Source organism: Streptomyces sp. NPDC059917 (assembly GCF_042730635.1).
Classification (GTDB): Bacteria; Actinomycetota; Actinomycetes; order Streptomycetales; family Streptomycetaceae; genus Streptomyces.
In genome coordinates, this window is the sequence record NZ_JBHWLC010000005.1 from 146885 (window position 1) to 200632 (window position 53748).

The following is a 53748-nucleotide window of genomic DNA, read 5'->3' on the forward strand; positions in this document are numbered from 1 at the left end:
GGCGAAGTTCGCCTGCTGTCCCTCGGTGTCCGGGATGACGAGGTTGTAGCCCTGCAGCAGCAGCGGCGCCAGGAAGAGGGCCTCCGCGTTGGGGATGGCACCGCCCAGGGTGACACCGCCGGCGATCGCGCGGGAGGGGCTGTCCTGCGGGTTCAGCGAGTCGTAGAACGACTGGTAGGAGACCGCCTTGCTGCGGTCGCCCGTCAGGCTGCGCACCACCGTGGTCACGTTGGCGGCCGGGCGGCCCTGGGCGTCGGTGGTGCGGTAGAGCAGCTGGATCGCCGTGAGCGGTGTGGGGATGCCAAGGACGTGGTAGGGCAGGGTCCGTGTCCGCAGCACGGTGCCCGGCGCGAACGTCGACAGCGGCTCGCTCCCGGCGTAGCTGTAGAACGGGTCGCCCGCCGAGGCCGCCGCGGCGGCCGGCGCGACGGCCGACGGCGTGGCGGCGACGGCGGTGGCGGCGGGCGCGGTGGCCATGGCTGCGGCGGCTGCGACAGCGACGGATATCAGGCGAACGGCCGTCTTGGACATGCGTTCCTCGAATCCTGGGTGGGGGGTCCGACGCAGCCGCACGGGGTCCGGTGCGCGCCACGTCGGGCCGGGGCGGGCGGTCCCCGGCAAGGAGATGCGGTGAACGATGCGGCCGAGGTCCTGCCACATCTGGCCATGCACCGACCAGTCGTGTTACCAACCAGTAAGTGATGTCCCGGAAACATCATGGGGCCGGTACGCGGCCGGGTCTCCGGGGTGGGGAACAAAGATGTGCGAGGTGGATTGTGACCGGATCCAACGCGGGGGAACGGGACCGGGTGCCGCGGTTCGGCGGTGTGCCGGTCCACAAACGGCTCCAGGACGCGGCCGGTGCACTCGAACGCGCCGTGATGGTCAGGCTGGTCGAGCGGCTCCCCGTATACGGGACGCTACCGGCGGAGCAGCTCGGCGGCGACATCGCCAAGCAAGTGACGCACGGGATACGGGGGTTCGCGACGGTCCTGCGCACCGGGGAGATGCTCGGGCAGGCCGAGGCGTCGGTCATCCGCGAGTCGTCGGCCCGGCGCGCCGACGAGGGAGTGCCGCTGGAGGCCGTGGTCGGTGCCTACCACCTCGGTGCGGAGGAGTGCGCCGCCCGGGTCTTCCCGGCGGCCGAGCCGGGCGACTTGGCCGACGTACTGCTGGTGCAGCGCCAGATGCTCGCGTACTTGCGGTTGGTGAGCTGTGAAGTGGCCGCGGGGTACGTGCAGGAGCGGCAGACGGCCCTCAGCGACGAGCAGGTCGCGCTGCAGTCGCTGCTGTCCCGTCTGCTGGAGGGCGGCAGTCCCCAGGGGGCGGCGGACCGGGCCGGAATCCGGCTACCGGCCTGCTACCTGGTGCTCAGCATCGCGGTGGGGCCGCACCCCGACGAACTGGTGCCCGGTGTGAACCACTCGGTCGCCGCCCGCCGCAAGCTCCGGCGGCTGCGCAACGAGATCCAGCGCCAGACGACGGGCGTTCCGCTCTCGGTGCTGTCCGGCGGCGGTGGGACGGTGCTCATCCCCTACGAGGCCCCGTCGGCCGAATCCGGCCACGTGGACCGGGCATGGCTGTCCCGGCTGGTCGAGCAGCTCGGCCGGATGTGCGGCGCCGAGCTGCTGGCGGCGGCGACCGCCGCCGCGCCGGAAGGGGTCGCGGAGGCCGCCCGACTGGCCGCGGAGGTGCGGGCGGTGGCGGAGGCGTCCGGCCGGGGGCCCGGCGTGTACCTGCTCGACGACGTGCTGCTGGAATACCAGTTGAGCCGCCCGAGCCCGGCCAGGGCGGGGCTGGCCGCACTGCTCGACCCGCTGGACGCCCGCCCGGAGCTGCTCGACACGCTGCGCGTCTTCCTGGCGCGGGGGCTCGATCGGCGCCGGGCCGCCGCCCGGCTCCAGGTCCACCCGAACACGGTCGACTACCGGCTGCGCAAGGCCACGGAGCTCACCGGGCTGGACGCCTCCCGGGGCGCGGACATCCTGACCCTGCGCGCCTCCCTGGCCGCCCACGACGCCGTACACCAGGCCGAGCTGGACGCGGGTCGGCCCGGGACGCCACGGGCGCCGAGCTGGTGGTCGGCCCGGACGTAGACCTCGTACGGCATCGCGCCGGGTCGTACGCACCCGCGCGCCGGGTGGAAATGAATCGCTCGGGGCGGCTGTTGGTGACGATCATGTCTGATGATCTTGCGTGGCCCGGTCGGGTCCACCCGCTGCTGGCCGATCGGTTCAGCCCGTACGCCTTCGATCCGGACGGAGTCGTGGGGGACGAGGCCTTGGAACTGCTTCTGGAAGCGGCCAGGTGGTCCCCTTCCGCGGGCAACTCCCAACCCTGGGGATTCCTCATGGCCAGGCCCGGGGAGCCGGATCACAAGCGGGTGGTGCCCCACCTGGCGCCCAGCTCCGCGCGGTGGGCCCTGGACGCGGGGCTGCTGGTGGTGGCGCTGGCGCGCCGCCATGTCGACGGGGCGGGCCTGGTCTACTCCGAGTTCGCCGACTACGACCTCGGGCAGGCGGTGGCCCACTTGAGCCTCCAGGCCCAGGCCATGGGCCTGGCCGCCCACCAGTTCCGCGCCTTCGACCTCGAAGCGCTCACCGAGGAGCTCCGGCCGAACCCCGGATGGGAGATCGTCGCCATGGTCGCGATAGGGAAGGCCGCCGACGCGCCCGCGAGCACGCGGGCACGGCGCAGTACGGACGATCTGCGTTCCGCCCCGTGGGCCGTGACCCCGCACTGACGGACGGGTCGGCCCGGAGCGTCGGATCGCCGGAGCGCGGGCGAAGCCCTCGCCACCCCGCTCGCGCGGCTACTGGCTCGGCGCACCGCCGATCAGGTAGTCCACCCGGCGCCTCAGACCGCTCCAGCGCCGGTCGTGGTGGTAGGCCCGCTTGATGGCCCTGGCCCGGACCTTGTGCCGGCCGCCGTAGAAGCGCCGGGCCCACGGTGACACGGGCCGGGCCAGCCTGACGGCCCCGACCAGGGCGATCACCGGGACCACCACCCCGAGTACGGCCATCCGTGGCTTCCCCTTGTACATGGCGACGATCGACAGCAGCAGGTTGCCCACCACCGTGGTCATCACCGTCAGCCGGCTGCGCTCCTCGTCGGGCGAGAGCCCGTCCACGCCCAGCGGCAGGAACCCGCAGAGCAGCAGCGCCGCCAGCGCCGAGGTCATGATCACCACCTCGATGCTGATCGTGCCCTGTTTGGTCCAGTAGACGTCGCTCAGGTGCAGGATCAGTGCGAACTCGTCCAGGACGAGACCGGTTCCCATGCCGAACACCACCGCTGCCAGCCAAGCCCCCCATCCCGTCCGGCCCGCCGCGCTGCCGGTGAAGCCGCCCACCGTCATCAGGATCACCCCCGGGACGGCGTGGTGGACGTGCAGGCCGCCGGGAGTGACGTTCCGGAACGGCCCCTTGCCCGCCCTGATCATTCGGGTGATGACGCGGGTGATGGCGAAGGTCAGCACGAACGCCGACAGGGCCAGGAACAGCGGCAGCTTCCCCGGCTCGACGATGTTGCGGTACCACCAGTCACCCATGTCGTCGCCCTCCCGGGCCCGGCCCCGATCCGGGCGACCACGGCGCGCCCGCGCGGCCGACCGCTACTTGCCGCGGCGCCCGAGCAGCCATGCCGTCGCGGCTCCCGCCAGGAAGGTGACGGCCAGCACGAACCACATCGGTGCGTCGACCCACGGGATCCAGAAGTGGATCCGTGCCGTGCGCGTGTTGATCAGCACGAACCACACGGCCAGCCCCGCGAGCACCAGGCCCGCCACCAGCCGTGGGGACGGGGCCCGCCGCGATCCGGAACCATCGGCGCGCCGGGTCGATTTCGTCTGGGCCATCGAACACTCCGTCCTCCGGGAAACACTGACCGGCACGAACAGCACGAACAGCACGAACCATCACCCGACACCACCTCACAGCACGCGCCGGCTCCCACCACTCTCACCCGCACGGGCCGCCACCGCACGTCCATCTCCGCCCGGTCAGATCCGCGGCCGGGGCCGCGGCCGTGGGTAGGGTGCGGGCATGGACATCTCCGGGCGGCCGGACACCGGCGACAGAGCGGGGCGGGGCTCCGCATCGGCACGGGCGGGCGGGGCGGGCGATCGTCTGCTGCGGCTCGGCCGTCTGCCGGTGGCCGTCATGGTCCTGACGGGTCTCCTCGCCGCCTACATGGCCCTCGTGGCCTTCGGCAACATCACCGACTTCGACTCCAACCGTGCGTTCGTCCAGCACGTGCTCGCCATGGACACGACGTTCCGGGACCCGGACCTGATGTGGCGGGCCGTCGGTTCACCGACGCTGGTGTACCTCGCCTACGTCGGGATCATCGTCTGGGAGGTCCTCACCGCCGCGGTGCTCGCCACCGCGACGGTGCTGCACGGCCGGGGTCTGCGTTCGGGGCGCCATGAACGCGCCCGGCGGGCGACGACGCTCGGGCTGCTCATGCTGATGCTGCTGTTCGGCCTCGGCTTCCTCGTCATCGGCGGCGAGTGGTTCGCGATGTGGCAGTCCGCCAAGTGGAACGGGCTGGAGCCCGCCGGGCGGAACTTCACCCTGGCGGGGATCGTCCTCCTGCTGGTCCACCTGCCGTCGCGGCAGTGGGGACCGGCGGAGTGCTCCGAGGCGTAGCCCGTCGTCCTCCCGCCCCGGGACCGGTCACCGCGGGGCCCGGGCACGAGGTGGCCGTCAGGACCGGCCCAGCCGACGTGCTTCCGACTCCGTCACCGGCTCCCCGGACCGCACTCCGTGCAGGACATGGGCGAGCACCTCGGCCCCTCGGACCACGCGGGGGCCCGGCCGGTTGAAGTACGCGGGCCCGTCCAGGACCCATACGGCGGCGGCCCGGACGGCGGGCAACTCGCCCCAGCCGGGCAGCGAGGTGAGCAGATCGATCTCCGCCAGGGTCCGTTCGGGCGGGAACCCGCAGGGCAGTACGAGCAGCACGTCCGGGCGCGCCGCGCGCACCGCCTCCCAGGTCATCGGCCCGGTGTGCTCACCGGGCGCGGCCAGCAACGGATCCCCGCCCGCCGTGGTGATCTGCTCGGGCACCCAATGGCCGGCGGGCCAGAGCGGATCGAGCCACTCGACGGCGACGACCCGGGGCCGGGGCCGGCCCCGCGTGCGACGTCGGACCTCGGCGAGTCGACCGCGCAGCTCCGTGCGCCGCCGAACGGCCGTTTCGCGCACGCCCAGCAGGTCGCCGACGGTGACCAGGCAGTCGAGTACGTCGTCCAGGGTGCGGGGCTCCAGACTCAGCACGCGGGGCCCCGCGACCATGAGGCGCACCGCCCGGGAGACGTTCTCGTAGGACACCGCGCACACCTCGCAGAGGTCCTGGGTGAGCAGGACGTCGGGTGCGAGCGCGGCGAGCGCCCGGGTGTCGAGGGTGTAGAGGGAGGATCCGCTGTGCGCCGCGCCACCGACCGCGTCGGAGATCTCGCGGCTGGTCAGTCGGTCGGCGTCGAACTCCGCTCGGGTGACCACGGGAACGGAGGCGAGCGCGGCCGGCGGCCAGTCGCATTCGTGGGTGCGTCCGACCAGGTCGTGGAGGAGCCCGAGGTCGGCCACGATGTCCGTGGCCGCGGGGAGCAGGGAGACGATGCGCATGCTCCGAACTCTAGGCAGGAACCGGGTCGTAGGGAGCTGCCGCCCGAACGACCGTGGCCCGTCCCGCACTCCGTCCGCCCGTGGTCCCGCACGGGGCGCCGGAAGGGGAACGACGTAGGGAACATCGGTGGTCGCTCTCGGGACCTTCGGCCTCCTTTGCCTTCCCTTGACCTGGTCAAGACTGAGGGGACTCGGACCGAAGACGTTCCGAGTCCGGTACGACGCGATGCAGGGAGAACCCATCGTGGATTACGGAAAGACGGCCCCGGCCGTCCTCGAAGGTGTCGGCGGAGAAGGCAATGTGGAGTCCCTGGCGCACTGCGCCACACGGCTCCGCTTCGTCCTGCGGGACCCCGCCAAGGTGGACAGAGCAGCCGTGGAATCGGCTCCCGGTGTCCTCACGGTCGTCGAGAGCGGCGGCCAGTTCCAGGTGGTCATCGGCAACGACGTGGCGCGGGCACATGCCGCGATCACCGGGATCTCCCGGCTCGGCGGGGACGCGCCCCGCGCGAGCGGCCCCGACCCCGCGGCTCCACGTTCCCGGGGCAATCCACTGACCCGGCTCGTCGACGTCATCTCCAGCATCTTCACGCCGTTCCTGTGGACGCTGGCCGGTGCGGGCCTGCTCAAGGCCACGATCGTGCTGGTCACCAAGCTCGGCCTGGTCGCCGAGTCCTCACAGGAGTTCACCGTCCTGAACGCCGCCGGCGACGGGGTCTTCTACTTCCTGCCCGTCCTGCTGGCGGTGACGGCCGCGAAGCGCTTCGGCGCCAACCAGTGGACCGCCATGGCCGTCGCGGGATCGCTGGTCTATCCGTCGATCGCCGCCCTGAACGAGGCGGGTGACCCCGTCTCCTTCTTCGGCGTCCCGATGGTGATGGTCGCGTACGCCTCCTCGGTCATCCCGGTGATCCTCGCGGTGTACGTGCAGGGCTTCGTGGAGCGCGGCCTCGACAAGGCGCTGCCCTCCAGCATCCGCAACTTCATCACCCCGATGCTGACGATCGCCGTGATGGTCCCGCTGACCCTGCTCACCATCGGCCCCGCCTCGGACTGGGCCGGTCAGGGAGCCTCGGGCATCATCGGCTGGCTCTTCGGCCTCAGCCCGGCCATCGCCGGAGCCGTCCTGGGCGGCACCTGGCAGATCATGGTCGTCTTCGGCATCCACTGGGGCCTGGTCCCGATGATGGCCAACGACCTGGCGGTACAGGGTCATTCGCTGCTCTACGGTCCGCTGATCGCCGCATCGGCGGCGCAGGGGGCCGCGGTGCTCGCCGTAATGCTGCGCACCCGCGACAAGGGCCTCAAGAAGCTCGCCGGTCCGGCGGCGGTCAGCAGCTTCCTCGCCGGCATCACGGAACCGGCCGTCTACGGCGTCAACCTGCGCCTGAAGAAGCCCTTCGTCTACGCCTGCGTCGCGGGCGCGGTCGGCGGCGGCATCGCCTCGGCGGGCGGCTCGGCCTCGACGGCGTACATCATGCCGGGCCTGCTCTCGCTCTCCGCCTATCTCGAAGTCGGCAGCTTCACCCTCCAGTTGATCGGCATCGGCGGGGCCATCGCCCTCTCCTTCGGCCTCACCATGGCGCTGGGCTTCAAGGACGTCTGCGACGAGGCGCAGGACGTGCCCGACGAACCGCAGGACGCCTCCGCCGTCGGGCCCGCGGGCGCCGACGACGACGCCGGGCGACCCTCGGGCGCGGCCTTCGAGGTCGCCGCCCCGGTGCGGGGCAGGGTCGTCCCGCTGGCCGACGTGGCGGACCCGGCCTTCGCCGCCGGCGCACTCGGCGACGGCGCGGCCGTCGTCCCCAGCTCCGGCACGGTCCACTGCCCGATCGACGGCACCGTCCTGAGCGTCCTGCCCCACGCCTACGGGATCCGCTCCCCCGAGGGGGTCGAAGTCCTCGTCCACATCGGCATCGACACGGTCCGCCTGGACGGCCGGCACTTCACCACCACGGTCCGGCGGGGCGACCGCGTGCGGCTCGGCGACCCCCTCTGCGAGGTCGACCTGGCCGCGGTGGAAGCGGCCGGCTACGACACCACCACGATGGTGATCGTCCTCGACCCGGCCGCCGCCGGCGCCGTCCGCACCACCGAGGAGCGCGAGGTCGCGCTCGACGCGACGCTGCTGTCCCTGATCCCGGAACGCGCGCTCACCACGACCGGCTGAGCCCGCAACGCGCACCCGATCCACCCTCCCCTCCCCTCCCCTCCCCTCCCCTCCCCAAGGAGACCCACCCATGGAGCACACGACACCCGCCGCCTTCCGTCCCGACTTCCTCTGGGGCGCCGCGACCTCCGCCTACCAGGTCGAGGGCGCTTGGGACACGGACGGCAAGGGCCCCTCCGTACAGGACGCCCGCGGCAACTACCCCGAAGGAACGACCGACTTCAAGGTCGCCTCCGACCACTACCACCGCTTCGAGGAGGACGTGCGGCTCTTCGCCGAGCTGGGCCTGAAGGCCTACCGGCTCTCCATCGCCTGGACCCGGATCGTCCCGGACGGCGACGGCCAGGTGAACACGGAGGGCATCGCCTTCTACCACCGCCTCTTCGACGCCCTCCTCGCGCACGGCATCGAGCCGGTCGTCACCGTGTACCACTTCGACCTGCCGCAGGCCCTGCAGGACAAGGGGGGTTGGACCTCCCGCTCGACCATCGACGCCTTCGGGCGCTACTGCGAGGTCCTCTTCACGGAGTACGGCAGCAAGGTCAAGCACTGGCTGACCATCAACGAGCAGAACATGATGATCCTGCACGGCGCCGCGATCGGCACCAGCGCGACGACCTCGGACGACCCCCAGCGCGAGCTGTACCAGCAGAACCACCACATGATGGTGGCGCAGGCGCGCGTCACGAAGCTGTGCCACGACATGCTGCCGTCCGCGAAGATCGGCCCCGCGCCCAACATCTCCGTCGTCTACCCGGCCAGCAGCAGGCCCGAGGACGTCCTGGCCGCCTCCGACTACAACGCCATCCGCAACTGGCTCTACCTCGACATGGCGGCGCACGGCACCTACAACCCCACCGCCTGGGCCTGGATGACCGAGCGCGGCATCGCACCGGAATTCGCGGACGGGGACGCGCAGACCCTCGCGGCCGGGCGCGCGGACTACCTGGCGCTGAACTACTACACGAGCGCCACCGTCGCCGCGCCCCTCGACGACGGTACGGTCGCCTTCGAGGGCGGCGACCAGCAGCTCGCGGTCGGCGAGGCCGGCGTCTTCCGCGCCGTGAGCAACCCGCACCTGCCCCGGACCGAGTTCGGCTGGGAGATCGACCCGGTCGGCTTCCGTACGACGCTGCGCGACGTCCACGACCGCTACCGCCTGCCGATCATGGTCACGGAGAACGGGCTGGGCGGCTACGACACGATCGAGGAGGGCCGGGTCCACGACGACTACCGGATCGCCTACCTCTCCGAACACGTCGAGCAGATGCGCCTGGCCGTCGCGGACGGCGTGGACGTCATCGGCTACCACCCCTGGTCGGCCATGGACCTCGTCTCCACCCACCAGGGCGTGCGCAAGCGCTACGGGTTCGTCCACGTCGACCGGGACGAGTTCGACCTCAAGGAGCTCCGCCGCATCCGCAAGGACAGCTTCTTCTGGTACCAGCGGCTCATCAAGGACAACGGCGCCCTCTGAACCCCGCCCGTTCGACCCGCCCGTCCGCCACCGCCCTCCCCCGCCCCACCCAGGAGATCCGATCCATGGCCCCCTTCCCGTACGAACTGATCGCCACCGACCTCGACGGCACCCTCGTGCGCAGCGACCACACCGTCTCCGCGCGCACCACGGACGCCCTCGCCGCAGCCGTCGCCGCGGGTGCCCGGCACGTCGTGGTGACCGGGCGGGTCGCCCAGTGGACCAGGCCCACGCTGGCCGCGATCGGCTACCGGGGCCTCGCCGTCTGCGGCCAGGGCGGGCAGCTCTACGACGCCGGACGCGACACCCTCGTATCGTCGATACCGCTCGATCGCGCGCTCGCGGCGCACGTGCTGGCCCGGATCGAAGCCCACACCGGTCCGCTGTCGGTGGCGGTGATGCCCCTGGAGCTCGCCGACCCCATCCTCGTGAGCCCCGGGTTCCCGCTCCCGCCGATGGGCGGCGCCGGGATCGAGCGGGTCCGCGACGCGGCCCGGTTGTGGGACCGGCCGATCGGGAAGGTCCAGATCCAGCACCCGCACCTGACGGACGACGAGCTCACCGAAGCCGCCCACGAGGCGGTCGGCGAGCTCGTCACCGTGGTCATGGCGGGCCCGACCTGCGTCGAGTTGCTCCCCCTCGGCCTGTCGAAGGCGAGCGGGCTGGCGCTGGCCGCGGAGGCGCTGGGCGCCACGGCGCAGGGCACCATCGCCTTCGGCGACATGCCCAACGACCTCCCGATGTTCGCCTGGGCGGGGCGCTCGGTCGCCATGGCCAACGCCCACGCCAGCCTCAAGGCGGTCGCCGACGAGATCACCGCCGGCAACGACGAGGACGGCGTGGCCGTCACCCTGGAGCGACACCTCGCGCACATGACCCGCACCGCCGCCTGAGACCGTCTGGGACGCGTGGGACGCGACGGAGGAGGCCCGCCGGTCCGTTCACGACGGCGCCGCGGCGAACGCCGCCGCGCGTCCCGGGCGTTTCCCCCGTACGGAGGGGGTGCTGGCCCCACCATCGGCCGGCCCGCTGCCCCGATGGTCCGGCGGACGAGGAGAAACGAGGCTGAACGCGTACAGATCGACCGAGCGAAACAAGGGAAGCCTCTGTGTTCAGCTTCAAGCCGCCGCGCCGCCGCCGCAGCGCCCGTACCGCCACCGCTCGCGCCGTCGTGGTCGGTGGTCTCGCCGCCGTGGCCTGCGCCACCGTCACGGCCGGCAGCGCCGGTGCCATCGTCAACGGGTCGCGATCCAGCGAGAGCTATCCCTTCATGGCGAGCGTGCCGATGTCGGCCCCGAAGCACGGACTGCTCGACGGGAACTGCGGGGCGTCTTTGATCGACGAGCAGTGGGTCCTGACCGCGGCCCACTGCGTACAGGGCGACGGCCTCGAACTGGAGGGCATCGTGCGCCTCGGCAGCGACCACCGCACATCCGGCGGCACCGTCCGCAAGATCGACCGGACCTTCGTCCACCCCGGCTATCTGAACGGCGACAACAAGGCCGCCAACAAGGACGACGTGGCGCTCATCCGCCTGGACCGACCGGTCTCCGCGAAGCCGATCAAGATAGCCGAACGGCCGGGGAAGCCGGGCACGCCGACCCGGATCCTGGGCTTCGGCACCACGTCCGACACCGAGTTCCTGTTCCCGGATCGGCTGCGGGAGCTGAACACCCGCAGGGGCGCCGAGTCCGCATGCGCGCCCGGGTACGCGGACCGGACCCGGCTGTGCACGATCACCACCGTGCCGCATGCCATGGCGTGCTTCGGGGACTCCGGAGGACCGCAGGTCCAGCGGGGGCGCGGCGGCCGCTGGGAGCTGATCGGCGTCACCTCGGGACCCGGCGCCCCGAACGTCGCGTGCTCGCAGGGCCCCGGCCTCTACTCCAGCGCGCCCGCCTACGCCCGTTGGATCGAACGGACCATCGGGGCCCACCGCACGGAAGGGTAGCGGGACGCGGCCGCGGCGCCCTGACGGCGGGCGCCGCGGCGCATCGTGCGCACTCCGCTCAGACGGTCCCGCCCTTCGCCGGGCGTTCCTTCTCGGCGTTGACGACGGCCCGCTCCAGGACGGCGGTGCGTTCGACGACCGTGCCGGGCTTGATGCCGCCGAACTCCTTGACCTGGACGCCGCGGCTGCCCAGGTAGGCGAAGGTCGTGCGGTCGAAGACCAACTCGGTGCGCTCTCCGGTCTTCTCGTCCAGGCGGGCCAGGGCGAGCCCGCCGCGGCCGACGGCGTCCTGGGAGTTCTGGACCAGGACCACGCCCGGGACCTGTGCGGCGGCGCGGTAGAGGGCGGCGGCCGTCGGCGCCGGGACGAGCTGCTCGTTGATGATCTCCTGGATCTCCTCGAACGCCTGCTGGTCCCGGTCGCGCGGGCCGCTGAGCTTCGCGTAGATCGTCTTCAGCAGGGCCTGCGGGTCGGCCGGTTGGGCCTTGAGCCAGTCGTACGACAGGCGGGGTTCGTCGCCCGGGATGTCCTTGCCGTTCTTGGGCTTGGAGTGGGGGTTGTTCGCCCCGAGGCCGATGCCGCCCTTGGCCTGGTAGCCGGGCTCGTCGAGCCAGCCCCTGCTCGCGTCCGGGGTGTGCCAGACCTCGCGCTGGTGCAGCGGCTGGACCCACGTCTTGGACTCGTTGGTGGCGCCGTTGAGCGAGGTGGACAGCCAGGAGACCGTGCTCTTGATGTAGATGAACTGGCCGGGCCCCGGCTCCGGGGTCCGCTGCGCGGTGGCGGCAGCGGCGATCTGCTGTGCGGTCGAGACGAGTTGGACCGTGCTGCCGGCCTCGATCGCCACGACGGGCGCCTCGACGGCGGCCGGTTCGGTGGTGCCGCCGCTGGTCAGCGCGCTCACGGTGAAGACGGTGCCGAGCGCGACGGCGGTGACCGGAACGCCGATGAACAGGGCGCGCCGGACCGGCCGCCTCGTCGTCGTGGGCAGGGGCGCGGACATGTGGATCTCGTTCAACAGGTGCTCCTCGAACAGCAGCCGGCGGTCGGGCGTCATCTCGGGGGCCGACGGGGCCGGCAACAGCCGGGCGAGCTCCGCGCGGTCCGGCCCCGAGCGGTCCGACCCGGTGGGGGCCATGGGCTCGGTCCGCTTCCAGAACTTGCGGGTCATCCGTACGTCTCCTCGTGCGACTCGTACGACCGGGCCGCGGCAGTGCGGCCACCCCGTACTTGTCCGGGGCGCGGAAGCGGTTCCCGGTTCTCCGTCAGTTCCTGTCCGGCGAGTTTGCGCAGCCGCGCACGGGCACGCGAGAGGCGTGAGCGTACGGTGCCGACGGGGACGCCCAGGGCGGCGGCGGCCTCGGCGTAGCCCAGGCCGGACCAGACGCACAGGGTGAACACCTCGCGCTCGGTGCGCCGCAGCCTCTTCAGCGCCCGCTTCGCCGCGGCGAGTTGGTCGGCGTCGGCCATGCGTCCGACGAGTTCGTCGGCGAAGTCCGGGACGGTGTCGCGGACCGGCAGGCGACCGAGGGCGGCCTGGTGGCGGCGCGCGGCGCGTCCGGTGTTGCGCAGCACGTTGACCGCGATGCCCATCAACCACGGGCGCGGGCCGGCCTCGTGGTCGAGGAGCCGCTCGCGCAGCCGCCAGGCCTCCAGGAAGGTCAGCGAGACGACGTCCTCGGCGAGGGCCCGATCGCCCGTCACGCGGACGGCGTGCCGGTGCACCAGGGGGGCGTGGTCGCGGAAGAGTTCCCTGAACGCCTCGGGGTCCCCGGCGCGTATCCGGTCGTGCGATGAGTAGTTCACGAACTGCCTTGTCCGCCGGGGGCTCCCGGTTCCGGTGACCTGCCTCACAGAACGTCGGCCGTGGGGCTGCCCGCCCAGGGCCCTTCGGGCCCCTCGGCGAGCCTCAGCCGCGCAGGTCGAGCACCATCACCTCGCGGGGGTTCCCGCCGACCTCCGTCGGTGCGGCCTCGCCGATCGTGCGGTACCCCCAGGCCCGGTACGCGGCCACCGCGGCGGTGCTGCCCGGCTGCACGTTCAGCAACACGCGCTCGGCCGCGTTGCCTTCGAGCAGCGCCTCGTGGAGGCGGCGCGCGACGCCCCTCCCCCGCCACGGTGCGCGTACGGCGAGTTCCATCAGCCCGAAGGTCCGGTGCCCGTCCTCGCGTCGCGTCTCGGCGGACACCGGCACGATCAGTTCGTCCCACCACCCCGTGTCCGGGGGGACCGACCAGCCGTAGGCCATGCCGACCGGGTCCCCGTCCCGCGTGCGCGCCAAGGCGGCGCGGAAGGTCGCCCGGTGCAGCTGCGCGGAGAGCCGCCGCACGGCCGCTACGGCGTCGTCCGCGCTCTCGTTGTACGGCGGTTCCGCGAACACCTCGGCGTAGATCAGCCCCAGGGCCCCCGCGGCCTTCGCCGCGGCTGCTCCGTCCATGCGCTCTATCGCAACCGTCGCCTGCTCCGTCATCCCTTGCCCCCGGCCGGTTTCGCGGATGCCTGATCCGCTCCTGAAGAAGATCGAACAGGCAATAGGATCGCCCACCGCCCGGGCCGAGGGGGCCGGGGGGCCTGGGGGCGCGCCCGGGGGCCGCCAGTTCGGTCAGCCGGTCAGCCGGTCAGCGGAAAGAGCATGCAGCTGCTGGTGGCGTGGGCGAGCAGGCGGTCGTTCGCGTCGAACAGCTGGGCCTGGGCGAGGGCGGTGCGGCGCCCGGCGCTGATCACCGTGCCGACGGCGCGCACCCGGCCCGTCTCCACCGTGACCGGACGCAGGAACTTCACCGTCAGGTCGAGCGAGGTGTAGGCCATCCCGAGGGGCAGGGTGGACTGGACGGCGCAGCCCGCCGCCGAGTCGAGCAGCGTGGCGAAGACTCCCCCGTGCATGCTCCCGATCGGGTTGTAGTGCTCCTCCCCCGGCAGCAGGGAGAAGACCGCCCGGCCGTGTTCCACCTCGTCCAGGGCGAAGTCGAGGGTCTGGCCGAGGGGCGCCCCGGGCAGTCGCCCCGCCTGCACCTCGCGCAGGAATTCCAGTCCGGCCATGGCTCCCGCGGCCCGCGCCGGGACCTCCGGATCCTCCCAGCCGTACGTACGTGTCCGCCCCACGGCGCAGCGCCTTCCCTCGTATCTGACTTTTGTGGATGAAGCTAGACCCGACGCCACCTGACTGTCAATGACGCAGCCAGGCGCCTACGATGGCGGGATGGAGTGGCTTGAGGCGAGCACGGAGAACTGTCCCGTCCAGCGGGCGCTCGACGTGGTCGGGGAGAAGTGGACGCTGCTGATCCTGCGCGACGCCGTGGGCGGCGTCCGCCGCTTCGACGACTTCCACCGCCACATCGGCCTGTCGGAGGCCGTCCTCAGCGACCGCCTGCGCAAGCTGACTTCCGCGGGCGTCCTGAAGACCAGCCCCTACCAGGAGCCGGGCAGCCGCTCCCGCAACGAGTACCGCCTGACCCGCAAGGGCTGGGACCTGTGGCCCGTCCTGGTGGCGCTGAGCCAGTGGGGCGAAGCGCACGCGCTCGGCCCCGAAGGTCCCGTCATGGAGGTGCGGCACACCGACTGCGGCTCCCCGGTGCGGGTCGCCGTCCAGTGCTCCGCGGAGCACACCGCCCTCTCCCCCGGGGACGTCACCGCCACGCTCGGCCCGGGGGCCCGCCCCCGCCCGTGAGGGGTGCCGATCCGGCGCCGGCCCGCCCGCCGGGCATCGCCACCACTGACCGGGGTGGCACTTACCCGCCACGTTCACCCCGCGCCCCGCGGCAGGACACACCGCGGTAACGCACCCGTAACCGTGCCCGGTTTGTCAGAGGTGCCGCCCATCCACCGAATCGCACCCCGAAATACTTGCAGTAACCACGCTCCTGAGGTCCCGTTCGGTCGAAATGCGCATCTCGACTGACGGGGCCTCAGTTATTGACGGAGCGTCAATTCTGGCGGGCGTACGCCAATTCCCTTGGCGCTCTGTGCATTCGACCACGTCGATTGTCATGCTTCCGACAGCTTCGTACGGCGCGCCCAGTCGATCCCCACCCCGACGGGCACGGCTGTCCGTGCGGAGCCGCAGCACCCGTTCCGCCCCCTGCGAGCACTCACCCAAGTGCCCCGGAACGAGGTGCGACCGCGCACACGCGGTTGGATCGGAAGGAACATCACGTGAAGCGAAAGCTCACTGTCGGAGCCGTACTCTCCGCCTCGGCCCTGCTCGCCGGTGCCATCCAGGTCAGCTCCGGTGCGGCACAGGCCGCTCCCACCCCCGCTCCCGCCTCCGGCCCCGCACAGCAGCGCGCCGCCGATCTCGCCCGCGCCACGGCCGACGCGCCCGCCGCGGCCCGCACGCTGGGCCTCGGCAGCACGGAGAAGCTCGTCGCCAAGGACGTCGTCACCGACGCGGACGGCAGCCGCCACGTCCGCTACGAGCGCACCTACAACGGGATGCCCGTCCTCGGCGGCGACCTCGTGGTCCACCAGGACGCCAAGGGGGCCGTGAAGTCGGCCGACAAGGCGGTGCAGGCTCCGATCGCCCCCGCTTCCCTCTCGCCGAAGCTCTCCGCGGACCAGGCCGCCACGAAGGCCTCCGGAGCCGTGCAGGCCACCGTCGGCATCGCCAAGGACGCCGACGAGCCCGCCCTCTCCTCGGTCGGTCGGGCCGGCACCCCGCGCCTCGTGGTCTGGGCCGCCAGCGGCACCCCGCGCCTGGCGTACGAGACCGTCGTCGAGGGCGTGCGCGCCGACGGCACCCCCAGCCGCCAGCGCGTCGTCACCGACGGGGAGAGCGGCGCGGTGCTCTCCACCCACGAGAGCATCCAGACGGCCAACGCCACCGGCAGCGGTAAGGGCGTCTTCGTCGGATCGGTGCCGCTCACCACCAACAAGAGCGGTTCCACCTACCAGTTGAAGGACGCCACGCGCGGCGGCCAGTACACCACCAACCTCGCCAACAAGACCTCGGGCAACGGCACCCTGTACACCGACGCCGACAACGCCTGGGGCACCGGGACCGTGTCCAACGGCCAGTCCGCGGCGGTCGACGCCCAGTACGGCGCCGCGGTCACCTGGGACTTCTACAAGAACACCTTCGGCCGCAGCGGCATACGCAACGACGGCGTCGGCGCCTTCAGCCGGGTCCACTACGGCCGCAACTACGTCAACGCCTTCTGGGACGACGACTGCTTCTGCATGACCTACGGCGACGGTGCGAGCAACACCCACCCGCTCACCGAACTGGACGTCTCCGGCCATGAGATGAGCCACGGCGTCACCTCCAACACCGCCGGTCTGAACTACTCCGGCGAGTCGGGCGGCCTGAACGAGGCCACCTCCGACATCTTCGGCACCGGCGTGGAGTTCTACGCCAACCTCGCCTCCGACAAGGGCGACTACCTCATCGGCGAACTGATCGACCTCAACGGCAACGGGACGCCGCTGCGCTACATGGACAAGCCCTCCAAGGACGGCGGCTCCGCCGACTCCTGGTCCTCCGGTGTCGGCAACCTCGACGTCCACTACTCCTCGGGCGTCGCCAACCACTTCTTCTACCTGCTCGCCGAGGGCAGCGGCGCCAAGACCATCAACGGCGTCTCCTACAACAGCCCCACGTCCAACGGCGTCGCGCTCACCGGCATCGGCCGGGACAAGGCCCTCAAGATCTGGTACCGCGCGCTCACCGTGCACATGACGTCCACCACCAACTACAAGGGCGCCCGCACCGCCACGCTCAGCGCCGCGGGAGACCTGTACGGCACGACCTCCGCCGAGTACAAGGCCGTCGCCGCCGCCTGGTCCGGAGTCAACGTCAACTGACCCGTACCCCGACGATGACGGGCGCCCCCTCCGTGGCACGGAGGGGGCGCCCCCGCGTCAGCCGCGCACGTGCAGCCCGAAGCCCGTACGGCCGGTGGGCTCCAGCCCCTCCTTCAGGTGCAGCGAGGGGATCTCGTAGTCACCGAAGTTCTGCCGCCGGAAGGCGATCGGCTCGGTCGACTCCAGGGTGAGCAGGCGCTCCTCCCAGGCCTTGGCCACGTCCGGGTACTCCTCGGCGGTCATCCGGTCGGTGCCGTACAGCACGAACGGCGGCAGCACCTCGATGCCCGGGTAGTAGAGGATGCCGTGCTGGATCGGGAACAGCAGGTCGTCGATGGGGCCGTTGATCCCGCGGGGCCCGTAGTGCGACTGCGGCCCGCCCGTGGTCACGGACAGCAGGGCCCGCTTGCCGGCGAGGGTGCCCTCGCCGAAGCGCTCGCCGTACCGGGTGGCGCTGTGCTCCCCCACCCCGTAGGCGAAGCGGTAGGTGAACACCCGGTCCACCCACCCCTTGAGGATCGCGGGCATCGAGTACCACCACAGCGGGAACTGGAAGACGATCGTGTCCGCCCACAGCAGCTTCTCCTGCTCGGCCAGGACGTCCGGGGTGAGCGTCCCGGCCTCGAACGCCCGGCCCGAGTCCAGGGCGACCTTCAAGGGATCCGAGGCGTGGGGGCCGTAGTCCTCGGCGTCCACGACCGCCTTCCAGTTCATCGCGTACAGGTCGCTCACCCGCACCTCGTGCCCCGCTGCCTCCAGCGTGGACACCGCCAGGTCCTTCAGCGAGCTGTTGAGCGACTGGCGCTCGGGGTGGGCGTGGACGATCAGGGTCTTCACGAAAGGCTCCTCGGGAAGGGTTCGGATGCCCTCGATCCTGGCCGCCGCGGCGCCCGGCGTTCAGGGGCGCGCCTTCCGTCGGACCGGACTTCCTGGTATTGGCAGGGCCACCTTCACCCGCTGGGGCGGAGCCATACTGGGGGCATGGACGATCTTGCAGGTTTCCTGCGCACGCGGCGCTCCCGAGTCGCCCCGGCCGCCGTCGGCATCCCCGTCGACAATCGGCGCCGGGTCGCCGGGCTGCGCCGCGAAGAGGTCGCGCACCTGTCCGGGGTGAGCGTCGACTACTACGTGCGCCTGGAGCAGGGTCGCGCGACGCAGCCTTCGGATCAGGTCCTCGACGCGCTCGCCCGGGTCCTCGGTCTGGACGAGACCGAACGCGGACACCTCGACCGGCTCGCCCGGCAGCCCCGCCGGCGACCCAAGACGCCGAGCGGCCGGCTGCGGCCGGAGCTGCTGCGCGTCCTGGACCTGGTCTCCGACGCACCCGCGCTGATCATGAACCACCGGCTGGACGCGCTCGCCGGGAACCGGCTCGCCCGGCTCCTGTTCGGCCGACCGATGCCCGGCCTGAACATCGCCCGGCACGTGTTCCTGGAGGAGGCCGAGCGCGGCCTCTACGCGGAGTGGGACCACTGCACGCTCGACGTGGTCGGGCACCTGCGCCTGGCGGCCGGGACCTACCCCGAGGACCCCCGCCTGGCCTCGCTCATCGGCGAGCTGGCGATGGGCAGCGAGCGCTTCCGCCACCTCTGGGCCCGCGCGGACGTGCGCGCCCGCACGCACGGGCGCAAGGCGTACCGGCACCCGCTGGTCGGACTGCTGGAACTGCACCAGGAGAACTTCGCGCTGCCGGACGCGACGGGCACGGAACTGCTGGTGATGTCCGCGGCCCCCGGCACCCCGACCGCGGACGGGCTGCGCCTGCTCGCGAGCCTGTGCGGGGACGCCGACCCCGCGCCGGAGCCGGAAGCGGCCCGGGCCGCCGTCCCCGGGCGGGGAGCGTCCTAGAGCGTCTGCCGGTAGTCGGCCCAGGCCCGGGCGGCGGCCACCGCACGTTCCAGGCCGGTCGTTGCGTAGTCCCGCCAGGCCTCCCAGGACCGGGCGTCCGCCTCGGCCAGGACCACGACGGCCTCGCGGGGTGCCCGGGCGAAGGCGGGGACGCGCGCGCACCAGGTCGCGGCCTGCTCGGGAGTCTGCCGGCCGTCCAGGACCAGGCGTTGACCCCACAGGACCGCCCCACGGGACGAGCCCGAACCCGCGAACTCCGGCTCGGCGCCCGGCCCGGTCCCCCGCTCACCGACCGGTCGGCGGGGCCGCTCCGGTCGGGCGGGCGGAGCGGGCGTACTCGGTGGGAGTCTGTCCGTAGTGCTTCTTGAAGGCCCGGGTGAAGTGGCTGCCGTCCGCGAACTGCCAGTGTGCGGCCAGCTCGGAGACGCTCAGCCGCCCCGACGGCGATACGAGGGTGAGCCGGGCCTCGTGCAGTCGCCGGTGGCGGATGTAGGTGCTCACCTGCTCGCCCACCGCGGCGAACGCCCGGTGCAACGTACGTACGGAGACGTTGAGTTCACGCGCGAGGAGGGCCGGAGAGAGTTCGGGATCGGCGAGCCGACGGTCCGCGAGGTCCTTGGCCGCCCGGGTGAGCGCGGGAGCCAACCGGGGTTCCACGTCGTCGAATTGGCCCTTCGCCACCGCCTTGGTCAGCTCGACCAGGGTGTTTTGGGCGGCTACCACACCGGCCGGGCCGAGCCCGGCCACGGTGGCGTGGATCATGTCCGTGAGAGCACTCAGCAGGCGCATCTCGGCCGAGTCCGCCGGTCCGGTGACGGCCCGGTTCCCGAGCAGGGGTTTGAGCTCGCTGGAGGGCAGGACGAGGAACTTCGCCGTGAGGTGGGCCGAGGTCTCGAAGGCGGTCAGGCTCCCGAGGTGCCGCAGGAGGAACTGCCCGGCCGACACGGTCCGATCGCCGTGACCGGGCGGTCCGCCCAGGGTCCACGAGCCGCTCCGCACGACGTACATGGCCATCAGGTCCTGATCGCCGCCCGGGACCTCCGCGGTCCGGGTCGCCGACGCGGCGTGCAGATCGGCGATCGCCGCGCCGTGCACCTTGGCCACGTTGCCCTTGACCCGGAAGTCACCGACCGTGTCCGGGCTGAAGGCCGGCAGTTGGAAGACGTCGTCGCCGACCTGCGTCTCCCACCCGCGCCGGAAGGCGTCGAGCCCCCGCGGTGCGGAGCCCGGGGCGGTCGAGTCCACCGCGAACAGCCCGCGCGCGCCGCCGACCTCCGCTCCACTGCCGTGCATCCCGGTCCGATCCCCTCGTCGTTCAATGGTTCGGCGCCGTCCCGCGGAGAGCGTGCTCCGCGGGACGGCGCCGTGACCCGTGTGGGTACCGCACCAATCTTCCTATAGACGGCTCGCGTTGCGGCGAGGTGGGCCGTTGTGACAGCTACGGGGTCGGACCGGGGCCGCCGCGCGGCCACGGAGGCCGCCCGCCGGTCAGCGGGCGATCGAGACCGCGAAGGGGGTGAATCCGGTGGCCCGGATCACGTGGGGCACGAAGAGGATGGCGGCCTCCGTGGCGCGGGCGGTCCGGATCCCGCCGAGGTCGGTGATCCACTCCTTGCGCCAACCCAGGTCGACGAGCAGCTCTCGCACGGTCCGCTTCGCCTCCGCGTCCTCGCCGGAGAGGAAGGCGGTCGGCGACTCGGTGAGCGTGGCCGGGGCGGTCATCACCGGGAAGAGCATGGTGTTGAGCGTCTTGACGACGTGCGTCGCGGGGAGCGCTTCCTGGAGCTGCTCGGCGAGGCTGGAGCCGGGGTAGACGAGGTCGGCGGGCAGCCCGTCCGGTCCGTCGGTGGTGGCGTTGGAGACGTCGATGAGGATCTTGCCGCGCAGTTCTTCGCGCAGGGCGGCGAGACGTTCCAGGGAGCCGGCGCCCGGGGTGGCGTTGATGACGATCCGGGCCGTCCGGGCAGCCTCGGCGGCGGCCCCCGGCGCGCGGTCCGCGACGGTCACTTCGTGCCCGGCCCGGGTGAGGGCCGCGGCCAGGTTGCCGCCGACGCGGCCGTTTCCGAGAACTGCGATCGTGGTCGTGTTCGTGCTCATGGTGATGTGGTCCTTGCGTGGGTGCGGGTCATGCGGGTCGTGGTGTGCGGGGTCAGCGGGAGAGCGTGGCGACGGCTGCGGCGTGGACGCCGGGCGCGGCCGCCAGGAAGCTCTCGCTCCGCGGGGTCCAGGGGCGGCCCGCGGCGTCGGAGATCCGTCCGCCGGCCTCGGTGACGAGCAGCGCTCCGGGCAGCAGGTCCGCCCGTGCGCCCGCGAACTGCCAGAAGGCGTCGATCCGGCCGGCGGCCACGTTCGCGAGGTGCAGGGTCGCGGGCACGGAGGTGCGGACCACGAGCGCGTCGAAGAGCATCGCGGTGATCGAGGAGCCGACGCGCCGGACGACCTCCTCGTCCTCGTCCGGCCGGGCCTGACTGGTGGCCACGATGCCCAGGGCGAGGTCCTCGGTCCCGGAGACGCGCAGCGGTCGGCCGTCGAGGTGGGCGCCCGCGCCGGTGCGGGCGGTGTAGGTCTCGCCGGTCAACGGCAGGTGGACCACCGTGAGCACCGGCTGGTTCTCCCGTACGAGGGTGGCGGTCACCGCCCACTCCGGCAGCGCGTGCAGGTGGTTGACGTTGCCTTCGGCGGGGTCGACGACCCACCACTCGCCGGGCGGCAGCGCCCCGCCGTCCAGCTCGTCCTCCACCCAACCGGCCTGCGGGCGCAGGCTCGTGAGGCGGGGGCGCAGGATGTCGAGGGCCGTGGTGTCGTTGACGGCGAGCGCACGCATCAGCTCCTCGCGGGTCCCGTAGCGGACCACGGCGCCGAAGCGCTCGCGCAGCGCCAGGCCGGCGGTGCGCACGGCGGTCGCGGTGTGGTCGAGCAGGTCGGCGTCGCAGGTCACGGCCGCGGTGGCGTGAAGCGTTCCGGGCATGGTGGTGCTCCTGTCTGGGGAGGGGTGATGAGGGTGCGGGCCGGGCGGCCGCGGCAGAGCGTCCCCGTCCGGGAGCGGCCCGGGTTTCCCTTCTGCCGTCGAATCCTAAAAAGCCCGGGACGGCGGGTACTTGAACCTCCGCGACGTCCCTTCGGAACCTGCGTGCCATACGGGCGGCGCGGCGATCGGCGTCGTCTCGCGGCGGCGCTGCCGGCTGCTGCGCGCGGTGCGTCATCCACCTAGGACCTTGACGGCCTCCCCCACCCGTCAAGATGTCGTCGCCACGGCGTCAACGGTCCGTCAGGGGTCGCTGCCGACGGCCCCGCCCGCCGTAGCGTCAGCCGCATGGAACGACGTACCACCCGGCCCGCGAGCGGCGCACGGGCCGGACACGCGGGGTCTCCCGGGCCGCTGTCACGGGACATCCACTGGGCCGGGGAGAGGCGCTCGGCGATCGGCGCCGCCCTGCTGTTCGGCACCGCCCTGTTCGCGCTGGACGCGGGCTTCGGTCGGCTCGACGTGATCCGCGGCGTTGTCTGGACCGGCCTGGCCGTGCTCCTCTTCGTGATCCTGCTGCCGCCGCGCGTCTCCACGCGACCCGGTCTGCTGACCGCCCGCGGGCTGCTGCTGGAGCGGAGCGTCCGTACCGACTCCCTCGTCGCGGTCCGGTGGTCCGACGGGGTGTCCCAGCGGATGGTCCTGCGGGACACGGAAGGAAGCCGGGTCGAGATCGACCCGACCGTCCTCGTCCGCAATCCGGCGCTGTGGCGCCGTCTGGACGCGGACACCCGCGCCTCCCTCTCGCGCGGCACGCTGCTGTGCGGCGCGACCGCCCTGCACGAGTTGGCCGAGCGCATCGACCGCGAGACGGCCCAGCGGGTCTTCCAGGTCTCCGGCCTGCGGTGACGGGCCCCGGCGCCGGTGTCCCTCCCCCGTCTGGGGTTCCCTAGCCGAGGCCGTCCGGCGTCTCGTCGCCGGAGGTCCACCAGACGCCGAGCCGCTGGCGGACCAGGAGCCAGTCGCCCTCGGGCCCCCGACGGAAGTCCCAGTCGTACGGGCCGCCCATCGAGTAGGGCGAGGAGCCGGGGCCGCTCCCCGTGACGGCGACGAACCACATGTACCCGATGCCCGTCGCCCCGTCCCCCTCCACTTGGAAGTCCATGTTCAGGATGTGGTGCTGCATGCTCGGGAAGTGGGCCTCCGCCTCCGCCACCTTCGCCCGGACCGCCTCCCTCCCGTGGATCTCTCCCCACGGCCCGAACTCCAGCACCGCGTCCTCGGCCCAGCACTCGCTCCAGGTCCGCCAGTCCTTGCGGTCCAGTGCCCGCCAACCGCGGATCATGAGCCGCCGCAGCGCCTCCTTGTCCTCCAGGACCCGCAGTCGTCCGAGCAGGTCCGCGTCCTTCGCCGCGCTCACCGGGCGCTCGCGGCCGGACGTACGACGATCTCGTTGAGGTCGACCCCGGCCGGTTGGGCGACGGCGTGGGCGATGGCATCGGCGACGGCGGAGGCGGGCAGCGCCACGGCGCGATAGGCCTTCATGACCTCCCTCGCGGCAGGATCGGAGATCCCGTCGGCCAGCTCGGACTCGGTCACGCCCGGAGAGACCAGGGTGACCCGGACGGAGCCGTCCGACTCCTGGCGCAGCCCTTCGGATATGGCTCGGACGGCGAACTTGGTGGCGCAGTAGACGGCGGCGGTGGGTGACACCTCGTAGGCGCCGACGGAAGCGACGTTCACGAAGTGCCCGCCGCCCCGGGCGCGCATCACCGGGAGGGCGGCGGCGATCCCGTGCAGCACACCCCGCACGTTCACGTCGATCATCCGGTCCCACTCGTCGACCCTCAGCGCCTCCAACGGCGAGAGCGGCATCACCCCGGCGTTGTTGACCATCACGTCCACCCGGCCGTAACGCTCTTCGGCCGCGGCCACGAAGGCCCGTACGTCGGCGGCGTCGGTGACGTCCAGCCGCTGGAAGTGCGCGGTGCCGCCCGCCGCGCGGATCTCCCGGCCCAGTGCTTCGAGCCGATCGGTGCGCCGGGCGCCCAGGAACAGCCGGTGCCCGTCGGCGGCGAGCCGCCGGGCCGTCGCCTCCCCGATCCCGCTGCTGGCGCCGGTGACGGCCACGACCTTGGCTTCGGTGCTCATGCCTGTCCCACTCCTCGTTCCTCGCTGCTCGTTCGCGGCGGATGGCTCCGCCCGACCGATCCTGTGCGAGCGGGAGCCGGCCAACCAGGACGCACCACACCCAGGCAGCGTGCCTCCCCCACCCCTTAGCCTGTGGCCATGACGGTGACCGGCAATCTCCTCGGCGAGTTCCTCCGCGCGCGCCGGGCGGCCCTGGGGCCGCAGGACGTCGGCGTGGCGAGCCACGGCACGCGCAGGGTCGCCGGGCTGCGCCGCGAAGAGGTCGCCGACCTGGCCGGGATGAACGCGGACTACTACGCCCGGCTGGAGCAGGGACGCGAGCGAAATCCCTCGCCCCAAGTCCTCGACGCCCTCGGGCGGGCCCTGCACCTGGCTCCCGACACCCGCGCCCACCTGTACCGGCTGGCCGGTGCGCCCCCGGTCGGCCGGTCGGCCACCGACCGGATCGGCCCGGCCCTGCGCCGACTCCTGGACGGCTTCTCGGACGCTCCGGCGTTCGTCATCAACCCCGCCCTGGACGTCCTGGCGGCCAACCACCGCGCCGAGGAGCTGCATTCACCGTTCGCTCCGGCGGACAACCTGGCGCGCATGGTCTTCCTCGACCCGGCGGGTCGGCGGTTCTACACCGACTGGCACGCCACGGCCCGGTCCACCGCGGCCCACCTCCGGCAGACCTGCGGCATCACACCGGACGATCCGCGCCTGCGGTCCCTCATCCGCACCCTGACCGCCCACAGCCCGGACTTCGCCCGCCTGTGGACCACCCATGACGTCCTGACCAAGACCCAGGACACCAAGCACCTGAACCATCCGACGCTCGGCCCCCTGACCGTGACCTACCAGTCCTTCGACGTCCGCGCCGCCCCGGGCCAGCAACTCATCGTCTACGACACCGCGCCCGGCACCCCCACGGCCGACACCGCGTGACGGCCCCGCTCGGGCGACCGTAGGCGCTCAGGGGCGGGCGACGACCACCACCTGCGTGCCCCGCTCCCTGATGGCGCGGATCTCCTTCGCGCCGAGTCCGTCGTCCACCACCAGGAAGTCGAAGTCCGTGAGCGGGGCGAGCGCGTACAGGCCCTCCTGGTGGAACTTCGTGTGGTCGGCGACCAGCACCCGGCACTTCGCCGCCGCCAGCATCGCCCGCTTGACGTGGACCGTCTCGGGCGAGGTGTTGTAGAGGCGCCCCTTGGTGATGGCGGTGGCCGACATGAAGACGATGCCCGCGCTGTACTCGCGGACGCTGTCGGCGGTGTGCGGTCCCATGTGCGCCTCGTACGCCGGGAAGTAGGTGCCGCCCAGTGAGATCAGCTGGACTCCGGGCTGCCTGGCCAGGCGCGTCATCGCCGGGAGCGAGTTCGTGATCACCGTGAGGGGCGCCGACTCCACGAGGTACCGGGTGATCCGCGCGCACGTCGTGCTGTCGTCGAGCATCACCGTCTGACCGGGCGTGAGCAGTTGGGCGGCCGCTCTCGCGAGGCGCCGCTTGGTCGACGCCATGGCCTGCGAACGGTCGGCGACGCTGCCGTGGAAGCGGGGTGACGACTCGCTGGTCGCCCCGCCGCGCACCTTGCGCAGCCAGCCCTGGGCCTGCAAGTGGTCCAGATCGCGGTGGACGGTCATCAAGGAGACGTCGTGCTCGGCCGCGAGATCGGCGGAGCGGACGAACCCCTGCGCGAGGACGCCCTCCCGGATGAGCCGGCGCCGCGCCTCGCGGACCTCGCACCGGTCCGGTGCGAGGTCCGCTCCGACGGGACCACCGGGGGCGTCCTCGGCTGGAGCTGCGGTCGGTGCCATCCACACCCTCCCTGAGTGATGTTCTCTGCTTCTTCACTCGATTCTCTGGTATCCGCGCAGGTCAGACGGCAGGCCTTAAGTCCTTCTCACACGGGAGACGGCCCCCTTCGAGGGAGATGTCCACAGGAAGTTGACGTTGGTTTCGCCGGAATTGTTAGCTCGGTTCTGCCCGGGTCACCACGCACCGCACTCGCAGCGCACTCGCCCCGGACACCCACCGCGCTCGCACCGGACCGCCATCGCCGTCGGTCCGCAGGGCCACGTCCACGGCCTCGCCGCCCTCCACTTCATCGCATCGACTCCATCGACGCCGATCGGGGACATCAATGACGAAGACCCCCCAGCCCGCCCCGCACCTCGGAGCGGGCCCGCCCACCTCGCGCCTGGACCGCCTGGGCATCCCGCGGTCCATATCCTCCGGCTACCTCGGCCTCGTCGTCTTCATGACGGGCGTCGGCATCGAGGCCGGATACCTCTCGCCCTACCTGGAGGGCCTCGGCATCGCCGCCTCCGACGTGGCGATGATCTTCACCGTGTACGGGCTCACCGGCGCCGTCGCAGCCTGGCTCTCCGGAGCCCTGTCCGACCTGTGGGGCCCCCGCAAGGTCATGTGGTGCGGCCTGATCACCTTCGCCGTCACGCACGTCTTCTTCCTCACGGTCGCGATCCCCTCCAAGGAGTACGGTCTCCTCCTCCTCGGGTACGCCCTGCGCGGCCTCGCCTTCCCCCTCTTCGCCTACGCCTTCCTCGTCTGGATCGCCGCGGTCGCCCCGCCCCGCCAGATGGGCAGCGCCATGGGCTGGTTCTGGTCGGCCTTCTCGGCCGGCCTGCCGACCCTGGGCTCCCTCTCCGCGAGCCTCCTCATCCCGGCCGTCGGCGAGTACGCCACCTTGTGGATCGCACTCGGCGTCGTCGCGGTCGGCGGTCTGCTGCCGCTGCTGCTCATCAAGGAGAAGACCGGCTCCGCCCGCCTCGCCCCGGCCGACGAAAGCCCGATGGCGGGCCTGGTCGGCTCCCTGACGATCCTCTACCGCAACCCGCGCGTCGGGGCGGGCGCCGTCGTGCGCATGTTCAACACCGCTTCGCAGTTCGGCTTCATGGTCATGCTGCCGGTCTGGTTCGTGAACACGGTCGGACTGAGCAACGAGCAGTGGCTGCGCCTGGTGGCCGTCATGTTCGGCACCAACATCGTCACCAACCTGGCCTTCGGCGTCATCGGCGACCGCATCGGCTGGCGCACCACCGTCGCCTGGTGCGGCGGCGTCGGCTGCACCATCTCGGCGCTCGTCCTCTTCCACGTGCCCGACGCCGTCGGCGCCGTCTACCCGGTGTGCCTGCTGGTCGCCGTCTTCTACGGGGCCACGCTCTCCGGCTACGTACCCCTGTCCGCGCTGATGACGTCGATCGCCCCGCGCCACAAGGGCCAGGCCATGGCCGCGCTGAACCTCGGCGCCGGCGCCTCCGCCTTCCTCGGCCCGCTCACCGTCAGTCTCTTCCTCGGGCCGCTCGGCGTCGTCGGCGTCACCTGGATCTTCGCCGGTTACCACGCCGTCAGCGCCCTGCTGATGCTGGTGATCAAGACGACCGGCGGCAACGCGGCACCCGCCGCGCCCACCGCACCGCGCACCGCGGACGCGAGCCCGCCCCACCCGGCCTCCGGATCGACCGGAACGCCGCTGACTCCTACCGCGAAGGGACGGTGACCCCCGATGTCCGTACTCGCCATCGACGTCGGCACCACCATGATCAAGTCGGTCGTCTTCGACGACCAGGGAAACGAGCTGGCCGTCTCCCGGCTCGGCACCGAGGTCCTGCGCCGACATCCCGGCTGGGCCGAGCAGGACATGGACACCGTGTGGAACACCGTCGTCTACACCGTCCGCAACGCCCTCTCCGACATCGACGACCCCATCTGGCTCGTCACCTTCACCGCGCAGGGCGACGGCGCCTGGCTCGTCGACCACCAGGGACGCCCCACCGGCCCCGCCATCCTGTGGTCCGACGGCCGCGCCGGGAGCGTCCTCACCGCCTGGGAGAGCGAAGGGCTCCTCGAAGAGGCCTTCCGTCGCAACGGCTCGCTGACCTGCAGCGGCATGCCGAACGCCATCTTCAGCTGGCTCGGTTCCCACGACCCCCAGCGGCTGGCCCGTTCGACGGCCTCCCTCACCGCCGCCGGCTGGCTCTTCCTCAACCTCACCGGCACCGTCGCGATGGACGAGTCGGACGCCTCCGCGCCCTTCCTCGACCACGCCACCGGGGACTACGACGACACGATCGTGGAGCTCTTCGGCCTCTCCTCGCACCGCCGGCTGCTGCCGCGCGTCCTCGGCGAGGAGGAGCGGATCGCCGAGATCACGCCGCGCGCCGCCGGTCAGCTCGGCCTGCCGGCCGGACTGCCCGTGGTCATGGCCCCGTACGACATCGCGGCCACCGCCCGCGGCGTCGGCGTGGTCAACCCGGGGCAGGCGTGCACCATCCTCGGCACCACCCTCTGCACGGAGATCGTCCGCAAGGAGATCGACACCAGCGGCGAGCCCTCCGGGATCAACATCGCCTACCGGGGCCGTGAACGCGTACTGCGCGCCTTCCCCACCTTCAACGGCGCCGAGGTCCTCGTCTGGGCGTCGAAGCTGCTCGGGCTCGACGGCCCGCCCGACCTCACCCGGCTCGCCTTCGAGTCCGTCCCCGGTGCCCACGGACTCAGCTTCCTGCCCTACCTCTCGCCCGCCGGCGAGCGGGCGCCCTTCCTCGATCCGGGCGCGCGCGGCGCGTTCTGGGGGCTGTCCCTGGAGCACTCGAACGCCGACGTGGCCCGCGCCGTCCTCGACGGACTCTCCCTGGTCCTGCGCGACTCCCTGGTGGCCTCCCGTACGAACGTCACGGAGCTGAGGTTGTGCGGCGGCGGCGCCAACAGCGACGACTGGTGCCAGCTGATCGCCGACGTCACGGGCGTGCCCACGGCCCGCTCGGTCGACACCGAACTCGGCGCCAAGGGCGCCTTCCTGACCGGTCTCGTGCTCTCCGGAGCCGAATCCTCCATGCACAGCGCCGCTTCCGGCTACGTCCGGATGACGTCCAGCTGGGAACCGGACGCCGAGCGCGCCGCCTTCTACGCCGCCCGGTCCGAGGAGTTCCTCTCCTGGCGCTCCCTCGTCCGCGAGGCCGGCTGGACCTGCGCCACCGGCCCCCTCGCCCCCACCCGCCCGACCCGCACCGAGACACTCCGAGGAGCCGTACGTGCCTGACCGCGCCCCCGCCCCAGCCCTCCTGCCGCAGGACGCGGTCTGGCTCGGCCTCGACCTCGGCACCCAGTCCGCGCGCTGCCTCGCCGTGGACTCCGCCGGACACGTCCTGGCCGCCGCGTCCCGCCCGCTGACCAGTCGGCGCGAGGGCGACCGGCACGAGCAGGACCCCGAGCAGTGGTGGAGCGCCCTCGCGGGGGCCTGCCGCGAGGCGCTCGCCGACATCGACCCCCGCCGCGTCCGCGGCCTCGCCATCGACGGCACCTCCGGCACCATCCTCCTCACCGGCCCCGACGGCACCCCGCTCACCACCGGCCTGATGTACGACGACGGGCGCGCCGGTGCGCAGGCCGTACGGGCCAACGGGGTCGGGGAGGAGGTCTGGAAGGAGCTCGGCTACCGCTCCATGCAGCCCTCCTGGGCCCTGCCCAAACTCCTGTGGCTGCTGGAACACGACCCGGCCGCGCTCGCTCCCGGCACCCGGCTGCTCCACCAGGTCGACCTCGTCACCTGGCGCCTGGCCGGACGGCAGACGGCCAGTGACGCCAGCCACGCCCTGAAGACCGGCTACCACCTCGTGGAGGACCGCTGGCCGGAGGCGGAGTTCGCCGCACTCGGCGTCCCGGCCTCCCTGCTGCCCGAGGTCGTCCGCCCCGGCACGGTCATCGCGTCCGTGTGCGCCGAGGCCGCCGAGGTGACCGGCATCCCCGAGGGGACCCCGATCGTCGCCGGGATGACCGACGGCTGCGCGGCGCAGATCGGCGCGGGAGCCCTCGCACCCGGCGCATGGAACTCCGTCCTCGGCACCACCCTGGTCTTCAAGGGGGCCAGCCCGCACCTGGTCCGCGACCCGCAGGGCGTCGTCTACTGCCACCGGGGTCCGGACGACACCTGGCTGCCCGGCGGCGCCTCCGGCAGCGGAGCCGGGGTCCTGTCGCGCGAGTTCCCGGGCGCCGACCTCGACCGGCTGACCGTGGAGGGCTCGGAGCTCGACCGCGACACCGTCGCCTACCCCCTCGTCTCCAGCGGCGGCGAACGCTTCCCCTTCCGGGCACCGGACGCGCGCGGCTTCCTCCTCACCGGGGACCGTACGGCGGCCCCCTCGGAAGAACCGGGCGAGGCCGAGCGCTTCCACGCCCAGCTCCTCGGCGTCGCCTGCCTCGAACGCCTCTGCTTCGACTACCTCGACCTCCTCGGCGCCCCGGTCGACGGCCCCCTCACCCTCACCGGCGGCGGCGCGCGCAACGCGTACTGGAGCAGGCTCCGGGCCGACGTCCTGGGCCGACCCGTGCGCCTGCCCGAACACGCCGAGGGAGCGCTCGGCATGGCGGTGCTCGCCGCCACGTCCTCGGGGGTCCGCCTCCAGGACGCGGCGGCCGCCATGGTCCGCATCGAGCGGGAGATCGAGCCCGACCCCGCCCGCACCGCCCGCTGGCTCCCCGTCTACGTCTCCTTCGTCGAGGAGCTCGTCCGGCGCGGCTGGCTCGACCGGACCGTGGCCGACCACGCGAAGCAGAGGACCGCCCGATGACCGATTTCGTGCTCGTACGCCACGGGGAGACCGTGTGGCACGCGGGAAACCGCTACGCGGGGCGCGCCGACGTCGCGCTCACCGAGCGCGGGGCCCGCCAGGCCGATGCCCTCGCCGACTGGGTCCGGGGGCAGCGCTTCGACGCGGTACTGCACTCGCCACTGTCCCGGGCCCGCCTGACCGCCGCGCCCGCCGCCCGCGTCCTGGGCATCGAACCCCGTGAGGACGCGCGCCTCTACGAGATCGACTTCGGCCGGGGCGAGGGCCTGAGCCTGGACGAGATGCGCGACCGGTTCCCCCGGGAACACGCCGCCTTCCTCCGCGATCCCGTCGCCCACCACCTGCCCGGAGGCGAGGACCCGCGCGCAGCGGCGGCCCGGGCCAGGTCCTGCCTGGAGGAGACGGCACGCGAACTCCCCGCCGGCAGGGTGCTCGTGGTCGGGCACAACGCCCTCTTCCGGGTCCTGCTGTGCGACCTGCTCGGCATCGAACTGGGCGCGTACCGGCAGGTGTTCCCCGTCCTCGACAACGCCACCGCCACCGAGGTCCGCCTCTGCGGGGACCCCGGGGGCGCCCGGCCGGCCCTGCTGCGCTTCAACGCCCCGACGCGGACCGGGGCACCCGAGCCCGCATGACCCCCAGCCCGCCCACCACTGCCCGTGCCCTTCCCGAAAGGACCCACCGATGAACACCAAGGTTCTCGCCGCAGGCGACCACTTCGTCCTCCCCGCCCTCCTGACCGAGGAAGTGGTCCGGGCCGCCGCCCCCGCCGCCGTCGAGGTGTCCGAGATCCAACTGCCGTGGCCGCACACTCCCTTCGGCCCGGTCGCCGAGGCCATCGAGGCCTCCGGCACGGAGGAGGAGATGATCGAGGCCCTGCGCGGCGTCGAGGTCTGCGTCACCCAGCTCGCGCCGCTGACCGAGCGCATCCTCGCGGCCAGCCCCGACCTCAAGCTGATGTGCGTCAGCCGGGGCGGACCCGTCAACGCCGACCTCGAAGCCGCCACCCGGCACGGCGTCGCCGTCTGCTACGCACCCGGCCGCAATGCCGTAGCGACCGCCGAGCACACCCTCACCCTGCTGCTCGCCGCCGCCCGGGGCGTGGGCGACACCCACGCCGACATGCGGGCCGGGGTGTGGCGCGGCGACTACTACGACTACGACAACTGCGGGATCGAGATCGAGGGGTGCACGATCGGCCTCATCGGCTACGGCGCCATCGGATCGCGCGTCGCCAAGGTGCTGCGGGCCATGGGCGCCGAGGTCCTCGTGCACGACCCGTACGTGAAGCCCGAGTCGGTGGCCGGTGTCGCGGAACTGGTCACGCTGGACGCGCTGTTGACCCGCTCGAAGATCGTCTCCCTGCACGCCCGCGTCACCGCGGAGACCACCGGCATGATCGGCGCCGCCCAGATCGCGAAGCTGCCGCGCGGCGCCGTCCTCGTGAACTGCGCCCGCGGCGCCCTGCTCGACTACGAGGCCGTGTGCGACGCCCTCGAATCCGGGCAGCTCTCCGGCGCCGGCTTCGACGTCTTCCCCGTCGAACCCGTCCCGGCCGGCTCCCGACTGCTGACCACCCCCGGCATCGTCATGACCCCGCACATCGCGGGCGGCAGCCGGCAGGTCGCGCACAAGGCGGCCCGCATCGTGGCCGGCGAGGTCGGCCGGTACCTCCGGGGCGAGGCCCTCGCCCACTGCGCGAACCCCGAAGTCTTCGCGACCGCCGCGCCCTGACCCGGCCGCCGACCACTCCCCCCACGCACCCAGGAGAACGAACCATGGACCAGTCGAACCGCTACGCGAACCTCGCCCTCCGGGAGGAGGCCCTCGTCGAAGGCGGCCGCCACGTGCTGTGCGCCTACACGATGAAGCCCAAGGCGGGCCACGGCGACTACCTCTCCACCGCCGCGCACTTCGCCGCCGAGTCCTCGACCGGCACCAACGTCGAGGTGTGCACCACCGACGAGTTCACCAAGGGCGTCGACGCCCTCGTCTACGAGATCGACGAGTCCCGGGAACTCATGAAGATCGCGTACCCGGTGGAGCTCTTCGACCGCAACATCATCGACGGCCGCGCGATGATCGCTTCCTTCCTCACCCTCACCATCGGCAACAACCAGGGCATGGGCGACGTCGAGTACGCGAAGATGCTCGACTTCTACGTGCCGCCGGCCTACCTGCGGCTGTTCGACGGCCCGGCGATGAACATCCAGGACATGTGGCGGGTCCTCGACCGGCCGGTCGTCGACGGCGGCATGGTCGTCGGCACCATCATCAAGCCCAAGCTGGGCCTGCGGCCCCAGCCCTTCGCGGACGCCTGCCACCAGTTCTGGCTGGGCGGCGACTTCATCAAGAACGACGAGCCGCAGGGCAACCAGGTGTTCGCGCCGCTCAAGGACACGATGAGGGCCGTGGCCGACGCGATGCGCCGCGCCCAGGACGCCACCGGCGAGGCGAAGCTGTTCTCGGCCAACATCACCGCCGACGACCCCGCCGAGATGATCGCCCGCGGCGAGTTCATCCTGGAGACCTTCGCCGAGAACGCCGACCACGTGGCCTTCCTCGTCGACGGCTACGTCGCCGGCCCGACGGCCGTGACCACGGCCCGGCGCAACTTCCCCGGCCAGTTCCTCCACTTCCACCGCGCCGGCCACGGCGCGGTGACCAGCCCCCAGTCCAAGCGGGGCTACACCTCCTTCGTGCACTGCAAGATGACCCGGCTGCAGGGTGCCTCCGGCATGCACACCGGCACCATGGGCTACGGCAAGATGGAGGGCGACACCTCGGACCGGGCCATCGCCTTCATGCTGGAGCAGGACACCGCCGACGGCCCCTTCTACCGCCAGGAGTGGCTGGGCACGAAGTCCACCACCCCGATCATCTCCGGCGGCATGAACGCGCTGCGCCTGCCCGGTTTCTTCGACAACCTGGGCCACTCCAACGTGATCCAGACCTCCGGCGGCGGAGCCTTCGGGCACCGCGACGGCGGCACCGCGGGCGCGAAGTCCCTGCGCCAGGCCCAGGACGCCTGGCAGCAGGGCGTCAAGCTGGTGGAGTACGCCAAGGACCACCCGGAGCTGAGGGGTGCGTTCGAGTCCTTCACCGACGACGCGGACCGCCTCTACCCGGGCTGGCGCGAAGAGCTCGCGTAGCCGGGGCGGCGGTCGACCCGCTCAGCGTCCTCGAAGTGCCCGGTCGGCGCGCTCGACGAGGTCGGCCCACGGCCGGGCGGCGACGACCGCTTGGCCCGCCGCCCCGGCCCGACGGGCGAGTTCGGCCCCGATCACGACGCCCGACGCGGCGCGGACGTGCTGGTCGGGGCCGGGCTCGCGGGCCGCGAAGTTGGCGACCAGCTGCGCGGGGTCGGCCTCCTGGACCACGACGGCGCGGACCGCGCCGTCGTATCCGGCCGCGAGCTCCGGGAGGACGTAATCGCCTTCGAGCACGACGGGGGCGTCGAAGGCGAGGTGGTCCTCGATGACGGCCCGCAGGCCGGGCCGGAGCGCCTCGGCGACGGTGAAGTGCAGATCGGCGAGCGCGTCCGGCGGCCACGCGGCGGCTTCGGGATGGGTGTTCCAGAAGTGCAGGGCCGGAGCCTGCCGCGGCGTGGTCAGGGCCGTCACGGCGGTGACGATGTCGTCCACCTCGGTCAGGGGGAGGCCGTAACGACGGGACAGCGGGAGGGCCAGGCGGGTCTTCCCCGCGCCCGAAGCGCCGCAAACGAGAGTGATCTTCCAGGGCAAAGGGTCCACGAGCGCCCATCCTGCCCGCCCGGCCCGATCACTGCCAGCGCATTTCCCCGCTTCCGGCCGGCTCAGAGGCCGCCCAGTCCCGGCCCCTCGTAGATGACCGGCCCCGGGTCCTGCGGCGGCAGCGAGCGGGGCATGCTCGGATCTCGGAACAGCTCGTAGTCGCCGAATCCGTAGAGGGCCAGGCTGGCGAAACGCTTGTGCGCCGCGTCGTCCAGGACCAGTCCCGGCGGGAGCGCGGGCCGCGGGCCGGACGCACCGCCCACCGCCGCCTTCATGCGCGCGCCGCGCCGCGAAGCCGTGTCGTACCGCCACGGCAGCGCCGCGACGACGCCCCAGCCCACCAGCACCAGCCCGGCAAACGGCCCGACCGGCAGGAACGACCGGGTGCCGACCGTGGCGAAGAAGCCGCAGACGCCGCAGACCGCCATGAGGAAGACCACCGCGTTCAGCGAGAGGTCACTGCTGTCGCGGGTGACCAGACCCGCTTTCCGAGCCCCCACGAGCACCGCTCCCGTCCCGTCGAGCCGGTGCGCGAGGATCTTCAGCTGGTGGCCGGAGTAGGTCCCGCCCGGCTCCAGCTCGTCCAGCAGCGCCGCCTGCAGGGCGTCCACGCTCCCCCGCTCGTCGGGCACCCGCAGGAAGTGCTCGTCGACCTGCTCCAACGCCCCGCTGATGGCCATGCCTTCGACAAGGGTCCGGCACACGTGGTCGTGCCCGCCCCTGTCCAGCGCGGCGGCCTCGTAGAGCGTCAGCGGCCCGTCCGGCTCCCGCGCCACGGTCACCTTCGGGTTCTGCGCCCAGACCCAGAACACCGACCGGAACAGACACGCGGCCGCCAGCAGCCCCGCACAGACGCACCAAACCCACCACACGACGCCCCCTCCCGCACCCCGTGCGGGTTCCCTACCCGCCCCCCACCCACCCCATTCCGGCCCGCCGACCGGGGCGCCCCCTGCCCGGTCACGACGCCACGGCGGACCGTCCGGATCACCGTGGACGGACCTGCCCGAGCGGTTCGGCTCGCAGCTCGTCCACTTGTGGTCCCAGGGCCACGAGCGCTGCGAGCAGGACGACGAATCGGGTGTGCGGGACGGCGTCGTTGCTCATGGCTCAGTACGCCACGGTGATGCGGCGGCGGATCGCGGTGCCGCTCTCGATCGTGTCGGCCAAGGCGATCGCGTAGTCGGCGTACGAGATGCGGCTGTTGCCGTCGTCGTCGGTGAGCAGGGTGTCCCCAGCGCTGCGGTAGGCCCCGGTCCGCTCGCCCGCTGCGATGACCGCGGCGGGCGACACGTACGTCCAGTCGAGGTCGTGCACGCCGCGGTAGAGGTCGAGCGCTTCGGACTGGGCCTGGGCGTTGGCCTTCCACAGCGCGGGGAAGTCCGGGTCGTCCATGACCCGGCCGCCGGTCGGCGTGCGCAGGCTCCCGGCGCCGCCGATGGTGACCAGGCGGGTCACGCCGGCTCGGCGGAGTCCGTCGATCAGTGCGCGGGCGGCGCCGACGATCGTGGCGCGGTCGTTCTCCTGGCCGATCCGGGGGCCGACGGCCGACAGTACGGCGTCGTGGGAGGCGGCGAGGCCGGCGACCGCGGCGGCGTCGGTGGCGTCACCGGTGGTCACGGTCAGGGCCTCGTGCTCGAGGCCGACGAGGTGGCCGGTTCGGGTGACCGCGGTAACGGTGTGACCGCGACGCAGCAGTTCCTCGGTGGTGGGCCGGCCGATGTTGCCGCCGGCACCGAACAGGACGATCTTCATGTGTTGCTCCTCGGTTCTGATGGTCAGAGGACGGGCTGGCCGTCGGCGACGATGGCCGCGGTGATGCCGCGCTCGGCGGCGGCGTGCTGGAACCGCTGCTCGATGTCGGGCTGTTCGGTGTAGAACGGCGGATTGTGGAACAGGCCGTAGTGCATGGCGCAGACGGTGCCGGCGCCGAGTGCGACGGCGGCCTCGACGCCCTGCTCGGGGGTCATGGTCGCCGGGACGTTGGCCGCGTAGCCCTCGAAGTGCGCGATGACGCCGTTGACCGGGACGAACGCGACGTCGAACGGGCCGTGGTCGCGGGCGATCTGCCACCAGCTGCCGTGCCACTGGGTGTCGCCGCAGTGGATGACCCGCCGCCCGGCGCCTTCGACGACCCAGGCGACCTGGTCACAGTCGTTGCCGCGCCAGTCCAGCGAGGTCACCGGGGTGACGGTCAGCGTTCCGATGCGCCGTGACCGGCCCAGGTCCTGGGCAACAGGGGTGATGCCCGCCTCGCGCAGCCCCGCCGCGCTCGGGGTGTGACAGCCGATCGTGCCGGTGGCCGCGATCCGGGCGATCAGGTCGTGGTCGTAGTGGTCGGGATGCAGGTGGGTGATGAGGGCGTGGGTGCCGGGCGGGGTGTCGACCGGGTCGACCGGCCGGTGCGGCGGCCCCATCACCGGCGCCAGCGGAGCGACGTTCTCGAGCGGGTCGATCAGCAGGCGGGTGTCGCCGAGACGGATCTCGATGCCGGCCCAGGCCAGCCGACGCACGGAAAGGGTGGTGGTCATGGGCAGCGACGCTAGACCGACCTTGTTGAGAAAGTCAACAAGCAAGTTTTGAATCTCAACGCCGCAAGGTAAGGTGGTGGCATGCGCACCTACGGGCAGTACTGCGGCATCGCGAAAGCACTGGACACCATCGGCGACCGATGGACCCTGCTGATCGTCCGCGAACTGCTCGCCCTGGGGCCGTGCCGGCACACCGACCTGCGCAACGGGCTGCCCGGGATCGCCAGCAACCTGCTGGTCGACCGGCTCCGCGAACTCGAGGAAGCCGGCCTGATCCACCGCAAGGCCGCCCCGCCGCCGGTGGCCACCACCCTGTTCTCCCTCACCGAGCGCGGCCGCGAGCTGGAGCCGGTGCTGCAGGAACTGAGCCGATGGGGAATTCCGCTGTTGCGTGAACCGGCCGGCAGCGACAGCTTCCGCACCCACTGGCTGGACGTGCCCGCCCGGGCACTGACCGACCACCGCCCCGACCAGCCGGCCATCGCCCTGCAACTGCACGCCGACGGCAACGAAGACCTGGTCATCGAAGTCAAGGACGGCTCGGTGCACACACACGCCGGTCGGGTCGACCACCCCACCGCGTCCCTGACCGGACCGCCGCACCTGCTGGCCGCGACCCTGCTCGGCGACCTCGATCTGAGCGCCGCAGTACAGCAAGGCCTGCGGCTCAGCGGTGAACGCGAGGCAGTACTGCGCATCCTGCCCCGCTGATCTGGCGTGACGTCAGGAGGCCCTTCTCAGCCGAGAAGCGGCCTAGTCGTCGCCGCTGGAGCCCCTCGGGCCGCGGCGGCGCTGCTTGGCCGAGCGCCGGAGCAGAGCCCCGGCGGCGAGGGTCACGGTGGCCACCGTGCGGGCCCAGGGGGGTCCGCCCCGCTCGGCCCAGAGGACGCACGCGCACCCGCCGATCGCGAGTACCAAGATCCCCACCAACACCAGAGCGACCATTCGTCCTACCTCCCCCGCCCCGTTCCGTTCCGTCCCTGCCGGTGACCGCACGTCACCCGGTCGGCGGTCCGACCCTACGGCGTCGGTGCTCGCCGCGCAGCACCCGGGCGGCCGCCGCGGCGTCGTAGGCCCCGCAGGCGGTGCCCGCCCAGATGGAGGCCTGGCGGGGCAGCGCGTAGTACGGCACGAGCAGGGTCACCGGGCGGTCGCGCTCGTCGCGGACGGTCCAGAGGGCGGGCAGTACGTCGGGGGCCTCGCCCGCGACGAGGGCGAGCCGGCACGGCTCGCACGCCGGGCGGCGCGCCGCCGCGGCCTCCCGCGCGACCACCCGACGCCCCTTGCGGACACCTCGGTCGCGCGGCGGCTCGGCGGCGGCGCCGTGCAGGGGGTTGTAGAAGCAGCGGGGCCGCGGCACGGGCGGGCGCTGCCCCAGGTGCCGGGCGCGGGCGGCGGCGAAGAGTTCCACCGCCCGGTCCGCGAGCACCACGCAGGCCGCCAGGTCCGGCAGGTCCTGCGCCTCGTCCAGCAGTTTGCCGGCCGCCTGGTAGGCCTCCGTGGCGGCCAGGTAGTCCCGTCGCGCCGCGCTCTGTCCGGGGCCCGGCGTGAACTCCGTGCGCGGGTCCGCCAGTAGCTCGCCCACGCGCGTGACGTGCTCGGCGGCGGCCGGGGCGAGCTGCTCGCGCAGCGCCTCCCACTCGGCGCGGACCCTCTTCTCCCGCTCGCGCGAGCGGGCCCGGCCGGAGGGTTCCGGGTGCACGGGAGCGTCCGGTAGCCGCCCGCGCAGCCAGCGGAGATCCGGTACCCCGGCCAGGATCGCGCGCAGTGGATTCGGTACCCGGTACTTCCCCACGGATCCCCCTCCGCAGCCCACGATCGGTGTTCCACCATAGTCGGTGGCCGCGCGCCGCCGGACGGCGCCGGTCCCTTCGCCGCCGGGTCACTCGGGCCCGTAGCACCGTGCCAGGGCGCGGGCGGCGCGGGCGACGGCTTCGCGCAGCTCCGGGGGGCCCAGGACCTCCGCTTCCGCACCGAGCCCGAGCAGGTCGCCGACCGCCACGGCGGTGGTCTCCACGTCCACTCTCACCTCCACCCAGCCCTCCCGGTCGGGCGGTCCGGCCCCTTCGAGGGCGCGCCGCCCGGCCGCGCCGAGCCGCATGGGCAGCAGCCGCGCGGCGTCCGGCGAGATCCGTAGCAGGGCGGTGTCGTGGTGCAGTGCGGCCTCCATCCGCCGGGACGAGTGCTCCCAGTAGGACGCCAGGGCGAAGCCGGTCGGTCGCTCGAAGGTCTCCGGCAGGTCCCGCACCGCCAGGAACCGCGCGACCCGGTAGGTCCGTACGGCGTCCTCCCCCTGCGCCACCACGTACCAGATGCCCGCTTTGAGGACGAGGCCCAAGGGGTGCAGGTCCCGGTGCACCTCACCGCGCCAGCGCCGGTAGTGGGTGCGGACCGCGCGCTGCTCCCACACGGCGCGGGCGAGGGCCGCCAGGTGGGGCACCGGGTCGGCGTCGCGGAACCAGGCCGGCGCGTCCAGGTGGAAGCGGTCCTGCAGGCGCCGGGCCCGGTCCGCCAGGGCGGCGGGGAGCGCGGCCTGGAGCTTGAGCTGGGCGGTCGCCAACTCGGCGCCCAGGCCCAGGTCGTTCGCGGGGCCGGGGGCTCCGGCGAGGAACAGCGATCCGGCCTCGGCGTCGGTGAGCCCCGTCAGCCGGGTGCGGTAGCCGTCCATCAGGCGGAACCCGCCCGCCGGTCCGCGCTCGGCCAGGACCGGGACGCCCGAGGCGGCGAGCGCCTCGACGTCGCGGTAGACCGTGCGGACGGACACCTCCAGTGCGGCGGCCAGTTCGGGGGCCGTCATCAGGCCGCGGTTCTGGAGCAGCAGGAGCAGGGACAGAAGCCGGTCGGCGCGCATGGGGCCATTGTCGCGCCGTACCTGACAGGAGGTGTCAGGTACGGCGGCCAGGCTGTTCACCTACCGCGCGGAGCAGACCGCGCGGCCGGACCAGAGGACGACCATGCCCGTGCGGACCACCGGCCAGTTCACCGCCGCCGATTGGAAGGAGCACCCGCTCGGTGCGGGAGGCGCGCACCCCGCGCTCGCCCGCGCCAGCGTCGTCAACACCTTCACCGGCGGCATCGAGGCCGCGGACACCACCTGTGACTACACGATCGCGTACGTGAGCGCGACGACCGGTACGTTCGCCGGGATGGAGGTGCTGCGGGGCAGCCTCGACGGCCGCGAGGGCGGCTTCGCCGTCGAGGAGCGCGGCTCGTTCGACGCCGACGGCACCGTGCACTGCGCCTTCGAGGTCGTGCCGGGATCGGGCACCGGCGCGCTGGCCGGGCTGCGCGGTACGGGCGGGTTCACCGCGCGGCACGGCGAGCCGTCGGTCGCGTACACCTTCGACTACGACCTCGACTGAGCACCGACCCGCGCGGGGCGGGCCGGTGCCCGCGGGCCGCGCGTCACCGCGCCCCGGCGGGAGGCGGGTCGACCAGGGCGTGCAGGCCCGATACGGCGGCGCCGCGCAGGCGCTTGGCCTCGATCGTCCCCATGCCGACGTGCAGTGCGCTCACGCCATGGGCGTAGGCGTCCTCGATCGGCAGGTAGTAGGTGAGGTTGAAGTAGAGGTGGGGCGCGGGGTGGTGGCGGTCGTGGGCCGCCGCGCGGATCCACATCGTGCCGCCGTAGTGGTAGGAGAGGCAGAAGCCGATCATCCGGTGGCCGTCGTAGGCCGCGACCACACGCGCTTCGTCGCCCATCGCCCCGGCCTGCCGTTCCAGCACGGCGGTCATGGCGTCGACGCCGTCGCGGTCGTGCCCGTGGCCCTGCTGGTGTCCGGCGAGGAGGAACGCGGCGTCCTCGACGCAGTCCGCGAGGACCTGTCGGCGCACGTCGAGGCCGGAGGCGGCGAAGTCGCGGCGCTCGCCGCGGATTCCGGCCCGGCGCGCGCGGCGCAGGGAGGCGATGTAGTCGTCGATGCCCGTGCCGGGGAGGGGGATCAGGGCGTCGTCCTCCAGGTGGAGGGCGGGGTCCGGGTAGAGGGGGGCGAGCCGCGCGGTCGCCGGGGCGGTGAGGTAGGGCCACCAGTGCGTCGTGCCGTGGTGTGCGGCGAAGCGGCGTGCGGCGTCCCGCAGTCGGGCCAGGCACGCGTCCCGCAGGTCGGGGGCGAGGCCGGGGGCGGTGAGCGGCGTGTTGTGGTAGCCGCGGCGCGCCCCGGCGATCACGCGGGGCTCCACGTGCGGGGGCAGCACGGTCCCGGGCCGGTAGCTGTCGTTCGGTTCCTCGTGCACGAAGGAGAGCGGGGCGGCAGCGAGCAGGGCGCCCTCCGGGGCCCGTACGAGCGCGTACGCACGGGTGGCGGTGGGGTCCTGCTCCTCCCCCGCGAGCCACCGGTGGGAGAGGTAGAGCCCGGCGGGCCGGGCCAGGTGCTCCCACTCGGCGGCGGGGACCTCGTGGATGGACTCGATGGTGCTCGTGATCAACGCTGGTTCCTCCGGCGGTGGCGGTCGGTGGCCCTGAGGGCGGGAGCGGCAAGGGCGCCCAGCAGGCAGGCGGCGGCTTCGACGCCCCACGGGTAGAGGGGGCCGGTCTCCAGGAGCAGGGTGAACAGGGCGGGAGCGGCGACCATGCCGGCGGCCCACGAGAACTGGTACAGGCCCTGCGTGAAGCCGCCGGCCGCCTGCGGGGTGAGGCTCACCGAGAGTTCGCTCAGGGCCGGGCCGAGGAGGATCTCGGCCACGCTGAAGAGGGTGATCGCGGCGATGAGGGCCACCCAGGCGACGGCGGCGGCGCGCGGCAGCGCCGGCAGCGCGAACGCCGCCATCGCGACCGTCAGGACCAGGTATCCGAGGGCCACCGCGCGGTGGGGTCGCTTAGGCGCCACGTGTGCGGTGACGACCGTCGAACACGCGGAGACGATCACGGTGTTGATGACGAACAGCAGGCTCGCCGCCGAGGCCGGGAGCCCGAGGGCGCGGGTGGTGTAGACGGCCACGAGGACGGCGAGGACGGCTTGCGCGAGGACGTAGGGCAGGTTGACGGCCACGAGGAGGAGGTAGCGGCGGGTGTCGGCCGCACGGGTCACGGGCGTGCTCGGCGCCGCGGTGTCCGGTTCGGGCGGGGCGGTGCGCAGGGCGGCGAAGCAGGCGGCGGCCAGCAGGTAGGTGGCGGCGTCGGCGGCGATCATCCAGCGCAGCGAGCCGTTCCCGAACACGGTCAGGGCGCCCGCGGCGGCGGCGGACCCGGCCGCGAGCCCGATGTTGCGCAGCGAGCCGGTGAACGCGAACCAGGCACGGCGTTCCTCGGCCCGGGTGACGTGCGTGATCAGGGTGCGTTGGGCGGTGAAGTACATGTTGATGCCGGCCTGGACGAGCACGTACACGGCGGCGACGTGCCACGGATCGCGGGCGAGCAGGAACAGGGCGAACCCGGCGGCGGAGAGGACGTTCGCCCACACCACCACGCGCCGGGGCCCGACGCGGTCCATGAGGCGGCCGGCGAGGAAGGTGACGGGCAGGGCCAGCGCCTGGCCGATCGTCATGGCCGCGCCCACCTGCGCCAGGGGCACTCCCAGGACCTCGGTGAAGTACAGCAGTCCCAGCGGCAGGAGCATGCCGTTGCCGACGGAGTCGATGAGGTTGCCGGTGACGAAGAGGCCGTGGCCGCGCAGTGCGGGCAGGCCGAGGCGGTCCGCCGCGGTGCGCGGGCGGCGGTTTCCGGTGGTCGCGCTCACCGGGTCAGCAGGGAGGTGATCTTGCCGAGGACGTCGGCCGCGGGGAAGCCGGTCGTCTCGTGCAGCTCCGTCAAGGACTTCACCGTGCGGTCCTCCTCGCCCTCGGCGAGCGTGATCACGACGATGTCCCCGTGGGAGGCCCCGTCGATCACCAGCTCGTGCGCGGTGACCACGTCGACGCGTCGGCGCAGTTCGGCCACCAGCGCCGGTGCGACGCCGTCCGCGGCGAGGAACTCGATCGCCCAGCCCACCCGTGGGACCGCGCCGGCGGTGAGGGGGAGGCCGCGGGCCATCCGGGCGAGGGAGGCGAAGGTGTTGGTGGCGGACGCGGCGCACGAGAGGGTGGTGGCGCCGCCGATGCGCGGGTTGACCTCCAGGACCACGAAGCGGCCGGCGGTGTAGATCATGTCGACGTTCACCGACCCGTACACCCCCAGCTCCGCGCAGAAGTCGACCAGGGTGCGGGCCACTTCGGCGAAGGCGGCGTCCGCCTCCGCGCGGGGTCCGCACCAGCGCAGGTCCGCGAAGGTGAACACCGGCTCCGGCCCGGCCCGTCCGGTCCAGCACGGAGGGAGGACCTGGTAGGAGCCCGGGCGTCCGACGATGTCCACGCTGCACAGATCGCCCGCGACGACCTCCTCCACCACCGTCGACACCGCCCCGGAGTCCGGTGCGCGGTGGGCGTCGAGGTGGGCGTCGAGGTCGGCGGGCGTGCGCAGGGCGCGGATGCCCATGCTGGTCGAGTCCCATACGGGCTTCGACATCAGCGGATAGCCCGTCTCCTCGGCGAGCGCGCGCAGCGCGTCCCGGTAGCCGGGCACCGCGAGACCGCGCCCCGCCAGCAGGTCGGAGTCGATGCGGAACCCGTCGGGCACCGCCAACCCGGCCCGCCTGCACCGCTGTTTGGTCTCCCACTTGTCCACCAGCAGCAGCGTCGCCGCGAGCGGGGTCATGACCGTGGGGATGCCGGCGGCGTCCAGGAACGCCTTGGTCGCGGCGTCGCGCAGCGCGTTCTCGCAGGGCAGCGAGATCGACACCGCGGCGTCCGCTCCCCAGGCGGCCACCGCGTCCGCCAGTTCCCGTGGCGTGACCCCGCGGTCGAGCCGTCGGCGGTGGCCGGGGAAGTCCTCGTCACCGGCGGCGCCGCTGGTGTGGAACAGCCCGGATTCGATCCCGTCGTCGGCGAGCGCGCGTACGGCCCGCTGGATGTAGGGGTCGGCGCGCTGGATGCGTACGGACCGGAGGAAGGCGATCTTCCGCACCTGTGTCAGCCCACTTCCACTCGGGACCGGGCGGCAGCCCGGCCGGCCAGAGCGCGCGCCGCGTCGGGCGTCTGCGCGCGGGCCACCACGTGCCCGATGCGGCACATCGAATCCGTGGGCTCGGGCACCACCGCCCCGGGCCGCAGGTGTACTTCGCCGTGCGTACCGGGCAGGTGCGCGAGGACCGCCCGCCGCAGGACCCCGCCGCGCTCCGGGAGCAGGAAGCGGATCGACACCGCGTCCGTGCGGGAGGGGACGGTGTCGGGCAGCAGGCCGAGCACGGCCTGGAGGTGGGCCACCGCCTCGCTCACGCCCGTCGCGGCCTCGACGACCTCGCACAGGTTGTCCCCCGGCAGGCGGGCGCCGGTCTCGATCACGTACGGCGTGTCCGAGTCCGGTGGGATCTTCACCTCCGTGTGCGCGATCCCGTTGCGGACGCCGACGGCGAGCGCCGCCCGCGCGGCGATGTGCTGCACCTTCCTGACCAGGGGTGCGGGCAGGCCGGAGGGACAGGTGTGCCCGGTCTCGATGCGGTACCGGCCCCGGGTGGTGTCCTTCGCGACGACGGGCAGCGGGTAGGCCACCCCGTCGGCGACCACCGTGTCGCAGGAGTACTCGGCCCCGGGGACGTACTCCTGGATCAGGGCCCGCGCATCGAGCTCCAGGCCGTGCGGCCGGGCGTGCGTGTACTGGCGGGCCGCGCGGACGGCCTCGGCGAGCTGGTCCGGGCCCTCGATCACGGACACGCCCCAGGAGCCGCCCTGCTCGGCGGGCTTGACGACCAGGGGCCAGCCCAACTCCCGCTCCAGGGCCACCCGGTGGGCTTCGGCGCCGTCGTGGGCGACCGCCCAGCGGGGGGCGGGGATCCCGGCGGTCGCGAACGCCTCGCCCATCAGGACCTTGTTGCGGGCGGCGCGGGCGAGCCGGGGGTCGTTGCCGGGCAGGCCCAGCCGTTCGGCGAGCAGCGCGGCGAGCGGGGTGAAGAGCTCGAAGCAGGGGGCGACACCGACGACGGCGTGCTGCCGGCAGAAGGCCTCCATGTCCGCCAGCGCCTTCGGCGTGTCGGTCAGGTCCGTCGCGCAGAGCCCGGCGAGGGCGGCCCGCAGCCACTGCGGGTAGTCGTCGTGGACGTCCTGGTGGGTGGCCGCGTACAGGCGCACTCCCAGGCGTTCGGCGGCCTCGACGAGGAAGCGTCCCGCGTTCCCCATCGGCTCGATCACCAGCACTCCCGGCCCGTGCGGGCCCGTCCCGATTTCCATTCCTCCAGCAAAGCCGTGGGGCGGGTGTGGCGGCTATCGGCCTGACAGACGAAATCAACTCGCCGCACGACACCAGCATTTGGAGCAATCCACAATGAACTGGTCAGTAGGTGGTCGGTATTTGGTGCGCCCACCCGATGGGCCCCGGAGGTCGGCCCGTGGTCCGATCACCAGGCTGGGTGAACCCGCGCCCGGACCCGTCCCGGAAGGCAACACCGTGACCAGCAGGCTGCACCAGGAGCTCGCCGACCACATCGAACAGGGCGTCATCCCGCCCTACCAGTACTCGTACCCGCCCCGCTCCACGTACCGCCCGCTCCCCGAGGGCAAATGGACCGTCCCCGACATCTGGGCCACGGACCTCGCCAACTACCAGGTTCCCGAGCTGAACCTCTACCTGCACGTACCCTTCTGCGACCGCAAATGCGGGTTCTGCAACCTGTACACCATCATCAGCACCGACGAGGACGTCTACGACGCCTACACCGACGCGCTCTGTACGCAGATCCGCGATCACGCGGAGATCATCCAGGCCCGCCGGCTGCGCACCATCTACATCGGCGGCGGCACCCCCGCCCTGCTGCGGCCCCGCCACTTCGAGCAGATATTCGCCACCATCGGCGAGATCTACCCCAACTGGCGCTCCACGGCGGAGGAGATCGCCGTGGAGGCCACCCCGTCGTCGATCGCCGACGCTCCCGACGAGTTCAAGGCCCTCATCGACATGGGCCTCACCCGCGCCAACGTCGGCATCCAGTCCCTCGTCCCGCGCGAGATCCGCGAGGCCGGCCGCGGCGGCGAGGACGAGGACGTCATCCGCCGCGCCATCCGCACGGCCCAGGAGCTGGGCCTGCCGGACCTGTCCACCGACCTGATCATGGGCTTCGCGGGGCAGACCCCCGAGACCTGGCGCCAGAGCGTGGACGAGCTGGCCGCGCTCCAACCCACCACCATCAGCACGTACTTCCTCACGGTACGGCCGGACGCCTGGTTCTCCAGGACGGGCGCCTACCAGTACATGTGGCAGCCCGAGCTGTACGAGCGCTACGACTACGCCCGCCAGGTCTTCCTCGACCACGGCTACGTCCAGGAGGGCTCGGTGCGCTACAAGAAGCCCGGCCGCGGCGGCTACGCGCAGAAGGTGCTCACCTTCCACGGCGTGCCCCTGCTCGGCCTCGGCGTCGGCGCCCGCTCCTACACCAGCGTGCTCGACTACATGTGCGGCAGCGTGAAGCCGTCGGCCGCCGAGGTCGCCGACTACATCACCAAGGCCAAGAACCACGAACTCGCCCCCGTCACCGGCTTCGAGCTGACCGCCGAGGAGATCGTCCGCAAGCGCCTCGTCCTCGACACCTTCGACCTCGACCTCGGCGAGCTCGACCGCTTCGGCTACCAGGACCACGCCGCCGAGTTCGAGCCCGTCCTGGAGGCCGCCGAATCCAACGGGCTGGTGCACCGCCTCGGTCGGCGCGTCCAGCTGACCCCCAAGGGCTTCAAGTACCGCGACGTGCTGTCCTGGATGTTCTACTCCGGGTCCGTCAAGGACCTCGACCGCGAGTACTACGAGCGGCTGCACGCGACCAACAGGCGCGCGCAGAAGAACATGGGGGCGACCCCGGTCCGGATCACCGGAATCGACCTGCGCCCGCGCGAGGGGGTCGCGTGAGCGGTCTGTACGTCGCGGCGGGCGGCGGCGGGGATCCCCTCGGGACCCTCGTCGCCGCCCGCGCCCTCGCGGCGGGCCCGGCGGACCCGGCCGACCCGCCGCTGATCGCCACCTACGCGTGGGAGCGCCCCGAGGTCGACCCGACCTCCGGCCCGCTCGGCGCGGCGGACTTCGACGGGCTCGTGCACGAGGCCGGGAGCGGCCGGGGCGACGGCTTCGCGGCCTTCACCCCGGCCACCCGGGCCCGTCCGCCGGCCGGGTCGACCATGCCCGCCCTCGCCCGGGACCTGCCCGCCCGGCTGCTGCTCCTCGACCCCGGCCGGGGACTCGCCGACCTGGCCCGGCAGATCGCCTCCATGGCCGAAGGGGCGGGCGGTCGGATCCACGTCGTCGACATCGGCGGCGACGTCCTGACGCACGGCGACGAGCCCGGGCTGTGCAGCCCGTTCGGTGACGCCCTCACCCTCGCCGCCTGCCACCTCACGGGGCTCCCCACCACGGTGCACGTCGCGGGACCCGGCCTCGACGGGGAGATCGACGAACGGGTCCTCCTCGAACGCCTCGCCGCGAGCGCGCCCCTCGTCCCCGACCGGGACGCGGCGGCGGCGGCCGCCCGCGCACTGGCCTGGCACCCCTCCGAGGCGTCCGCGCTGTGGGCCGCCGCCCTCCACGGCGCCCGTGGAACCGTGCGCACCGTCAACCACGTCATCGCGCTCACGGACGCCTCCCCGCGGCTCTACCCCTTGCCGCTGCGGGAGGCCATCGGCCACAACCCCGTGGCCCGGGCCCTCGTCGAGGAGCGCCCGGCGACCCTGGCCGCCGCCGCCGACGTCTCCCGGCGGATCACCGGCATTCCCGGGCTGGAGAGCGAACGCGCCCGAACGCCCCGGCAGGAGCCGCCCGTCGGGGGGACCGACCGCCTCGACCGGGACGGGGCGATGCGGACACTGCGCGCGGCGGCCGACGGAGCCGAGCACCTCACCCTCCGCCACGCCGCCCGCGCCCTGGGCCTGACCTGGTCGGACATCCCCGCCCTGCGGGCCCTCCTCGGCACGGACACCGCGCTGCTGCGGCTCGACTGACCCGCCCGGGCGCCCGTCACGAGGTGGGGAACGGCAGCCGGGGCGAGGGCGTCGTACCGGCCACCGGGGCGGGGGCGGTGCGGGAGGCCGGTCCGGGAGCGAGGACGAGGACGGAGTCCTGCGGGCCGAAGCGCACCTCCTCCCGCTTGTCGGGGTTGATGCACACGCCGTGTGCGGGGGTGTCCGGGCCGTCGGGCTGGAGCCGGTACCCGATGACGCAGTGTCCGCGGCGGCGCCCCGCCTCCACCACGGTGGCGTAGCCGACGGGGCGTCCGGTCAGGACGTAGTCGGCGGCGGGCCTCAGGTGGAGGGTGTCGCCGGTGGACGCGAGCAGGCTGTCGAAGACCGCTCCGAGGCTGCCGTCCTCGGCGATCTGCGTCATCAGCAGGCTGATCAGGCGGCTGCCGACGATGACGTCGGCGCCCTCGCGGGCGGGCGCCAGCAGGCGGTTGCGGTCGTCGGCCATCTCGGTCACCACGGCCAGTTCCCGGCCCGCCGCCTGCTCCAGGGCCCGCAGGTGCAGCAGCGTGACCAGGGTGCGGTCGTCCCCGCCGAGGGGCGACCCGCCCGTCTCCGGGCCGTCGTACCCCAGGACCACGACCCGGTCGAAGCCCAGTGGGTCGAGCGCCGCCAGGACGTCCGGATCGCTCACGTCGCCGTCGAGGACGGTGACCGGCATCCGCCGCCCGGGCGTCCGGGCGCAGCGGTCCGCGTCCTTCAGGTGCTCCTCGCCCTCCGCCGTCACCACCAGCACGGAGCCGTCGGGCACGCCCGCGTCGAGCTGCTCGATGATGCGGGGGGCGCGGGGGTTCCAGCCGAGCATCAGGAAGCGCTCCGGGGAGGGCCGCGAGGGCGGCGCGGTGACGACCGCGCGGTCGTCGACGGGCAGGGGCCGGTCCGTCGGGACGGCCGTGTCGTCGTCCTCGGTGATCACCACGATCCGGTCCCGCGCGCCGAGGACGCTGGTCGAGGGCGGGTTCAGCTCCACCCGGCCGTCGGCGCGCAGGAGACCGATCGCGCTGGAGTCGGCGTACGCGAACAGGAGGTCGCCGAAGGTGCTGCCGGCGAGGGGACCGGCGGGCACGGTGTAGATCTCGTCCCCGTCGAAGTCGAGCAGGGCCCGGTAGACGAGCGAGAGCCCGGGCTCGCAGGAGGTCCTCGCGATCAGGCGGGCGGTGATGTCCTCGATGTTCAGTACGTGCCCCAGCGGTCCGGCGGCCAGGTCGGCGGCCCGCTTGTGCCGCCCGTCGCGGACGGCCGCGACCACGCCGGGCCGGGTGGGCGCGCCGAGTCCGCGGACCGCGGCTTCCAGGGCGAGCAGGGTCTTCACCACGTGGGCGTCGCCCTCCTCCCCCTGGTGGGTCAGGACCAGCACGGCGCGGGCCGTGCCGGGTGCGACGAGCGACACGAGGGCGGGGTCGGTGGTCGTCCCGCTGCGGCAGATCAGCCGGGTCCGGCCCAGCCGTCCGACGGCGTCGGTGATCTCGTCCTCCATCTGCGCCTTGTCCTTGGGACCGAGGACGGCGAGGGCCGCCCGGCGCCGGTTGGCGTTGGCCGTGATCAGTTCGGAGACGATCGGGAAGACCTGGTCGGACCAGCCGAGCAGGACGGTGTGCCCGGATTCCAGGACGGTGGAGCGGCCCCGGCGCAGCGCGAGGACCTTGTCGTTGAGGCCGGTGGTGATGAGGCTGACGAGGGTGGAGACGAAGAGCAGCGCGACGAGGGCGAGCACCACCGAGAGCGCCACGTACAGGGGACTGCCGACGGCGCCGCCGAGCTTGAGGGTCTGGCCGACGCTCACCCAGACGGCCAGGGCCCGGGCGGAGGGGGTGGTCGGACCGCGGTCGTCCGCCCACACCAGGGCGGCGCTGGCCGGTACGACGATGGCCGTGCACATCAGTACGAGCCAGCCGATCAGCGCCGCCGTGCCGCGGGCCACGATGGTGTCGAACCAGTAGCGCGTGCGCGCCCAGGTGGGTGCGGTCCGTTCTGCTCGGCCCGTGGGCCCGCGTCCTGACAACCGGCGTTCCTCGGTGGGATGGCGCGGCGGGCGCCCCGCCGTGCCGCGGACCGCCCGGCACCGACGGATGGGTGCAGGTGACACCTTAACGGCGCGTCACGGAGGGGAAACGGCGCAGCGGCTAAACCCATCCGCAGCGTGACGAAGGGGACTCGTTTTCGGATTCGGGCCCGTCCCCCGGCCTTACGGGCGCGGCGCGGCCGGTCCGGCGCCGTCGTCCGTCAGCCGCCGCCGGACCTGGTCCTCCTGGGCGAGTCGGCGCAGCAGCTCGAAGACCGGGGCGCAGATCGCGAAGACGATGACCGCCCGCTCGGCCAGGGCCACCGGGTCCTCCAGGACCGCCGCGCGTTCCAGGTCCAGTCGGGCCACCTCCTCGGCCAGTCGCGCGTAGGCCGCGAGCTCGCCCGGGCCGTACTGCGCGTCCAGCCGCCGCAACTCCCGCAGGGCGGTCGTCAGCCCCTGTACGTGCGGTGACGTGTCGGGGGCCTGCCAGTCCAGGGCCGTGAGCAGCTCGGCCACCTCCGCGGCGGCGGCGGTGGGGGCGGCGCCGTCGTCCTCCTCGGGCCCCGCGCCGCCCTGGGCGGCCACGGGCACGGGGAGCGCGTAGCTGACCGCTCCGAGGGCGCCCTCGGAGGTGTCGGCCCGGTCCACGGCCCCGAGCACGTCCCGGGTCGCGGCGATGGACAGGCCGCCGAGCGTGGTCAGCGCCTTGATCAACCGCAGCCGCTGCGCGTGCTCGTCCCCGTACTCGGAGATGGTCGCGGAGGTGGCCCGGCCCGCCGGCAACAGGCCCTGGCGCAGGAAGTACTTGATGCTGGCGACCGGTACGCCGGTCCGCCGGCTGAGCTCGGAGATCTTCATGCGGCTTCCCTGCTGGTCACGCGGTCCGGCTCGCGCCGTCGGCGATTGGACACCGCAACAAGATACTGCCACTATCCACCATCTGGATACCTTCAGTATCCAGCCTCAGGAACGCAGCCGCACCGGAGAATCGATGCCTCAGCCCCATCCCCCTTCCGTACTCCGCCGACCCCGGTTGTGGATCGGTACGGGCCTCATCGCCGCAGTGGTCTCCATGATGTTCGCGCTGCTCTACGTCGGCGGCAACGTCAACCCCAGGGGCAACCTGCGCGATCTGCCCGTGGCCCTGGTCAACGGGGACCGCGGCGCCGACGCGGGCGGCCGGCACCTCGCCCTGGGCGATCAGGTCGTCTCGGGGATCCGCAAGGCCGCCGAGGGCGACCGGAGCATCGACTGGCAGGTCGTCAGCCGTGCGGAGGCCGACAAGCTGCTGGGCAGCGGCAAGGTCTTCGGCGCCCTCGTCATACCCGAGGACTTCTCCGCGACGGTGGCGGCGCTCTCCTCCCCCCAGCCCGCGGCCCAGGGCAAGGCCACCCCGCCGACGATGACCGTGCTGACCAACCAGGCGGCCGGCAGCATCGGCTCCTCGATGTCCTCCCAGGCGGCCCAGAAGGCCGCCCACGCCGCCTCCGCCTCGATCGGCCGGGAGCTGCTGGGGCAGGCCGCCGCCCAGAAGACCCCGCTCCCCACGGCCGCGCAGCTGCGGCTGGCCGACCCGGTGACCGTGGCGGTCGCCGACGGCCACCCCCTCGGGTCGCGCAGCGCCATGGGCCTGAGCGCCTTCTACTACGCGCTGGTCCTGGTCGTCTGCGGCATGCTCGGCGCCAACCTGGTCAACTCCCAGGTCGACACCGCGCTCGGATACCTGCACACCGACTACGGCCCCGTCCGCAAGCGCGAGCCCGTGCAGCACACCAGCCGCGTGCGCACCCTGGCCATCGGCATGGCCCTGATGCTCGGCATGTCCGTGGTCATGGGCACCCTGGTCGAGGTCGCGACGGTCGGCATCCTCGACATGGACGCCTCCCACCTCGGCCTGCTGTGGCTCTTCTCGGTCGCCACCATCGCGGTCGTCGGCCTGGGCAGCCTGGCCCTCTTCGCCGCCTTCGGCACCCCGGGCATGCTGCTGGCCACCATCGTCTTCGTCGCGATGGCCGTTCCTTCCTCCGGCGCCACCGTGCCGCTCCAGGCGCTGCCCGGCTTCTTCCGCGCCCTCGCCGAGTTCGAGCCGCTGCGCCAGATCACCGAGGGACTGCGCTCCCTGCTCTACTACGGGGCCCAGGCCGACGCCGGTCTGACCCGGGCGTGGACCTCGATGGGCGTCGCCCTCGTCGCCGCCCTGGTCTTCGGCTTCGCGGTCACCCGCCTCTACGACCGCCGGGGGCTGCACCGCATCCCGCACCCGGACGGCGAGACCCCCGCGGCCCAGGAGCCGACCGGGGCGACGGAGCCCGCCGGAGCCTGATCCCGGCGCGGGGCGGGGTGCGTCGCGCGGACGGCGCTCGGGTCGACCCCGGCACCGTCCGGGACCCCGGCGCCCTCCGCGTCCGACGTCGGGGGGTCAGGCCGGGTCGATCCGCGCCGCGGCCTCCTCCAGCTGGGCCACGGTCCCCGACATGATCGTCCGTACGTGCCGGGTGATGGCTCGCACGGGCCAGTCCCACCAGGCCACGGCGAGGAGTCGGGCGACGTCCGCGGCCTCGTAGCGGGTGCGGAGGAGCCGGGCGGGGTTGCCGCCGACGATGGCGTAGTCGGGGACGTCCGCGGTGACCACGGCTCCGGCCGCGACGATCGCGCCGTGACCGATGCGCACACCGGGCATGACCGTGGCTCCGTGGCCGAACCACACGTCGTTGCCGACGACCGTGTCGCCCCGGCCCGGCAGGTCGGTGATGAGGTCGAAGTGCTCCGCCCACGAACCCCCCATGGTGGGGAACGGGAAGGTGGAGGGTCCGTCCATCCGGTGGTTGGCGCCGTTCATGATGAACCGGGTGCCCGTGCCCAGGGCGCAGTACTTCCCGATGACGAGCCGCTCGGGACCGTAGTGGTAGAGGACGTTGCGCGTCTCGAAGGCGGTCGCGTCGTCCGGGTCGTCGTAGTAGGTGAAGTCGCCGACCTCGATCAGCGGCGACTTCACCAGCGGCCCCAGCAGGACCACGCGCGGGTGCTCCGGCATCGGGTGGAGCACGGTGGGGTCGGCGGGAACGGGTTGCATCACGGAGGTGGTTCCTCTCCATCGCACCGAGGGTGACATCTGACGCACCGACATGCTGGCACGGCCCAGCCGTCTTGATCAACGCGATACCGACTGGCGCCGCTCGCGTCGGCGGCGCAGGAGGATCCCCACGACCGATCCGATCAGGGCCGTCGCCGTCACGCCGGCCGCCGACCACCAGACGGCGGAGCCGGATCCGGACTCCGCGCGCCGCGCGGGAGCTTCGGCGGACGACTCCGGTACCGGCGGTGGCGTCTGCGTACCGGGCGCCGCGGGCGAGGGCGTGGCGGGGCGGGGATCGGGCGCGGCGGTGACCGGGGCCGGATCCACCGCCGGTACGTCGAGCTGGAGTTCGCCGTGTCCGAGCGCGGGGAAGCCGACGTCCACGGCCACCTTCCACGAGCCGGGCGGCAGGGACTCGGCGGTGACCCAGCCGCCCGGCGCCCTGGCGGAATCACGCACCAGCCGCCAGGGCCCCATGGTGCGGGAGCCGTCGCCACTGACCGCGTTCACGGTGGCGGCGACCGCCTCCTCGACCGCGTCGCCGTCGTTCTCCCAGGTGATGTCGGCGGTGACGTGTCCCTCCCGTTGCCCGGTCATCACCACCTTCACGGTGTCGCCGTGGGCGTGCGCCGCGGCGGGGGCCAGCAGGACCAGGCCGAGGGCGGTCAGGGCGGCTCGGAGAGCGATTCGTATGCGCATCGTGGAGGGGCTCCGGGTGGGATGGAGTGGGGCGGGGTGACGAAGGGCGGGGCGGGACCGGGGGGGGGGGCCCCCGGGGGGGGGGGCCCCGCCGCGGGGTTACGGGGGGGCGCGGCGCGGGGGGGCCCCCCGAGAGGTGGGGGGCGGGGCCAGGGGGAATAAAAAAAA

The 53748-nt window shown here is 72.9% G+C and carries 53 protein-coding genes (1 of these 53 running past the window's edge); 23 read left to right on the forward strand and 30 right to left on the reverse strand.

Features of this window, described 5'->3' with window-relative positions:
- A protein-coding gene (locus ACFWAR_RS04975) for a lipase family protein (protein ID WP_385773137.1) crosses the window boundary here: on the reverse strand, nt 1-531 show its start. The gene continues 828 nt to the left of window position 1, outside the view; 531 of the gene's 1359 nt are visible here — the first part of the coding sequence; the start codon lies at nt 529-531; its stop codon lies off the left edge, out of view.
- 245 nt (nt 532-776) lie between these two features.
- On the opposite strand from ACFWAR_RS04975, the gene ACFWAR_RS04980 reads away from it, so the two are divergent.
- Both ACFWAR_RS04980 and ACFWAR_RS04985 read left to right on the forward strand, forming a co-directional pair.
- The gene (locus ACFWAR_RS04980; protein ID WP_385773139.1) at nt 777-2096 is read left to right on the forward strand and encodes a PucR family transcriptional regulator; all 1320 of its coding nucleotides are present in this window, start codon (nt 777-779) and stop codon (nt 2094-2096) included.
- 83 nt (nt 2097-2179) lie between these two features.
- Nucleotides 2180-2743 (forward strand): nitroreductase family protein, encoded by a 564-nt coding sequence (locus ACFWAR_RS04985; protein ID WP_385773141.1) that lies wholly within the window; start codon nt 2180-2182, stop codon nt 2741-2743.
- Nucleotides 2744-2812: 69 nt separating this feature from the next.
- Here the strand turns inward: ACFWAR_RS04985 and ACFWAR_RS04990 are convergent, their stop codons facing one another.
- Both ACFWAR_RS04990 and ACFWAR_RS04995 read right to left on the reverse strand, forming a co-directional pair.
- On the reverse strand, nt 2813-3550 hold the full coding sequence (locus ACFWAR_RS04990) for a hypothetical protein (RefSeq protein ID WP_385773143.1): 738 nt from the start codon (nt 3548-3550) through the stop codon (nt 2813-2815).
- A gap of 63 nt (nt 3551-3613) precedes the next feature.
- Complete coding sequence (locus ACFWAR_RS04995) at nt 3614-3856, reverse strand: LapA family protein (protein ID WP_385773145.1); 243 nt, start codon at nt 3854-3856, stop codon at nt 3614-3616.
- 187 nt (nt 3857-4043) lie between these two features.
- On the opposite strand from ACFWAR_RS04995, the gene ACFWAR_RS05000 reads away from it, so the two are divergent.
- The gene (locus tag ACFWAR_RS05000) at nt 4044-4649 is read left to right on the forward strand and encodes a DUF2165 domain-containing protein (protein WP_385773147.1); all 606 of its coding nucleotides are present in this window, start codon (nt 4044-4046) and stop codon (nt 4647-4649) included.
- Between the two features lie 57 nt (nt 4650-4706).
- On the opposite strand, the gene ACFWAR_RS05005 is transcribed toward ACFWAR_RS05000, so the two are convergent.
- Nucleotides 4707-5627, reverse strand: coding sequence for an ABC transporter substrate-binding protein (locus tag ACFWAR_RS05005; RefSeq protein ID WP_385773149.1), 921 nt, complete (start codon nt 5625-5627; stop codon nt 4707-4709).
- Between the two features lie 244 nt (nt 5628-5871).
- On the opposite strand from ACFWAR_RS05005, the gene ACFWAR_RS05010 reads away from it, so the two are divergent.
- From ACFWAR_RS05010 to ACFWAR_RS05025, 4 genes are all read left to right on the forward strand, one after another.
- Nucleotides 5872-7797, forward strand: coding sequence for a beta-glucoside-specific PTS transporter subunit IIABC (locus ACFWAR_RS05010; protein ID WP_385773151.1), 1926 nt, complete (start codon nt 5872-5874; stop codon nt 7795-7797).
- Nucleotides 7798-7867: 70 nt separating this feature from the next.
- A complete protein-coding gene (locus tag ACFWAR_RS05015; RefSeq protein ID WP_385773153.1) occupies nt 7868-9274 on the forward strand; it encodes a glycoside hydrolase family 1 protein in 1407 nt (468 codons plus the stop codon).
- Nucleotides 9275-9339: 65 nt separating this feature from the next.
- Nucleotides 9340-10167 carry an HAD family hydrolase gene (locus ACFWAR_RS05020; protein WP_385773155.1) on the forward strand — a complete coding sequence of 276 codons (828 nt, stop codon included), beginning with the start codon at nt 9340-9342 and terminating at the stop codon, nt 10165-10167.
- A gap of 215 nt (nt 10168-10382) precedes the next feature.
- A complete protein-coding gene (locus tag ACFWAR_RS05025) occupies nt 10383-11225 on the forward strand; it encodes a S1 family peptidase (protein ID WP_385773157.1) in 843 nt (280 codons plus the stop codon).
- Between the two features lie 58 nt (nt 11226-11283).
- Here ACFWAR_RS05025 and ACFWAR_RS05030 read toward each other — a convergent pair whose 3' ends face one another.
- From ACFWAR_RS05030 to ACFWAR_RS05045, 4 genes are all read right to left on the reverse strand, one after another.
- Nucleotides 11284-12393, reverse strand: a complete 1110-nt coding sequence (locus ACFWAR_RS05030) for a CU044_5270 family protein (protein WP_385773159.1) — start codon at nt 12391-12393, stop codon at nt 11284-11286.
- Nucleotides 12390-13028 carry an RNA polymerase sigma factor gene (locus ACFWAR_RS05035; RefSeq protein WP_385773161.1) on the reverse strand — a complete coding sequence of 213 codons (639 nt, stop codon included), beginning with the start codon at nt 13026-13028 and terminating at the stop codon, nt 12390-12392. The genes ACFWAR_RS05030 and ACFWAR_RS05035 overlap by 4 nt, the downstream gene beginning before the upstream one ends.
- Before the next feature lie 103 nt (nt 13029-13131).
- Nucleotides 13132-13659 carry a GNAT family N-acetyltransferase gene (locus tag ACFWAR_RS05040; protein WP_385773163.1) on the reverse strand — a complete coding sequence of 176 codons (528 nt, stop codon included), beginning with the start codon at nt 13657-13659 and terminating at the stop codon, nt 13132-13134.
- A 173-nt stretch (nt 13660-13832) separates the two neighbouring features.
- Complete coding sequence (locus tag ACFWAR_RS05045; protein ID WP_385773165.1) at nt 13833-14324, reverse strand: PaaI family thioesterase; 492 nt, start codon at nt 14322-14324, stop codon at nt 13833-13835.
- A 97-nt stretch (nt 14325-14421) separates the two neighbouring features.
- Between ACFWAR_RS05045 and ACFWAR_RS05050 the strand changes: the two genes are divergently transcribed.
- Nucleotides 14422-14889: a winged helix-turn-helix transcriptional regulator gene (locus ACFWAR_RS05050; RefSeq protein ID WP_385773167.1), complete on the forward strand. Its 468-nt coding sequence runs from the start codon at nt 14422-14424 to the stop codon at nt 14887-14889.
- 485 nt (nt 14890-15374) lie between these two features.
- Nucleotides 15375-17021: a M4 family metallopeptidase gene (locus ACFWAR_RS05055; RefSeq protein WP_385773169.1), complete on the forward strand. Its 1647-nt coding sequence runs from the start codon at nt 15375-15377 to the stop codon at nt 17019-17021.
- Nucleotides 17022-17078: 57 nt separating this feature from the next.
- Here ACFWAR_RS05055 and ACFWAR_RS05060 read toward each other — a convergent pair whose 3' ends face one another.
- Nucleotides 17079-17858 carry an NAD(P)H-dependent oxidoreductase gene (locus ACFWAR_RS05060; protein WP_385773171.1) on the reverse strand — a complete coding sequence of 260 codons (780 nt, stop codon included), beginning with the start codon at nt 17856-17858 and terminating at the stop codon, nt 17079-17081.
- Nucleotides 17859-18002: 144 nt separating this feature from the next.
- Between ACFWAR_RS05060 and ACFWAR_RS05065 the strand changes: the two genes are divergently transcribed.
- Nucleotides 18003-18869: a helix-turn-helix transcriptional regulator gene (locus ACFWAR_RS05065; protein WP_385773173.1), complete on the forward strand. Its 867-nt coding sequence runs from the start codon at nt 18003-18005 to the stop codon at nt 18867-18869.
- 285 nt (nt 18870-19154) lie between these two features.
- Here the strand turns inward: ACFWAR_RS05065 and ACFWAR_RS05070 are convergent, their stop codons facing one another.
- The 3 genes from ACFWAR_RS05070 to ACFWAR_RS05080 all read right to left on the reverse strand — a co-directional run bounded on the left by ACFWAR_RS05070 (nt 19155) and on the right by ACFWAR_RS05080 (nt 21837).
- Nucleotides 19155-20162 carry a helix-turn-helix domain-containing protein gene (locus ACFWAR_RS05070; protein WP_385773175.1) on the reverse strand — a complete coding sequence of 336 codons (1008 nt, stop codon included), beginning with the start codon at nt 20160-20162 and terminating at the stop codon, nt 19155-19157.
- Between the two features lie 195 nt (nt 20163-20357).
- Nucleotides 20358-20966, reverse strand: coding sequence for an NADPH-dependent F420 reductase (locus ACFWAR_RS05075; protein ID WP_385773177.1), 609 nt, complete (start codon nt 20964-20966; stop codon nt 20358-20360).
- A gap of 52 nt (nt 20967-21018) precedes the next feature.
- The gene (locus ACFWAR_RS05080; RefSeq protein WP_385773179.1) at nt 21019-21837 is read right to left on the reverse strand and encodes a 3'(2'),5'-bisphosphate nucleotidase CysQ; all 819 of its coding nucleotides are present in this window, start codon (nt 21835-21837) and stop codon (nt 21019-21021) included.
- Between the two features lie 345 nt (nt 21838-22182).
- Between ACFWAR_RS05080 and ACFWAR_RS05085 the strand changes: the two genes are divergently transcribed.
- Nucleotides 22183-22743 carry a hypothetical protein gene (locus ACFWAR_RS05085; RefSeq protein ID WP_385773181.1) on the forward strand — a complete coding sequence of 187 codons (561 nt, stop codon included), beginning with the start codon at nt 22183-22185 and terminating at the stop codon, nt 22741-22743.
- A 40-nt stretch (nt 22744-22783) separates the two neighbouring features.
- On the opposite strand, the gene ACFWAR_RS05090 is transcribed toward ACFWAR_RS05085, so the two are convergent.
- Nucleotides 22784-23254 carry a nuclear transport factor 2 family protein gene (locus ACFWAR_RS05090; protein ID WP_385773183.1) on the reverse strand — a complete coding sequence of 157 codons (471 nt, stop codon included), beginning with the start codon at nt 23252-23254 and terminating at the stop codon, nt 22784-22786.
- Nucleotides 23251-23985, reverse strand: a complete 735-nt coding sequence (locus tag ACFWAR_RS05095) for an SDR family oxidoreductase (protein WP_385773185.1) — start codon at nt 23983-23985, stop codon at nt 23251-23253. The genes ACFWAR_RS05090 and ACFWAR_RS05095 overlap by 4 nt, the downstream gene beginning before the upstream one ends.
- A 144-nt stretch (nt 23986-24129) precedes the next feature.
- Here ACFWAR_RS05095 and ACFWAR_RS05100 point away from each other — a divergent pair, with 144 nt between their 5' ends.
- Nucleotides 24130-24912 carry a helix-turn-helix transcriptional regulator gene (locus ACFWAR_RS05100; RefSeq protein WP_385773252.1) on the forward strand — a complete coding sequence of 261 codons (783 nt, stop codon included), beginning with the start codon at nt 24130-24132 and terminating at the stop codon, nt 24910-24912.
- A gap of 27 nt (nt 24913-24939) precedes the next feature.
- Here the strand turns inward: ACFWAR_RS05100 and ACFWAR_RS05105 are convergent, their stop codons facing one another.
- Nucleotides 24940-25782 (reverse strand): DeoR/GlpR family DNA-binding transcription regulator, encoded by an 843-nt coding sequence (locus ACFWAR_RS05105; protein ID WP_385773187.1) that lies wholly within the window; start codon nt 25780-25782, stop codon nt 24940-24942.
- A gap of 326 nt (nt 25783-26108) precedes the next feature.
- On the opposite strand from ACFWAR_RS05105, the gene ACFWAR_RS05110 reads away from it, so the two are divergent.
- Genes ACFWAR_RS05110 through ACFWAR_RS05135 form a run of 6 tightly spaced genes read left to right on the forward strand, consistent with a single transcriptional unit; the run spans nt 26109 to nt 33707 of the window.
- Nucleotides 26109-27485, forward strand: a complete 1377-nt coding sequence (locus ACFWAR_RS05110) for an MFS transporter (RefSeq protein ID WP_385773189.1) — start codon at nt 26109-26111, stop codon at nt 27483-27485.
- A gap of 6 nt (nt 27486-27491) precedes the next feature.
- Nucleotides 27492-29027: an FGGY family carbohydrate kinase gene (locus ACFWAR_RS05115; RefSeq protein WP_385773191.1), complete on the forward strand. Its 1536-nt coding sequence runs from the start codon at nt 27492-27494 to the stop codon at nt 29025-29027.
- On the forward strand, nt 29020-30555 hold the full coding sequence (locus ACFWAR_RS05120; protein ID WP_385773193.1) for an FGGY-family carbohydrate kinase: 1536 nt from the start codon (nt 29020-29022) through the stop codon (nt 30553-30555). The genes ACFWAR_RS05115 and ACFWAR_RS05120 overlap by 8 nt, the downstream gene beginning before the upstream one ends.
- Nucleotides 30552-31190: a histidine phosphatase family protein gene (locus ACFWAR_RS05125; protein WP_385773195.1), complete on the forward strand. Its 639-nt coding sequence runs from the start codon at nt 30552-30554 to the stop codon at nt 31188-31190. The genes ACFWAR_RS05120 and ACFWAR_RS05125 overlap by 4 nt, the downstream gene beginning before the upstream one ends.
- 49 nt (nt 31191-31239) lie before the next feature.
- Nucleotides 31240-32289 carry a 2-hydroxyacid dehydrogenase gene (locus tag ACFWAR_RS05130; protein ID WP_385773197.1) on the forward strand — a complete coding sequence of 350 codons (1050 nt, stop codon included), beginning with the start codon at nt 31240-31242 and terminating at the stop codon, nt 32287-32289.
- A gap of 44 nt (nt 32290-32333) precedes the next feature.
- Nucleotides 32334-33707, forward strand: coding sequence for a ribulose-bisphosphate carboxylase (locus ACFWAR_RS05135; RefSeq protein WP_385773199.1), 1374 nt, complete (start codon nt 32334-32336; stop codon nt 33705-33707).
- Nucleotides 33708-33728: 21 nt separating this feature from the next.
- On the opposite strand, the gene ACFWAR_RS05140 is transcribed toward ACFWAR_RS05135, so the two are convergent.
- The 4 genes from ACFWAR_RS05140 to ACFWAR_RS05155 form a co-directional block, all read right to left on the reverse strand.
- The gene (locus ACFWAR_RS05140) at nt 33729-34307 is read right to left on the reverse strand and encodes an AAA family ATPase (protein ID WP_385773201.1); all 579 of its coding nucleotides are present in this window, start codon (nt 34305-34307) and stop codon (nt 33729-33731) included.
- 62 nt (nt 34308-34369) lie between these two features.
- Nucleotides 34370-35179 (reverse strand): hypothetical protein, encoded by an 810-nt coding sequence (locus ACFWAR_RS05145; RefSeq protein WP_385773203.1) that lies wholly within the window; start codon nt 35177-35179, stop codon nt 34370-34372.
- 238 nt (nt 35180-35417) lie between these two features.
- Nucleotides 35418-36062 carry an NAD(P)-dependent oxidoreductase gene (locus ACFWAR_RS05150; RefSeq protein WP_385773205.1) on the reverse strand — a complete coding sequence of 215 codons (645 nt, stop codon included), beginning with the start codon at nt 36060-36062 and terminating at the stop codon, nt 35418-35420.
- A gap of 23 nt (nt 36063-36085) precedes the next feature.
- Nucleotides 36086-36838 carry an MBL fold metallo-hydrolase gene (locus tag ACFWAR_RS05155; protein ID WP_385773207.1) on the reverse strand — a complete coding sequence of 251 codons (753 nt, stop codon included), beginning with the start codon at nt 36836-36838 and terminating at the stop codon, nt 36086-36088.
- Between the two features lie 81 nt (nt 36839-36919).
- Between ACFWAR_RS05155 and ACFWAR_RS05160 the strand changes: the two genes are divergently transcribed.
- On the forward strand, nt 36920-37549 hold the full coding sequence (locus ACFWAR_RS05160; protein WP_385773209.1) for a winged helix-turn-helix transcriptional regulator: 630 nt from the start codon (nt 36920-36922) through the stop codon (nt 37547-37549).
- 42 nt (nt 37550-37591) lie between these two features.
- Here ACFWAR_RS05160 and ACFWAR_RS05165 read toward each other — a convergent pair whose 3' ends face one another.
- The 3 genes from ACFWAR_RS05165 to ACFWAR_RS05175 all read right to left on the reverse strand — a co-directional run bounded on the left by ACFWAR_RS05165 (nt 37592) and on the right by ACFWAR_RS05175 (nt 39689).
- Complete coding sequence (locus tag ACFWAR_RS05165) at nt 37592-37783, reverse strand: hypothetical protein (RefSeq protein WP_385773211.1); 192 nt, start codon at nt 37781-37783, stop codon at nt 37592-37594.
- A 52-nt stretch (nt 37784-37835) separates the two neighbouring features.
- Nucleotides 37836-38633, reverse strand: coding sequence for a hypothetical protein (locus ACFWAR_RS05170; protein ID WP_385773216.1), 798 nt, complete (start codon nt 38631-38633; stop codon nt 37836-37838).
- 87 nt (nt 38634-38720) lie between these two features.
- The gene (locus tag ACFWAR_RS05175) at nt 38721-39689 is read right to left on the reverse strand and encodes a helix-turn-helix transcriptional regulator (protein ID WP_385773219.1); all 969 of its coding nucleotides are present in this window, start codon (nt 39687-39689) and stop codon (nt 38721-38723) included.
- Nucleotides 39690-39792: 103 nt separating this feature from the next.
- On the opposite strand from ACFWAR_RS05175, the gene ACFWAR_RS05180 reads away from it, so the two are divergent.
- The gene (locus ACFWAR_RS05180) at nt 39793-40200 is read left to right on the forward strand and encodes a DUF3224 domain-containing protein (protein WP_385773254.1); all 408 of its coding nucleotides are present in this window, start codon (nt 39793-39795) and stop codon (nt 40198-40200) included.
- Nucleotides 40201-40243: 43 nt separating this feature from the next.
- On the opposite strand, the gene ACFWAR_RS05185 is transcribed toward ACFWAR_RS05180, so the two are convergent.
- Genes ACFWAR_RS05185 through ACFWAR_RS05200 form a run of 4 tightly spaced genes read right to left on the reverse strand, consistent with a single transcriptional unit; the run spans nt 40244 to nt 45034 of the window.
- A complete protein-coding gene (locus ACFWAR_RS05185) occupies nt 40244-41263 on the reverse strand; it encodes a GNAT family N-acetyltransferase (RefSeq protein WP_385773221.1) in 1020 nt (339 codons plus the stop codon).
- Complete coding sequence (locus ACFWAR_RS05190) at nt 41260-42513, reverse strand: MFS transporter (protein ID WP_385773223.1); 1254 nt, start codon at nt 42511-42513, stop codon at nt 41260-41262. Before ACFWAR_RS05190 ends, ACFWAR_RS05185 begins: the two co-directional genes overlap by 4 nt.
- Nucleotides 42510-43775 carry an acetyl-CoA carboxylase biotin carboxylase subunit family protein gene (locus ACFWAR_RS05195; RefSeq protein WP_385773225.1) on the reverse strand — a complete coding sequence of 422 codons (1266 nt, stop codon included), beginning with the start codon at nt 43773-43775 and terminating at the stop codon, nt 42510-42512. Before ACFWAR_RS05195 ends, ACFWAR_RS05190 begins: the two co-directional genes overlap by 4 nt.
- Before the next feature lie 5 nt (nt 43776-43780).
- Nucleotides 43781-45034 (reverse strand): ATP-grasp domain-containing protein, encoded by a 1254-nt coding sequence (locus ACFWAR_RS05200; protein WP_385773227.1) that lies wholly within the window; start codon nt 45032-45034, stop codon nt 43781-43783.
- 217 nt (nt 45035-45251) lie between these two features.
- On the opposite strand from ACFWAR_RS05200, the gene ACFWAR_RS05205 reads away from it, so the two are divergent.
- Together ACFWAR_RS05205 and ACFWAR_RS05210 are read left to right on the forward strand one after the other, a co-directional pair.
- The gene (locus tag ACFWAR_RS05205; protein ID WP_385773229.1) at nt 45252-46700 is read left to right on the forward strand and encodes a coproporphyrinogen-III oxidase family protein; all 1449 of its coding nucleotides are present in this window, start codon (nt 45252-45254) and stop codon (nt 46698-46700) included.
- Nucleotides 46697-47782: a DUF1152 domain-containing protein gene (locus ACFWAR_RS05210; RefSeq protein ID WP_385773231.1), complete on the forward strand. Its 1086-nt coding sequence runs from the start codon at nt 46697-46699 to the stop codon at nt 47780-47782. Before ACFWAR_RS05205 ends, ACFWAR_RS05210 begins: the two co-directional genes overlap by 4 nt.
- Before the next feature lie 16 nt (nt 47783-47798).
- On the opposite strand, the gene ACFWAR_RS05215 is transcribed toward ACFWAR_RS05210, so the two are convergent.
- Entirely contained in the window at nt 47799-49802 is a 2004-nt protein-coding gene (locus ACFWAR_RS05215; protein WP_385773233.1) for an NAD-binding lipoprotein, read from the reverse strand.
- A 183-nt stretch (nt 49803-49985) separates the two neighbouring features.
- On the reverse strand, nt 49986-50663 hold the full coding sequence (locus tag ACFWAR_RS05220) for a MerR family transcriptional regulator (protein WP_385773235.1): 678 nt from the start codon (nt 50661-50663) through the stop codon (nt 49986-49988).
- A gap of 133 nt (nt 50664-50796) precedes the next feature.
- Here ACFWAR_RS05220 and ACFWAR_RS05225 point away from each other — a divergent pair, with 133 nt between their 5' ends.
- Nucleotides 50797-52128, forward strand: a complete 1332-nt coding sequence (locus tag ACFWAR_RS05225; protein ID WP_385773237.1) for a YhgE/Pip domain-containing protein — start codon at nt 50797-50799, stop codon at nt 52126-52128.
- 96 nt (nt 52129-52224) lie between these two features.
- On the opposite strand, the gene ACFWAR_RS05230 is transcribed toward ACFWAR_RS05225, so the two are convergent.
- Together ACFWAR_RS05230 and ACFWAR_RS05235 are read right to left on the reverse strand one after the other, a co-directional pair.
- Entirely contained in the window at nt 52225-52878 is a 654-nt protein-coding gene (locus ACFWAR_RS05230; RefSeq protein WP_385773256.1) for a CatB-related O-acetyltransferase, read from the reverse strand.
- 78 nt (nt 52879-52956) lie between these two features.
- Nucleotides 52957-53580, reverse strand: a complete 624-nt coding sequence (locus ACFWAR_RS05235) for a hypothetical protein (protein ID WP_385773239.1) — start codon at nt 53578-53580, stop codon at nt 52957-52959.
- Nucleotides 53581-53748: the final 168 nt, after the last annotated feature.

Excerpts from the sequence above, each read along its gene's own strand:
- ACFWAR_RS05150 (WP_385773205.1), bottom strand. The coding sequence starts at position 36,062 with ATGAAGATCGTCCTGTTCGGTGCCGGCGGCAACATCGGCCGGCCCACC.
- ACFWAR_RS05070 (WP_385773175.1), bottom strand. The coding sequence starts at position 20,162 with ATGCACGGCAGTGGAGCGGAGGTCGGCGGCGCGCGCGGGCTGTTCGCG.
- ACFWAR_RS05040 (WP_385773163.1), bottom strand. The coding sequence starts at position 13,659 with ATGGACGGAGCAGCCGCGGCGAAGGCCGCGGGGGCCCTGGGGCTGATC.
- ACFWAR_RS05225 (WP_385773237.1), top strand. The coding sequence starts at position 50,797 with ATGCCTCAGCCCCATCCCCCTTCCGTACTCCGCCGACCCCGGTTGTGG.
- ACFWAR_RS05200 (WP_385773227.1), bottom strand. The coding sequence starts at position 45,034 with ATGGAAATCGGGACGGGCCCGCACGGGCCGGGAGTGCTGGTGATCGAG.
- ACFWAR_RS05125 (WP_385773195.1), top strand. The coding sequence starts at position 30,552 with ATGACCGATTTCGTGCTCGTACGCCACGGGGAGACCGTGTGGCACGCG.
- ACFWAR_RS05065 (WP_385773173.1), top strand. The coding sequence starts at position 18,003 with ATGGACGATCTTGCAGGTTTCCTGCGCACGCGGCGCTCCCGAGTCGCC.
- ACFWAR_RS04985 (WP_385773141.1), top strand. The coding sequence starts at position 2,180 with ATGTCTGATGATCTTGCGTGGCCCGGTCGGGTCCACCCGCTGCTGGCC.
- ACFWAR_RS05030 (WP_385773159.1), bottom strand. The coding sequence starts at position 12,393 with ATGACCCGCAAGTTCTGGAAGCGGACCGAGCCCATGGCCCCCACCGGG.
- ACFWAR_RS05085 (WP_385773181.1), top strand. The coding sequence starts at position 22,183 with ATGGAACGACGTACCACCCGGCCCGCGAGCGGCGCACGGGCCGGACAC.
- ACFWAR_RS05015 (WP_385773153.1), top strand. The coding sequence starts at position 7,868 with ATGGAGCACACGACACCCGCCGCCTTCCGTCCCGACTTCCTCTGGGGC.
- ACFWAR_RS05050 (WP_385773167.1), top strand. The coding sequence starts at position 14,422 with ATGGAGTGGCTTGAGGCGAGCACGGAGAACTGTCCCGTCCAGCGGGCG.
- ACFWAR_RS05000 (WP_385773147.1), top strand. The coding sequence starts at position 4,044 with ATGGACATCTCCGGGCGGCCGGACACCGGCGACAGAGCGGGGCGGGGC.
- ACFWAR_RS05105 (WP_385773187.1), bottom strand. The coding sequence starts at position 25,782 with ATGGCACCGACCGCAGCTCCAGCCGAGGACGCCCCCGGTGGTCCCGTC.
- ACFWAR_RS05130 (WP_385773197.1), top strand. The coding sequence starts at position 31,240 with ATGAACACCAAGGTTCTCGCCGCAGGCGACCACTTCGTCCTCCCCGCC.
- ACFWAR_RS05220 (WP_385773235.1), bottom strand. The coding sequence starts at position 50,663 with ATGAAGATCTCCGAGCTCAGCCGGCGGACCGGCGTACCGGTCGCCAGC.
- ACFWAR_RS05115 (WP_385773191.1), top strand. The coding sequence starts at position 27,492 with ATGTCCGTACTCGCCATCGACGTCGGCACCACCATGATCAAGTCGGTC.
- ACFWAR_RS05180 (WP_385773254.1), top strand. The coding sequence starts at position 39,793 with ATGCCCGTGCGGACCACCGGCCAGTTCACCGCCGCCGATTGGAAGGAG.
- ACFWAR_RS05110 (WP_385773189.1), top strand. The coding sequence starts at position 26,109 with ATGACGAAGACCCCCCAGCCCGCCCCGCACCTCGGAGCGGGCCCGCCC.
- ACFWAR_RS05095 (WP_385773185.1), bottom strand. The coding sequence starts at position 23,985 with ATGAGCACCGAAGCCAAGGTCGTGGCCGTCACCGGCGCCAGCAGCGGG.
- ACFWAR_RS05005 (WP_385773149.1), bottom strand. The coding sequence starts at position 5,627 with ATGCGCATCGTCTCCCTGCTCCCCGCGGCCACGGACATCGTGGCCGAC.
- ACFWAR_RS05020 (WP_385773155.1), top strand. The coding sequence starts at position 9,340 with ATGGCCCCCTTCCCGTACGAACTGATCGCCACCGACCTCGACGGCACC.
- ACFWAR_RS05080 (WP_385773179.1), bottom strand. The coding sequence starts at position 21,837 with ATGCCCGGAACGCTTCACGCCACCGCGGCCGTGACCTGCGACGCCGAC.
- ACFWAR_RS05235 (WP_385773239.1), bottom strand. The coding sequence starts at position 53,580 with ATGCGCATACGAATCGCTCTCCGAGCCGCCCTGACCGCCCTCGGCCTG.
- ACFWAR_RS05075 (WP_385773177.1), bottom strand. The coding sequence starts at position 20,966 with ATGAGCACGAACACGACCACGATCGCAGTTCTCGGAAACGGCCGCGTC.
- ACFWAR_RS05135 (WP_385773199.1), top strand. The coding sequence starts at position 32,334 with ATGGACCAGTCGAACCGCTACGCGAACCTCGCCCTCCGGGAGGAGGCC.
- ACFWAR_RS05175 (WP_385773219.1), bottom strand. The coding sequence starts at position 39,689 with ATGCGCGCCGACCGGCTTCTGTCCCTGCTCCTGCTGCTCCAGAACCGC.
- ACFWAR_RS04995 (WP_385773145.1), bottom strand. The coding sequence starts at position 3,856 with ATGGCCCAGACGAAATCGACCCGGCGCGCCGATGGTTCCGGATCGCGG.
- ACFWAR_RS05160 (WP_385773209.1), top strand. The coding sequence starts at position 36,920 with ATGCGCACCTACGGGCAGTACTGCGGCATCGCGAAAGCACTGGACACC.
- ACFWAR_RS05165 (WP_385773211.1), bottom strand. The coding sequence starts at position 37,783 with ATGGTCGCTCTGGTGTTGGTGGGGATCTTGGTACTCGCGATCGGCGGG.
- ACFWAR_RS05155 (WP_385773207.1), bottom strand. The coding sequence starts at position 36,838 with ATGACCACCACCCTTTCCGTGCGTCGGCTGGCCTGGGCCGGCATCGAG.
- ACFWAR_RS05230 (WP_385773256.1), bottom strand. The coding sequence starts at position 52,878 with ATGCAACCCGTTCCCGCCGACCCCACCGTGCTCCACCCGATGCCGGAG.
- ACFWAR_RS04990 (WP_385773143.1), bottom strand. The coding sequence starts at position 3,550 with ATGGGTGACTGGTGGTACCGCAACATCGTCGAGCCGGGGAAGCTGCCG.